The 53319-nt window shown below is 66.8% G+C and carries 63 protein-coding genes and 2 tRNA genes (2 of these 65 only partly in view); 18 read left to right on the plus strand and 47 right to left on the minus strand.

Annotation, left to right across the window (positions count from 1 at the left end):
* Positions 1 to 702 carry the 5' portion of a threonine ammonia-lyase IlvA gene (ilvA, locus tag AB0J62_RS33105; protein WP_363879616.1) on the minus strand. It extends 573 nt beyond the left edge of the window, so the window shows 702 of its 1275 coding nt (coding positions 1–702); it begins with the start codon at positions 700 to 702; its stop codon lies beyond the left edge, outside the window.
* Between the two features lie 232 nt (positions 703 to 934).
* Here ilvA and AB0J62_RS33110 point away from each other — a divergent pair, with 232 nt between their 5' ends.
* Complete coding sequence (locus tag AB0J62_RS33110; protein WP_130445689.1) at positions 935 to 1801, plus strand: HIRAN domain-containing protein; 867 nt, start codon at positions 935 to 937, stop codon at positions 1799 to 1801.
* Between the two features lie 47 nt (positions 1802 to 1848).
* Here AB0J62_RS33110 and AB0J62_RS33115 read toward each other — a convergent pair whose 3' ends face one another.
* The gene (locus AB0J62_RS33115) at positions 1849 to 2673 is read right to left on the minus strand and encodes an NAD(P)H-binding protein (RefSeq protein ID WP_363879621.1); all 825 of its coding nucleotides are present in this window, start codon (positions 2671 to 2673) and stop codon (positions 1849 to 1851) included.
* Positions 2674 to 2749: 76 nt separating this feature from the next.
* Between AB0J62_RS33115 and AB0J62_RS33120 the strand changes: the two genes are divergently transcribed.
* Positions 2750 to 3172 carry a MarR family transcriptional regulator gene (locus AB0J62_RS33120; RefSeq protein WP_363879624.1) on the plus strand — a complete coding sequence of 141 codons (423 nt, stop codon included), beginning with the start codon at positions 2750 to 2752 and terminating at the stop codon, positions 3170 to 3172.
* 65 nt (positions 3173 to 3237) lie between these two features.
* Entirely contained in the window at positions 3238 to 3432 is a 195-nt protein-coding gene (locus AB0J62_RS33125) for a hypothetical protein (protein WP_363879627.1), read from the plus strand.
* Here AB0J62_RS33125 and AB0J62_RS33130 read toward each other — a convergent pair.
* Together AB0J62_RS33130 and AB0J62_RS33135 are read right to left on the minus strand one after the other, a co-directional pair.
* On the minus strand, positions 3422 to 4831 hold the full coding sequence (locus AB0J62_RS33130; RefSeq protein WP_363879630.1) for an FAD-binding oxidoreductase: 1410 nt from the start codon (positions 4829 to 4831) through the stop codon (positions 3422 to 3424). The genes AB0J62_RS33125 and AB0J62_RS33130 overlap by 11 nt on opposite strands.
* 86 nt (positions 4832 to 4917) lie before the next feature.
* Positions 4918 to 8094, minus strand: coding sequence for a BTAD domain-containing putative transcriptional regulator (locus AB0J62_RS33135; protein ID WP_363879633.1), 3177 nt, complete (start codon positions 8092 to 8094; stop codon positions 4918 to 4920).
* A gap of 48 nt (positions 8095 to 8142) precedes the next feature.
* Here AB0J62_RS33135 and AB0J62_RS33140 point away from each other — a divergent pair, with 48 nt between their 5' ends.
* The 3 genes from AB0J62_RS33140 to AB0J62_RS33150 are packed head-to-tail and all read left to right on the plus strand — an operon-like array spanning position 8143 to position 9621.
* On the plus strand, positions 8143 to 8730 hold the full coding sequence (locus tag AB0J62_RS33140) for a class I SAM-dependent methyltransferase (protein ID WP_363879636.1): 588 nt from the start codon (positions 8143 to 8145) through the stop codon (positions 8728 to 8730).
* A complete protein-coding gene (locus AB0J62_RS33145) occupies positions 8723 to 9127 on the plus strand; it encodes a GNAT family N-acetyltransferase (protein WP_363879639.1) in 405 nt (134 codons plus the stop codon). Before AB0J62_RS33140 ends, AB0J62_RS33145 begins: the two co-directional genes overlap by 8 nt.
* A 20-nt stretch (positions 9128 to 9147) precedes the next feature.
* Entirely contained in the window at positions 9148 to 9621 is a 474-nt protein-coding gene (locus AB0J62_RS33150; RefSeq protein WP_363879642.1) for a hypothetical protein, read from the plus strand.
* Here the strand turns inward: AB0J62_RS33150 and AB0J62_RS33155 are convergent.
* The 4 genes from AB0J62_RS33155 to AB0J62_RS33170 all read right to left on the minus strand — a co-directional run bounded on the left by AB0J62_RS33155 (position 9618) and on the right by AB0J62_RS33170 (position 13700).
* Positions 9618 to 10577: an alpha/beta fold hydrolase gene (locus AB0J62_RS33155; protein ID WP_363879645.1), complete on the minus strand. Its 960-nt coding sequence runs from the start codon at positions 10575 to 10577 to the stop codon at positions 9618 to 9620. The genes AB0J62_RS33150 and AB0J62_RS33155 overlap by 4 nt on opposite strands.
* Positions 10578 to 10581: 4 nt before the next feature.
* Positions 10582 to 11040 carry a hypothetical protein gene (locus AB0J62_RS33160; protein WP_363879648.1) on the minus strand — a complete coding sequence of 153 codons (459 nt, stop codon included), beginning with the start codon at positions 11038 to 11040 and terminating at the stop codon, positions 10582 to 10584.
* Positions 11041 to 11074: 34 nt separating this feature from the next.
* Positions 11075 to 12040, minus strand: a complete 966-nt coding sequence (locus AB0J62_RS33165; protein WP_363879651.1) for a hypothetical protein — start codon at positions 12038 to 12040, stop codon at positions 11075 to 11077.
* Positions 12041 to 12116: 76 nt separating this feature from the next.
* Positions 12117 to 13700 carry an LCP family protein gene (locus AB0J62_RS33170; protein WP_363879654.1) on the minus strand — a complete coding sequence of 528 codons (1584 nt, stop codon included), beginning with the start codon at positions 13698 to 13700 and terminating at the stop codon, positions 12117 to 12119.
* Positions 13701 to 13965: 265 nt separating this feature from the next.
* Between AB0J62_RS33170 and AB0J62_RS33175 the strand changes: the two genes are divergently transcribed.
* Positions 13966 to 14055, plus strand: a tRNA-Ser gene (locus AB0J62_RS33175).
* A gap of 164 nt (positions 14056 to 14219) precedes the next feature.
* On the opposite strand, the gene AB0J62_RS33180 is transcribed toward AB0J62_RS33175, so the two are convergent.
* Positions 14220 to 15101, minus strand: coding sequence for an LLM class flavin-dependent oxidoreductase (locus AB0J62_RS33180; RefSeq protein WP_363879657.1), 882 nt, complete (start codon positions 15099 to 15101; stop codon positions 14220 to 14222).
* A gap of 69 nt (positions 15102 to 15170) precedes the next feature.
* On the opposite strand from AB0J62_RS33180, the gene AB0J62_RS33185 reads away from it, so the two are divergent.
* On the plus strand, positions 15171 to 15827 hold the full coding sequence (locus tag AB0J62_RS33185) for a phosphoribosyltransferase family protein (protein ID WP_363879660.1): 657 nt from the start codon (positions 15171 to 15173) through the stop codon (positions 15825 to 15827).
* A gap of 223 nt (positions 15828 to 16050) precedes the next feature.
* On the opposite strand, the gene AB0J62_RS33190 is transcribed toward AB0J62_RS33185, so the two are convergent.
* The 4 genes from AB0J62_RS33190 to AB0J62_RS33205 form a co-directional block, all read right to left on the minus strand.
* Entirely contained in the window at positions 16051 to 17940 is a 1890-nt protein-coding gene (locus AB0J62_RS33190; protein ID WP_363879663.1) for a phosphoenolpyruvate carboxykinase (GTP), read from the minus strand.
* 324 nt (positions 17941 to 18264) lie between these two features.
* On the minus strand, positions 18265 to 19464 hold the full coding sequence (locus AB0J62_RS33195) for a hypothetical protein (RefSeq protein WP_363879666.1): 1200 nt from the start codon (positions 19462 to 19464) through the stop codon (positions 18265 to 18267).
* Positions 19461 to 20051: a hypothetical protein gene (locus AB0J62_RS33200; RefSeq protein ID WP_363879669.1), complete on the minus strand. Its 591-nt coding sequence runs from the start codon at positions 20049 to 20051 to the stop codon at positions 19461 to 19463. The genes AB0J62_RS33195 and AB0J62_RS33200 overlap by 4 nt, the downstream gene beginning before the upstream one ends.
* Before the next feature lie 991 nt (positions 20052 to 21042).
* Positions 21043 to 21597 (minus strand): hypothetical protein, encoded by a 555-nt coding sequence (locus AB0J62_RS33205; protein ID WP_363879672.1) that lies wholly within the window; start codon positions 21595 to 21597, stop codon positions 21043 to 21045.
* Between the two features lie 109 nt (positions 21598 to 21706).
* Here AB0J62_RS33205 and AB0J62_RS33210 point away from each other — a divergent pair.
* A tRNA-Arg gene (locus tag AB0J62_RS33210) sits at positions 21707 to 21782 on the plus strand.
* 115 nt (positions 21783 to 21897) lie between these two features.
* Here the strand turns inward: AB0J62_RS33210 and AB0J62_RS33215 are convergent.
* From AB0J62_RS33215 to AB0J62_RS33265, 11 genes are read right to left on the minus strand one after another with little or no spacing between them, the layout of a single operon-like run.
* Complete coding sequence (locus AB0J62_RS33215; RefSeq protein ID WP_363879675.1) at positions 21898 to 23328, minus strand: site-specific integrase; 1431 nt, start codon at positions 23326 to 23328, stop codon at positions 21898 to 21900.
* Positions 23328 to 23513: a helix-turn-helix domain-containing protein gene (locus AB0J62_RS33220; protein WP_350279697.1), complete on the minus strand. Its 186-nt coding sequence runs from the start codon at positions 23511 to 23513 to the stop codon at positions 23328 to 23330. The genes AB0J62_RS33215 and AB0J62_RS33220 overlap by 1 nt, the downstream gene beginning before the upstream one ends.
* Before the next feature lie 19 nt (positions 23514 to 23532).
* On the minus strand, positions 23533 to 25206 hold the full coding sequence (locus tag AB0J62_RS33225) for a replication initiator (RefSeq protein WP_363879680.1): 1674 nt from the start codon (positions 25204 to 25206) through the stop codon (positions 23533 to 23535).
* A gap of 14 nt (positions 25207 to 25220) precedes the next feature.
* Entirely contained in the window at positions 25221 to 25421 is a 201-nt protein-coding gene (locus AB0J62_RS33230) for a hypothetical protein (protein ID WP_363879683.1), read from the minus strand.
* Entirely contained in the window at positions 25421 to 25675 is a 255-nt protein-coding gene (locus AB0J62_RS33235; RefSeq protein ID WP_363879685.1) for a hypothetical protein, read from the minus strand. Before AB0J62_RS33235 ends, AB0J62_RS33230 begins: the two co-directional genes overlap by 1 nt.
* Positions 25672 to 26133 carry a WhiB family transcriptional regulator gene (locus AB0J62_RS33240; RefSeq protein WP_363879688.1) on the minus strand — a complete coding sequence of 154 codons (462 nt, stop codon included), beginning with the start codon at positions 26131 to 26133 and terminating at the stop codon, positions 25672 to 25674. Before AB0J62_RS33240 ends, AB0J62_RS33235 begins: the two co-directional genes overlap by 4 nt.
* Positions 26130 to 27521, minus strand: coding sequence for an FtsK/SpoIIIE domain-containing protein (locus tag AB0J62_RS33245; protein WP_363879691.1), 1392 nt, complete (start codon positions 27519 to 27521; stop codon positions 26130 to 26132). The genes AB0J62_RS33240 and AB0J62_RS33245 overlap by 4 nt, the downstream gene beginning before the upstream one ends.
* A 58-nt stretch (positions 27522 to 27579) precedes the next feature.
* Entirely contained in the window at positions 27580 to 27864 is a 285-nt protein-coding gene (locus AB0J62_RS33250; RefSeq protein WP_363879694.1) for a hypothetical protein, read from the minus strand.
* Positions 27865 to 27870: 6 nt separating this feature from the next.
* A complete protein-coding gene (locus AB0J62_RS33255; RefSeq protein WP_363879697.1) occupies positions 27871 to 28128 on the minus strand; it encodes a hypothetical protein in 258 nt (85 codons plus the stop codon).
* Complete coding sequence (locus tag AB0J62_RS33260; protein WP_363879700.1) at positions 28128 to 28637, minus strand: hypothetical protein; 510 nt, start codon at positions 28635 to 28637, stop codon at positions 28128 to 28130. Before AB0J62_RS33260 ends, AB0J62_RS33255 begins: the two co-directional genes overlap by 1 nt.
* A 2-nt stretch (positions 28638 to 28639) precedes the next feature.
* The gene (locus AB0J62_RS33265; protein WP_363879703.1) at positions 28640 to 29083 is read right to left on the minus strand and encodes a hypothetical protein; all 444 of its coding nucleotides are present in this window, start codon (positions 29081 to 29083) and stop codon (positions 28640 to 28642) included.
* Positions 29084 to 29225: 142 nt separating this feature from the next.
* Between AB0J62_RS33265 and AB0J62_RS33270 the strand changes: the two genes are divergently transcribed.
* On the plus strand, positions 29226 to 30014 hold the full coding sequence (locus AB0J62_RS33270; RefSeq protein WP_363879706.1) for a GntR family transcriptional regulator: 789 nt from the start codon (positions 29226 to 29228) through the stop codon (positions 30012 to 30014).
* Complete coding sequence (locus tag AB0J62_RS33275; RefSeq protein WP_363879709.1) at positions 30011 to 30637, plus strand: GNAT family N-acetyltransferase; 627 nt, start codon at positions 30011 to 30013, stop codon at positions 30635 to 30637. The genes AB0J62_RS33270 and AB0J62_RS33275 overlap by 4 nt, the downstream gene beginning before the upstream one ends.
* A 28-nt stretch (positions 30638 to 30665) precedes the next feature.
* Here AB0J62_RS33275 and AB0J62_RS33280 read toward each other — a convergent pair whose 3' ends face one another.
* The 10 genes from AB0J62_RS33280 to AB0J62_RS33325 all read right to left on the minus strand — a co-directional run bounded on the left by AB0J62_RS33280 (position 30666) and on the right by AB0J62_RS33325 (position 39586).
* Entirely contained in the window at positions 30666 to 30902 is a 237-nt protein-coding gene (locus AB0J62_RS33280; protein ID WP_363879712.1) for a helix-turn-helix transcriptional regulator, read from the minus strand.
* 2465 nt (positions 30903 to 33367) lie between these two features.
* Positions 33368 to 33868, minus strand: a complete 501-nt coding sequence (locus AB0J62_RS33285) for a hypothetical protein (protein WP_363879715.1) — start codon at positions 33866 to 33868, stop codon at positions 33368 to 33370.
* Positions 33865 to 34068 (minus strand): hypothetical protein, encoded by a 204-nt coding sequence (locus AB0J62_RS33290; protein ID WP_363879718.1) that lies wholly within the window; start codon positions 34066 to 34068, stop codon positions 33865 to 33867. The genes AB0J62_RS33285 and AB0J62_RS33290 overlap by 4 nt, the downstream gene beginning before the upstream one ends.
* A gap of 1154 nt (positions 34069 to 35222) precedes the next feature.
* Positions 35223 to 35573 (minus strand): hypothetical protein, encoded by a 351-nt coding sequence (locus tag AB0J62_RS33295; RefSeq protein ID WP_363879721.1) that lies wholly within the window; start codon positions 35571 to 35573, stop codon positions 35223 to 35225.
* Positions 35574 to 35872: 299 nt separating this feature from the next.
* A complete protein-coding gene (locus AB0J62_RS33300; protein WP_363879724.1) occupies positions 35873 to 36427 on the minus strand; it encodes a hypothetical protein in 555 nt (184 codons plus the stop codon).
* A 413-nt stretch (positions 36428 to 36840) separates the two neighbouring features.
* A complete protein-coding gene (locus AB0J62_RS33305) occupies positions 36841 to 37206 on the minus strand; it encodes a hypothetical protein (RefSeq protein WP_363879727.1) in 366 nt (121 codons plus the stop codon).
* 45 nt (positions 37207 to 37251) lie between these two features.
* Positions 37252 to 37665, minus strand: coding sequence for an arsenate reductase ArsC (locus AB0J62_RS33310; RefSeq protein WP_363880175.1), 414 nt, complete (start codon positions 37663 to 37665; stop codon positions 37252 to 37254).
* Positions 37656 to 38402 carry an aquaporin gene (locus AB0J62_RS33315; RefSeq protein ID WP_363879730.1) on the minus strand — a complete coding sequence of 249 codons (747 nt, stop codon included), beginning with the start codon at positions 38400 to 38402 and terminating at the stop codon, positions 37656 to 37658. Before AB0J62_RS33315 ends, AB0J62_RS33310 begins: the two co-directional genes overlap by 10 nt.
* A 68-nt stretch (positions 38403 to 38470) precedes the next feature.
* Positions 38471 to 39154 carry a helix-turn-helix domain-containing protein gene (locus AB0J62_RS33320; RefSeq protein WP_363879733.1) on the minus strand — a complete coding sequence of 228 codons (684 nt, stop codon included), beginning with the start codon at positions 39152 to 39154 and terminating at the stop codon, positions 38471 to 38473.
* A gap of 63 nt (positions 39155 to 39217) precedes the next feature.
* Positions 39218 to 39586: a metalloregulator ArsR/SmtB family transcription factor gene (locus AB0J62_RS33325; protein WP_363879736.1), complete on the minus strand. Its 369-nt coding sequence runs from the start codon at positions 39584 to 39586 to the stop codon at positions 39218 to 39220.
* A gap of 79 nt (positions 39587 to 39665) precedes the next feature.
* Between AB0J62_RS33325 and AB0J62_RS33330 the strand changes: the two genes are divergently transcribed.
* Positions 39666 to 41063 (plus strand): FAD-dependent oxidoreductase, encoded by a 1398-nt coding sequence (locus AB0J62_RS33330; protein WP_363879739.1) that lies wholly within the window; start codon positions 39666 to 39668, stop codon positions 41061 to 41063.
* A gap of 77 nt (positions 41064 to 41140) precedes the next feature.
* Here AB0J62_RS33330 and AB0J62_RS33335 read toward each other — a convergent pair whose 3' ends face one another.
* Genes AB0J62_RS33335 through smpB form a run of 5 tightly spaced genes read right to left on the minus strand, consistent with a single transcriptional unit; the run spans position 41141 to position 44110 of the window.
* The gene (locus tag AB0J62_RS33335) at positions 41141 to 41770 is read right to left on the minus strand and encodes a DNA-3-methyladenine glycosylase (RefSeq protein ID WP_363879742.1); all 630 of its coding nucleotides are present in this window, start codon (positions 41768 to 41770) and stop codon (positions 41141 to 41143) included.
* Between the two features lie 12 nt (positions 41771 to 41782).
* Positions 41783 to 42445 (minus strand): DUF6036 family nucleotidyltransferase, encoded by a 663-nt coding sequence (locus AB0J62_RS33340; RefSeq protein ID WP_363879745.1) that lies wholly within the window; start codon positions 42443 to 42445, stop codon positions 41783 to 41785.
* Positions 42442 to 43023: a helix-turn-helix transcriptional regulator gene (locus tag AB0J62_RS33345; RefSeq protein ID WP_363879748.1), complete on the minus strand. Its 582-nt coding sequence runs from the start codon at positions 43021 to 43023 to the stop codon at positions 42442 to 42444. The genes AB0J62_RS33340 and AB0J62_RS33345 overlap by 4 nt, the downstream gene beginning before the upstream one ends.
* Before the next feature lie 16 nt (positions 43024 to 43039).
* Positions 43040 to 43609 (minus strand): GNAT family N-acetyltransferase, encoded by a 570-nt coding sequence (locus AB0J62_RS33350; protein WP_363879751.1) that lies wholly within the window; start codon positions 43607 to 43609, stop codon positions 43040 to 43042.
* Positions 43610 to 43630: 21 nt separating this feature from the next.
* Positions 43631 to 44110 (minus strand): SsrA-binding protein SmpB, encoded by a 480-nt coding sequence (gene smpB, locus AB0J62_RS33355; protein WP_363879754.1) that lies wholly within the window; start codon positions 44108 to 44110, stop codon positions 43631 to 43633.
* Positions 44111 to 44147: 37 nt separating this feature from the next.
* On the opposite strand from smpB, the gene AB0J62_RS33360 reads away from it, so the two are divergent.
* Positions 44148 to 44534 carry a hypothetical protein gene (locus AB0J62_RS33360; RefSeq protein WP_363879757.1) on the plus strand — a complete coding sequence of 129 codons (387 nt, stop codon included), beginning with the start codon at positions 44148 to 44150 and terminating at the stop codon, positions 44532 to 44534.
* A gap of 50 nt (positions 44535 to 44584) precedes the next feature.
* Positions 44585 to 45085: a DinB family protein gene (locus tag AB0J62_RS33365; protein ID WP_363879760.1), complete on the plus strand. Its 501-nt coding sequence runs from the start codon at positions 44585 to 44587 to the stop codon at positions 45083 to 45085.
* A gap of 4 nt (positions 45086 to 45089) precedes the next feature.
* On the opposite strand, the gene AB0J62_RS33370 is transcribed toward AB0J62_RS33365, so the two are convergent.
* The 4 genes from AB0J62_RS33370 to AB0J62_RS33385 form a co-directional block, all read right to left on the minus strand.
* A complete protein-coding gene (locus AB0J62_RS33370) occupies positions 45090 to 46304 on the minus strand; it encodes a sigma-70 family RNA polymerase sigma factor (RefSeq protein ID WP_363879763.1) in 1215 nt (404 codons plus the stop codon).
* Complete coding sequence (locus AB0J62_RS33375) at positions 46304 to 46780, minus strand: YciI family protein (protein ID WP_363879766.1); 477 nt, start codon at positions 46778 to 46780, stop codon at positions 46304 to 46306. The genes AB0J62_RS33370 and AB0J62_RS33375 overlap by 1 nt, the downstream gene beginning before the upstream one ends.
* A 127-nt stretch (positions 46781 to 46907) precedes the next feature.
* A complete protein-coding gene (locus AB0J62_RS33380; protein WP_363879769.1) occupies positions 46908 to 47192 on the minus strand; it encodes an NUDIX domain-containing protein in 285 nt (94 codons plus the stop codon).
* Positions 47193 to 47219: 27 nt separating this feature from the next.
* Positions 47220 to 48248 (minus strand): hypothetical protein, encoded by a 1029-nt coding sequence (locus AB0J62_RS33385; RefSeq protein WP_363879772.1) that lies wholly within the window; start codon positions 48246 to 48248, stop codon positions 47220 to 47222.
* 206 nt (positions 48249 to 48454) lie between these two features.
* Between AB0J62_RS33385 and AB0J62_RS33390 the strand changes: the two genes are divergently transcribed.
* A complete protein-coding gene (locus tag AB0J62_RS33390; RefSeq protein WP_363879775.1) occupies positions 48455 to 49078 on the plus strand; it encodes a methyltransferase domain-containing protein in 624 nt (207 codons plus the stop codon).
* A gap of 1 nt (position 49079) precedes the next feature.
* On the opposite strand, the gene AB0J62_RS33395 is transcribed toward AB0J62_RS33390, so the two are convergent.
* Complete coding sequence (locus tag AB0J62_RS33395; RefSeq protein WP_363879778.1) at positions 49080 to 49391, minus strand: nucleotide pyrophosphohydrolase; 312 nt, start codon at positions 49389 to 49391, stop codon at positions 49080 to 49082.
* Positions 49392 to 49424: 33 nt separating this feature from the next.
* On the opposite strand from AB0J62_RS33395, the gene AB0J62_RS33400 reads away from it, so the two are divergent.
* A complete protein-coding gene (locus AB0J62_RS33400; RefSeq protein ID WP_363879781.1) occupies positions 49425 to 50183 on the plus strand; it encodes a phosphotransferase in 759 nt (252 codons plus the stop codon).
* A gap of 225 nt (positions 50184 to 50408) precedes the next feature.
* Here AB0J62_RS33400 and AB0J62_RS33405 read toward each other — a convergent pair whose 3' ends face one another.
* A complete protein-coding gene (locus AB0J62_RS33405; RefSeq protein WP_363879784.1) occupies positions 50409 to 51386 on the minus strand; it encodes a pyridoxal-phosphate dependent enzyme in 978 nt (325 codons plus the stop codon).
* A gap of 25 nt (positions 51387 to 51411) precedes the next feature.
* Between AB0J62_RS33405 and AB0J62_RS33410 the strand changes: the two genes are divergently transcribed.
* Both AB0J62_RS33410 and AB0J62_RS33415 read left to right on the plus strand, forming a co-directional pair.
* Complete coding sequence (locus tag AB0J62_RS33410) at positions 51412 to 52035, plus strand: alpha/beta fold hydrolase (protein WP_363879787.1); 624 nt, start codon at positions 51412 to 51414, stop codon at positions 52033 to 52035.
* A gap of 20 nt (positions 52036 to 52055) precedes the next feature.
* Positions 52056 to 52268 (plus strand): alpha/beta hydrolase, encoded by a 213-nt coding sequence (locus tag AB0J62_RS33415; protein ID WP_363879790.1) that lies wholly within the window; start codon positions 52056 to 52058, stop codon positions 52266 to 52268.
* Here the strand turns inward: AB0J62_RS33415 and AB0J62_RS33420 are convergent.
* Both AB0J62_RS33420 and AB0J62_RS33425 read right to left on the minus strand, forming a co-directional pair.
* Entirely contained in the window at positions 52265 to 52996 is a 732-nt protein-coding gene (locus tag AB0J62_RS33420; RefSeq protein ID WP_363879793.1) for a nucleotidyltransferase domain-containing protein, read from the minus strand. The genes AB0J62_RS33415 and AB0J62_RS33420 overlap by 4 nt on opposite strands.
* 223 nt (positions 52997 to 53219) lie before the next feature.
* Positions 53220 to 53319, minus strand: partial view of a ClpX C4-type zinc finger protein gene (locus AB0J62_RS33425; protein ID WP_363879796.1) — the final stretch only. Its footprint extends 245 nt past the window's final position; 100 of the gene's 345 nt are visible here — the last part of the coding sequence; the start codon falls outside the window, past its right edge — the gene reads right to left on this strand; the stop codon is at positions 53220 to 53222.

Raw genomic sequence — 53319 nt, forward strand, 5'->3', positions numbered from 1 at the left:
CACCGGTTCGCCGGCCTCGAAGGCCGCCGCCATGCTCGCCGCGCCCGCCGGCTCGACCCCGACGATACGTACGCCGGGATGTCGCTCCGCGATCCACGTTGCAACCCCTGCGACCAGACCGCCACCACCGACCGGAACCACGAGTACGTCGGGAGCGTGGCCGAGCTGATCGACCAGCTCGACGGCCACGGTCCCCTGCCCTGCAACGGTTCGCGGATCGTCGAACGCCGGCACCATCGTTGCCCCGGTCGCCTGACCTTCGGCGAGAGCGGCGGCCGCCGCGTCGTCGTACGTGTCGCCGGTGACGATGACCTTGATCTGCTTGCCGCCGAGGGCCGCGATCCGGTCCCGCTTCTGCCGCGGCGTCGTCCGCGGTACGAACACTTTGCCCTGGACACCGAGGATGTGGCACGAATACGCCAGCCCCTGGCCATGGTTGCCAGCGCTCGCGCAGACCACGCCGGCCGCCTTCGCGGTGTCGTCGAGTTGGGCGATCAGGTTGTACGCGCCGCGCAGCTTGTAGGAACGGCCGATCTGCAGGTCCTCCCGCTTCAGCCAGACCTGCGCGCCGGTGCGCTCCGACAGGCGGAGGTTGCGTTGCAACGGTGTGCGCACGGCGACACCGTCCAAACGGTCCACCGCCGCCTCGATCGCTGCCGCGTCAACGGCGGTCGATCGAGCGACTGAACTACTGCCCTGCATGGCGTTCCTTCCCGTGCATGTGCACGATCTTCGCCGATTCGCTCGCTGCACAAGACGATCCGCGTCCACAGTCCGGACCGGCGCATACCCTTTGCGCATCAGACTCTTGCACCATGCGTGAAACGGCTCTTCACTGGGCAGTCTAGTTTTCATACGCTCACTCGGTGTAACGACCAGGCCCCTGGAACAGATGAGCCGAGTAAAGCCGGTCAGTGAGGACTGGAGGGCAAGAATGGAACTGATTCCGTTCAGTCTGTGGGGAGACGCCCTGTGGTGTGGTCAGGAGGTCGTGCGGGAGGCTCCGCACGAGCAGGCGATCCGTAGCCTGTTTCCCGATCCCATCCCAGCGCGTGGCGCAGATCTGGACACCGAGGCGGACCTCGTCCCGGAACCGCACAACCGTTTCGACCCGCGGTCGATCGCCGTCCGGGTGCAGGGCAAGGTTGTCGGCTATCTGCCGAGGGACGACGCGCACCGGTACCACCCGGTGCTGTCAGAACTGGTGGCCCAAGGCCTGCAACCGCAGGTCCCGTGTCACCTGTGGGTCAGCGAGTGGGAGCCGGCGGACTGGGACGGCAAGGGCGCCCAGGGCACCGAGTTCCACGCCAGTGTCGCGGTCGCCCTAGGGCAGCCGCACATGCTCGTGCCGGTGAACCTGCCCCCGCCAGGCAGTTTTCACCTGCTACCGCCCGGCAGCGGCATCGTCGTACCGGGCAGCGAGGTGCATCCCGACGTACTGGCGCCGTTCTTCCGGGCGGAAGGCGAGTGCTGGGTGTACGCCACCATGCACGCGGTCGAGGAGGAGGACGGTATCCAGGACCGGCACCGGATCGTGGTCGAGATCCGGCTCGACGACGAACCCGTCGGCCGGCTCAGTCCACGGCTGAGCGCCGAGTTCCTGCCCGCGATCCACTACCTCGCCGACATGCGTGCCGAGACCGCCGCACGTGTCGCCGTCCGCGGCGACCGCACCGCATCGGAGGTGATCCTCTACGCGGCGCGGAGTCATGACCTCCCGGCTACCTGGCCGGACGGGCTGGCCCGCTCCCCAGTCGCTTCTCCGCAATGGCACTACTGGGCAACCAAGGAAGCCAACTAGGCGGCTGCGCAGTACTGACCATGCCTCACCAGGCCGGTACTGCGGAGCTACTTGAACAACCGCACATTGTCGCCGCACCAGGCCGCGAACGTTCGTGGTTCGCGCCTGGTGAGGCGGCGTACGGCGTCTGTGCGTAGGCCGATCGTGTCGGCGCGCATCAGCTTGAGCCCCTCGACGATCGCGGCCGCCAGGTCCGGCGGCGCGCCGTCGGGGTAGCGGAAGCGGACGGCCTCTTCGGGGGTCTCGATCGGGCGTACGTCGAGCGAGCGGCCGATCGCGTCTCCGAGGATCGCGACCTGCTCGGCGAGCGTGAACGCTTCGGGCCCGGTCAGTGTGTACTCCTGCTTCTCGTGCCCTTCCTCGGTGAGAACGGTCGCCGCGACAGCCGCGATGTCCGCCGGATCGATCGGCGCGGAGCGGCCCGGGCCGATCGGGTCGAGTACGTAGCCGCCGGTGCGGATCGTCGGCAGCCAGTCCACCGCGTTCGTCATGAAGCCGGTCGGTCGGAGGAAGGTTGCCGGGATCCCCGAGTTGCGGATGAGCTGCTCGCGCTCGTGATGCCAGTGGCCCATGGCGGGGGTCGGATCGCCGAGCACGGCGTACGACGAGAGGTAGACGAGCTGCCGTACGCCGGCCTCGCGGGCTGCGCCGACGACGTTCACGGTGTGGTCGAGGCCTGTGCCGGGGACGAGCAGGAACACCTTGTCGACGCCGCGCAGGTCGAGCGGTCCGCCGAGATCGCCGATCTGTTGCTCGGCAGGTAGATCCGGGCGCGCGCTGCGGACCAGGGCGCGGAAGTCGGCGCCGCGAGCATTGAGCTCGTCGACGAGCCCGCGACCGATGTGCCCGGTGGCGCCGGTGATGAGTAGCATGGCAGACTCCTTTACCGGTTAACGATTCTTGAAGAACGTTAACCGGTAAACGATCTGATCGTCAAGGAGTGCGTCGATGCCCGAGTTCCTCGAGTTGCACAGCAAGACGTCCAAGCTGCTGCGCGCCGCGGCGGACGCCGCCGTACAATGCCATGGGCTGCGGCTCGGGCAGGATCATCTACTCGCGGCGTTGTGGGCCCAGGACGGTCGTACGCCGGGCGAGATCGCCGCCGCGGTCAACGTGACCACACCCGCCGTCACCAAACTCGCCACCCGTCTCGCGGACTCGGGCCTGCTCGAACGCCGACCGGACCCACACGACAACCGTCTGGTCCGCCTCTGGCTGACCCCGGCCGGTCGGGCCTTGCAGGAGCCGATCGAGGCCGAACGGCAGGCCCTCGAGGACCGGATCACCGCGACCCTCACTCAGGCCGAACGCGCCCACCTGATCAAGGCCCTGACGAAGATCCAGCAGGTGCTGGTGTCAGATCTCGCGTGAGCCCGGCCGCGTACGCTGGGCGTATGGCCAAGGCGCCGGAGTGCCCGGTTTGTGGGGAGCGAGGAGTGCCGATTCTGTACGGCCTCCCGACCCGCGTCGCCCGGGAGGCGGCGGCCGCGGGCAAGGTCCGCCTGTTCGGTTGCGTCGTACCGGCCGACCCGGATCAGTGGACCTGCCCGCAAGCGCACACCTGGAAGGCCGATGACGGCGACGTGCTGATCGCCGCCATCGACGCTGCCATCCAGGACACTAGGCGCTAGCCGGCCGGATGTTCTGGTTGAGGTGGAACAGGTTCGTCGGGTCGTAGGTGTTCTTGACCCTCACGAGCCGTTCGTAGGTCGCCGCCGGGTAGGACGCCCGGACGATGTCCTCGTTGGTCTCACCGGTGAAGTTCACGTACGACGCCGCGCTCGGCCCGAGCGAACTCCCGGCCGAGCGGGCCCACTCGACGGCCGCGTCGTACCCGGCCGCGTCCTCGCTGCGGGCGACGACGTTGAGGATGTACTCGCGGTCGCGGGTGCCGAACGCAGTCGCGTCGGCCGGCACCCGACCCATGGCACCACCGAGGTGGTGGACGTGGAGCTCCGACAGGCCGTTCGGTACTGCGGCGTGCGCCGCGACGAGCGCGTCGACGGTCGTCGGACCGAGGTCGGCGAAGAACGCTGAACGGAAGTAGTTCCGCAGACCGCGTGGGAACAGCGGATCGAGCAGCGTCTGCATCGCGTTGTACGGCATCGGTCCGAACAGATCGGCGACGACCGGTGCGAGTTCGCGGAACGGCCGGGTCGCGGCGTCGCCCGCGTCCGGCTGCCCGGACCACATTCCCAGTACGGCGACGATCGGCTTGCCGTGAACCTCTTCCGGCAGGAACGGCAACGGCGGTGCGGTGGTGAGGTTGATCGCCAGCGACAGGTCGTCCGGCGCCGAGGCAGCCGCGGTACCGAAGCCACGCAGTACGTCGGCAGCACGATCGCCCGGGTAGAAGACGAGTCCCGCGAAGACCGTCGGACCGACCTCGTAGGCCTTGAACTCGAAGGACGTGACGACACCGAAGTTGCCGCCGCCGCCCCGCAATGCCCAGAGCAGCTCGGGGTTCTCGGTCTCACTCGTGTGCAGGTACTGACCGTCCGCGGTGACGATGTCGGCCCCGATGAGGTTGTCGCAGGCCAGGCCTGCCTTACGGACGAGCCAGCCGATCCCGCCGCCGAGTGTGAAGCCGGCGACGCCGGTCGACGACACCAGACCGCCGGTGACGGCCAGCCCGAAGGCCTGCGCTTCGGCGTCCACGTCTCCCCACGTGCAACCGCCCTGCGCCACGATCTGCCGTCGATCGGGATCGATCCGGACCGAGTTCATCGGCGACAGGTCGATCACGATGCCGCCGTCGGTGGTCGAGAAACCGGGGATGCTGTGACCGCCGCCCCGGACGGCCAACGTCAACCCCTCGCTCCGGGCGAACTCCACGGCCCGGATGACGTCGGCCACCCCCTTGCACCGGACGATCAGCGCCGGCCGCTTGTCGTGCGCTGCGTTCCAGATCGACCGCGCATCGTCGTACGACGGGTCGGCCGGGCGGATCAGCTCGCCACGAAGTCCTTCGGCAAGTTCACCGAGGGTGGCCTCCCCGAGCGTGTCCTGCCGCGCTTGCGTCGTTGTCATTTCCACTCCCGATTCGTTCCAGCCAGGACGTTTCCTGGCCTGACAACGACATTAGGAAGGACTTCTTCGCAATCGCTTAGCGTGACTTAGCGGCCCATGAGCAGCGCGGCGCGCGGCGTGCCGATGCCGCAACCCAGGCGGGTGAAGATCTCCAACGCCGCCGGACCGTGCCTGGCGACCACCTCAGTGTCACCGTCCTCGACGGCGAGCTCGGCGGCGAGCAGCCGGGTCCATGCCTCGAGTCGCAGATAGCCCTGCGGGTGAAAGGCTTCGACCGCCTGTTCGGTCAGGATCCGTGCGGTACGACGCTCGCCGGCGTACAACTCGACGACTGCCAGATTCAGCAGCGCGCCGCCTGCTGCGGGCGCATCGTCAACCGCCTCGCCGCGATCGAGGGCCGCGCGCGTGAGCCGTCGCCCTGTCCCGGGATCGCCGGCCGCCGCCGCGAGCAGACCGAGATTGGCGAGCGTCAGGCTCTCGCCGCGGCGATCTCCCAGCTGCTCCCGGATCCGGAGCGCCTCGCGCAGGTGCTTCTCGGCCAGACCGAACAGTCCCTGGTCGCGTTCGATGCAGCCGAGATGGTTGAGGGCATGGCCGAGCCCGGACGCGTCGTCGATCCCGGTGAAGGTGTCCACGGACCGCCGTACGGCGTCCTGTGCGGCGTCGAGGGTTCTCGTCAGGCGGTGGGCGTCGGCCAGGCCGGACAGCGCGTAGCCGGCGCCTTGGACGGCGCCGACCCGTCGACCGATCAGGAAGGTCTCCTCGAACACAGGGACCCACCAGCCGTCGATCGGTACCAGCGGCAGGCACATCGTGACGGCGGGGAAGAACCGGGGCGTGTTCGGATCGATCTGCCCGAGCCGGCGGAGGCATTCTTCGAAGCGTTCCTGCGCGAGTTCGGCGTCCTCGCGGAACAGGGCCGCCATCGCGACCAGGCTTTGTGCGGCCGCGGCGAGGGGCTCCACTCCGAGGGAGTCGGCCGCCGCGAGCGAGTCCAGCCCGGTCTGCTCGATCTCGTCGAGATCGCCGCTCCCGAGCAGCAGCGTGCCGCGCAGTATCCGGGTGGAGACCAGGTCGACCTGGTCTCCGGACTGATAGGCAACCGCGACTGCCTCGTCGCCGAGTCGGGGGAGCCGGTCGGCCAGCCCGCTCCGGGCGAGCAGGATCGACAGCGCGAAGATGGCACGGGCCCGCTCGCGCGACGGTTCGACGGCGACGTCGAGAACGCGCTCGAGCCAGCCCGCACCTTCGGAGAAGTGCCCTCGCGCCAACCAGTACGGCGAGAGGCTGAGCCCGAGCAGCAAGGCCCGCTCGTGATCGTGGCGGAGCGCCCAGGTGAGTGCGGCGCGGAGGTTGTCGTGGTCGGCGTCGAGCAACTGAGGACGTTCGACGACGACGCCGGCCCGCTCGGGATCCTCGTCGGCCGCCAACTCCAGGAAGTGTCTGCAGTGCGCCGCCTCCATCGGTGCGGCCTCGTGCGCCGCGACGAGACGCTCACGCGCGAACTGGCGAATGGTCTCCAGGAGTCTGTAGCGGGAACGCTGCCCGTCGTGGTCGACCAAGAGCAGCGACTTGTCGACCAGACGACCGAGGATGTCCAGAACATCTGAGCTGGGCAGGCGTTCGTCGGCGCACACCTGCTCGGCGGACCGGAGCGAGAAACTGCCGGCGAAGACCGCGAGCCTGCGCAGCAGGACCTGCTCGTCGTCCGACAGCAAGGCATGACTCCACTCGAGGGTCGCTCGCAGCGTCGCGTGGCGGGTGACCTCACCGGGACGGCCGAGCAAGGAGAGTGCTTCGCCCAGACGTGCGGCGATCTCTGCAGCCTCCAGGTGAGAGGCACGCGCGGCGGCCAGCTCCAGGGCGAGCGGAATGCCGTCGAGGCAGCGACAGATCTCTACGACGGCGGCGGCGTTGGTGGCGTCGAGGACGAAGCCGGGCCGGACGTCCTGGGCTCGGTCCACGAACAGCCTTACCGACGAGAGCGTGCGGAGCCGGTCCAGTGCATCCGTTGGCTCGGGCAGCTCGAGAGACGGTACGCGGAACGTCACCTCGCCCGGAGCGTGCAGGGGTTCGCGGCTGGTCGCGAGCAGGCTGACGCCGGGGCAGCTCCGTCGTACTGCGCTTGCTAGACCGGCGCAGGCGGCGAGGAGATGCTCGCAGTTGTCGAGCACCAGCAGGAGATTGCGCGGCGCCAGGCGGGTGATCAGGGTGCGTGTCGAGTCCGAGCCGGCTGCAGGCTCGAGGCCCAGTGCGGCCGCGACGCTGTCGGCTACGAGGTGCGGATCGGCCACCGGTACGAGGTCGGCGATCCACACGCCATCGGCGTACGAGTCGACGAGTCGGCGTGCGGCCTCCTCCGCCAAGCGGGTCTTGCCGGCACCGCCGACGCCGGTAAGGGTGACCAGGCGGCCCTGCTCCATCAGGCGATGGACGTCCGCGATCTCGCGCTCACGGCCGACGAAACTCGTCAACGCCGGCGCGAGGTTGTGCCTCGGCTGCTTGTCGACGGTGACGGTGCCGGTGCCGGTGCCGGTCAGCAGTTCTTGGTACACGCGTTGGGTATCCGGGTCGGGATCGGTGCCGTACGCCGTCCGCAGGTCGCTTCTCAGGCGTTCGTACTGCGCCAACGCTTCCGACGAACGGCCCGTGGCCGCGAGCCGTCGCATCAGGCTGCGGACGCCGTGTTCGTGCAGCGGATCGATGGCGAGTGCGCGCGTCAGGGCGTCGAGCGCCTCGGCCTCATGTCCATCCGCCGCGGCTGCGTCCGCGAAGTCGACCAGAAGGTTGCCGAAGGTCGCGCGGAGCTCCTCGCGCGGCCGGACGGCCCAGTCCTCGAACCTGTCCTCCGGCAGCAGATCGCCTGCGTATGCGGCCACTGCGGCCCGGAGGTCGGCCAGATCACCACTAGTTCGACCCAGCGCGGCCAGCCGTTCGAACGTCCGTACGTCGACGTCGACGAGCCCGTCCGCGAGCAGTACGACGAAGTCGTCGCGCAGCTCCAGCAGGCCGTTGCTCGGCTCGTCACCCGCGAGCGCCCTCCGTCCGACATGCAGGGCTTGATGGAGGTTGTTGACCGCAGACGTCGACGGCCGGTCCGGCCAGAGCGCCTCGAGCAGTACGTCGCGATGCAGCCGCTGATCGCGCGTCAACGCGAGCAGCTTGACCAGCGTCCGTGCCTTGCGCAGCCGCCACACCGTCGGATCGACGGATCGCCCCCCGCGATCGACAGCGAAACCACCGAGCAGTTGGATCCGCACCATCACCCTCCCCCCACGATCGTAGGCCCCGCTTTCGGCGAGGATGGGCGGATGAGCCAGCGGTGGAACCACAACATCCACTACCACTCACGCATTCTGCGTGCCGTCCCGCCCGGCGCCACATCTGCGCTGGACATCGGCTGCGGCGAGGGCATGCTCGCCCGCAAGCTCCGCGCCGTCGTACCGCACGTCACCGGCATCGACCTGGACGCGCCGAGCCTGTCGGAGGCCGGCTCGTACGACGACGACATCTCCTACATCTGCGGCGACTTCCTGGAGTACCCGCTCGAACCGGCGTACGACGTCGTCGCCTCGGTCGCCACCTTGCACCACGTCGACGCCCGGGCAGGTCTGCTGCGCATGCGCTCGCTGGTGCGACCGGGCGGCGTGCTGGCGGTCGTCGGTCTGGCCCGTCCCACGATGCCGCGCGACGCGCCGTACCTCCTGACCGCTGCCGCCGTAGGCGCCGCGCACCGCGTCGTTAAGGGCCACTGGCAACACCCATCACCCATCGTGTGGCCACCACCCGTCACCTACCCGGACATGCAGGCGCTGGCCGCCGAACTTCTCCCCGGAGCGACCTACCGCCGCCACCTCCTCTACCGCTACTCAATCCTCTGGACCCGCCCCTATGCCTGAGATCCTCACCCCCGACGCAAAACTCCTGACCCGCACCGTCCACACCTTCATGAACCGCGACGCCGACCTGTCCTTTCTGGATTCACCGGGCACGCTGTCCTTCGTAGCAACCAAAGGTGACGAGCTCACCGGCTGGTGCTGGGGTTACCGCCTACCCCGTCCCGAAGGCTCCTCGATGCTTTACCTCCACCAACTGGAGGTCCGTGAGCCCCACCGAGGCGAAGGAATCGGTCGCGCTCTCCTCACCACCTTCATGACCGCCGGTCAGGCGGATGGCGCCACGAAGATGTTCCTCACCACCGGCGCGGACAACACCCCGGCCCGCGCGCTGTACGACTCGGTCGGCGGCGGCCTGGCCACCCAAGGTCCGACAGTGAACTACTGGTTCCTGCTGTAGTCGCTGCTTAGCCTGTGGTTGTGGACAAGAAGTGGGGGCACGATCCAGAGGCAAGTGAGTGGTTGCCGTTGGACATCACGGGGGAGGCGCTGGCCACCGAAGAAATGGATCGGATTCGCGGCCTCCTGGCGCCCCTGGCGGCATACGACGGCGGCATGCTGTGGGACTCCGAGACCGCGACGCTGACGGTGCAGATGACCACCGAGGACGCCCTCCAACAGGCTCGCCTCCTGCTGCTGGTGACGAGTCCGACGTGGTTGCGCGTCCTGTTCGTCCAGGTCCAGTACTCCGCCGACGAGCTCAGCGAGCTGGCCGACCGACTCTTTCCGCATCAGATCACCTGGGCGGGCGCCACGGGCATCGGCGGCGGCGTCGACCACTACATCAACCGCGTGGTGATGCTGATCGACCGCAACCACCCACAAGCCGGCACCCTCATCCAGGCCGTCACCAACCTCGACGACCCAAGGATCAAACTTGACATCTACTCCTAGAGCTTGGTGCCGATGAGTTGGTAGATGTCGTCGTGGGCGCCGGGGAGGTCGTCGTGGCCGAAGTCGGGATAGAGGCGGGTTTCCTTGACCGTCTCGAGCTTGTTGTAGACGGCGAACTGGGTCGACGGCGGGCAGACCTGGTCCTCGAGGCCGACGAAGAGGGTCACCTCGGCCTGGATCCGCGGGGCTAGGTTCTGTACGTCGATGTAGCCAAGCGTCGTGAACACCTCGTCCTGACGCAGATGCCTGGGGTCGCGCTTGCGGAACCACGTGACGATCTCGTCGTACGGCCCGGTCTCCAGGTTCAGATCCCACGTCCGCTGGTAGTCGCACAGGAACGGGTACACGCTCGCCGTGTACTTGATCGACGGCGTCAGCGCTGCCGCCACCAACGACAACCCACCACCTTGACTCCAACCGGTGGTCGCGATCCGCGAGGCATCCACCTCGGGCAATCCACCGATCACATCGGCCAGCCGCCGCGTGTCGAGGAAGATGTGCTTGTACAGCAACCCGTCCGGCCCGGCGTCCAGCCCGTGCACCAGATGATGCTGCAGCGAGAAACTGTTGCCCTCCTGCGACGGAGTCCGGAAGCCGACCTGCTCCCGTACGTCGAGCGCCGCGACTGTGAACCCGCGAGCCGCGTACGGCAGAAGCTCGACCCACTTCGGCTGCTCACCGCCGTACCCGTGGAAGAGCAGCACCGCCGGACCGGTCGGCTCAGCAGGCCGCAGCACCTTCGCGTGCACCCGATACCCGCCGGTCCCGGTGAAGTACAGGTGCTGCGCGGTCGCTGTGGTCAGCGGGAAATCGGTCGCGTCCACGAACTCCGCGTCGGCAGGGATCTCGTCCAGGGACAACAGCGCCTTGTCCCAGAACTCGTCGAAGTCCGCGGGCCGCGGGTTCGTACCCTGGTAGGTCAGTAGCTCGTCGTACGACAGTTCGAAGGAAAGCACCGGATCATTCTGCGCTGCCGGTCTCCTCCGGGACAGTGCCGTCCCAGATCGTGTACCCGTGGGCCGCGTTCAGCTTGTCGCGCAGCGTGGTCTCCAGCGACGGGACCTGCTTCGGCGCGAGCCAGGACAGCGGCAGCAGGATCGGGTGGTCGGGCTGCTTGGTGCGCAGCACGATCGCCTCGCCGTGCGTGGTCTCGACCCGGCCGACCTCGGTGATGTCGGTCCAGGGCGTCCGTACGCCGCGCACCTCGATGTCGGAGTCCCGCAGCCGCGCGACCTTCGGCGGCCGGGCCAGGATCCACAGGCCGGCCAGCGTGATCAGTCCGCCGAGCGAAACAAACACCGAGATCGCGACGGACGGCAGCCCCAGTGCCCACAGCACTGCGGCCACCCCGAGAATGATCAGCCCGGCGGCCAGGATCCCGAGGAACCGTCCCGACCGCATCCGGTACGTCGTGCGCATCGACACAGGATCTCATCCGCCCGGGCTGATCACGTCAGAAGGATTCCGTCTCCGAGGACGACGCGTTGCCGACCGGGGTCTTGGCCAGGCTGATCGTCCAGTTGTACGACCCGTCGAAGATGTCGTCGAACTTCTGGTACGAGCAGTTCTCGGTGAACCGGTGGTTCTTCGCGTCCCAGTTCGTCCCGGACTTGAAGTAGACCCAGTAGTCCTGGCTGCGGATCCCGTTCAGTGTCGCGGTCTTGTTCGCCCGGACGTAGATCGACGCCTGCGGCTGGCGCGGGTTGCTGCCCGCGATCACAATCACCACGTCGTCGCCGGCGTTCTTGATCTCGAGCGTGCCCGAGCCGCGCGAACCGGACCGCTGGAACACGTCGCCATTCTCGCCCCGGCCCGCGATCACGGCCGGCTGCGCCAGCTTCGGCGGCACCGACAGCGCGCCGAACTTCACGCCCCTGCCGATCGACTTCTGCACGCTCTGCGCGAGCTTGGAGTACGCGAACCGCAGTCCGCTCTTCGCCTCGTACAGCCGGACCTCCAGGGACTTCGGGAACCCGCAGCCGGTCTTCGTGCCGCCGGCCCGGGTCAGCTCCGTGCTCACGTTCCCGGCGTACGCGTCGAAGGCATCGAGTACGGCGGGATGCGCCGTCACCAGGCCCTTCGGCGGAGTGATCTTCGCCAGCTCGCCGCGTTCGATGACGACGGCCTTCGCGAGCTGGGCCCGGGACGCGTCGAAGGCCGCGATCGTCTGCGCGTTCATCACCCGCGCGACCGACGGCTTGAGCACCTTCTCGACATTCGTCAGCGCCCGCTGGTACATCGGCACCGAAAGCGCGACCGCACTCGGAGCGGGCTTGGGCTTGGGCGCAGTCGACGCCGGCGGTGCGCTCGTCTTCGTCGTACCGCGTGGTGGAGGCGCGGCGCCCTCGTCCGGCTCACTGCTGCAGCCCGCACAGACCAGAACCGCAGCTCCGACCACAACCGCCAGCGAACGCCTCACAGTCACCCCCAGGTGTGACTCAGCTTCAGTGAGTTGTCATGATTCCGCCGCTCGGGTTCAACCAAACGAATTTGTCTCAGTTTCCGGTCTGGCTCGGGTTGTAGGCGCACGCGTCGTTCAGGTTCTGCGCGGCGCCGGGGGTGGCCGTGGTCTTCGACGGGGTCGGCTTCTTCGAGCTCGTCCCGGAGGTCGGCTTCTTGGTCGGCTTCACCGTCGGCGTCGACGCGACCGGGTTGGTCTGCGCGCTGAGCGCCTTCTGGATGATCTCCCGCATCGCCGCGTAGTTCGGGTTCTTGCCGGTCGGGAAGTTCTTGTCCTTGTCCAGGTCGATGTTGGTGACCTTGGCGCTCTTCACCTTCAGCCCGAGCTGGATGAACGCCCCCAGGATCTCCTGCGGGATGTCGGTGCGCAGCAGCTGCTTGCCGGCCGAGGCGATCTCCTGGTACTTCGTCACCAGGGTCGCCGGGTTGACCGTGTTCACCAGCGCGTGGATCGTGCAGCGCTGCCGCTCCTGCCGCGACGGGTCGCTGAGACCGTACCGGCCGCGGGCGAACCACAGGGCGTGGTAGCCGTCGAGCTTCTGGTTAGGACCCGGCTCGATGTATCCGGACGGCAGGTGGTGACCGTTCGTCCCCGGTCCCTCGCCGTAGTCGCCACCGATCGGGACCCGGTAGTTCACGTTCACCGTGATGCCGCCGACCGCGTCGATGATCTGCCGGAAACCGGCCAGGTTGACCTGCATGTAGTAGTCGATGTCCAGCCCGAGCGCGGCGCTGGCCGCGAGCTTCACCGCGTCCGCGCCCTCGTTGTCGGTCTGGCCAAGGACGCCGGGGTGCTGCTTCGGGATGTTGTCGTACATCGAGTCCAGGTAGAACTCCGGCTGCTCGACGTTTCCCTTGCTCGGGTCCCAGTAGCCGTCCGGGTAGATCTTGTGCAGCGGCGAGTCCTCCGGGAACGGCATCCGCATCCAGTTCCGGCTGAGCGAGATCAGCGCGGTGTTACCGGTCTTGGTGTCGATACTCGCCACGATCACGGTGTCGGTGCGGACACCGGTCCGGCCCACGCCGTCGTCGGCGCCGAGCAGCAGCAGGTTCAGCCGCGGCGTCTTCGCCCACGGGTCGCTCGCGTTGGTCACCTTCGGCCGGGTCGCGCTCTTGGAGTTGCCCTCGGACTGGAACACGCTGCCGACCAGGTCGCGCTGCGCCATCACGGTCTGTGCGGCGACCGTCGTCGGTACGGCGATCCCGAAGCACAGCAGCCCGACGAACATCGAGCCGGCCAGCCGGCTCGTGTAGGTCATGCTGACCGGGCGGAGCAGCTTGTGGGACGCGACCACGACCCAGATCCAGAGCACCCCGAGCAGTACGACGGCGCCGGTGGCGACCAGCAACTGCCGGGGCGACACCGCGAGCGCGAGAACCGAGTCGCGCTGCGTGAGACCGACGTACGCCGCGATCAGCAGCAGTCCGACGCTGATCGTCAGCACGAAAGCGCCGAGCTTCTTCCGGCCGCCCATCAACAGGCCGGAGCCCGGCACCAGTGCGCTGAGCAGGGTGAGTCCGATCGCCTTCGAGGCCGTCCTGGCCCGATGCGAACGGGCCCGGGACCGGCTGGCACGAGGCGCTGCCCTGCGACCGGCTGCGCGAGTACTCCGCGACATGGCTCCGTTCCCTGATCGACGACGTGGCGACCCCTCCGTCGGCCGCACGCAGCGGCCCACGGTACTTCAGACGCCTACCACACCGAGTTGGTTGACGCGTGATGCTGGCGACCCCCGTCGATGTCGCCACAGTACAGGGGCCTCGGGCTACTGCCCCAACGTGCTGCCCCCACCACCGAGAGTGTCGACCCACCCGCTTTGCCGCCGAGCCGGTCGAGCGGATAGTCTTGGCCGTCGTCGTGTCCCCCGCGTGGGGATCGTCGGAGGAGGCGTCGCCTAGTCCGGTCGATGGCGCCCGCCTGCTAAGCGGGTTGAGGGTAATCCCCTCTCGCGGGTTCAAATCCCGCCGCCTCCGCTCCTGGGGCTCCCCTGTCTGCAGAAAGCGCAGACCAGGGGAGCTTCGGCATTTCACCGGGGGTGCGACCCCCGGACCCCGCCCGGAGGGGCTCCGCCCCCCGGACCCCCGGATTGCGTTCACCGGGCTGGGGCCCTCGGGGTCTTGCGTGGCTGGGTTTGTTGTTAAGGGGCCTTTGCTTGTGCGATTTGCTCGACTGTTTGTGGGGTCATTGGTTCTGGGGAGATGATCAGGTGTTCTACGCCTAGCTTTTCGTAGGCTGTGATTGCTTCTGGTAGGGCTTTTACCGGGATTGCGTTGGGGCTTGGTTCCGCTATTTGTTGGTCTGGGTCGCGGACGATGATGCCGACTGTGGCGGTTACTGAGTTTGCTGGTTTGCCTGCTGCTTCTGTTGCTTGGCGGAGGGTTTCCAGGCGTTCTTCGAGCTTCTCGTTGGGGGTGCCGTACCAGGCGGTGTTGTACATGTCGGCCCACTGCGCGATCACGCGCATCATGCGGGGTCGGTGGCCGGCGATGAGAAGCGGGATGCGGTGGGGTGGGGCTGGGTCTAGGTTTGCTTCCTTCACCTTGTAATAGGTGCCTTCATAGGTGACTGTTTCGCCGCGGATCATTCTCGCGACGATTTCCAGCCATTCCTCGAAGCGGCCTACGCGGTGGTCGGTGGGTAGGCCGAATGCTTCGTATTCGGGGTCGTGCCAGCCTGCGCCTAGGCCGAGGATGAGTCTTCCGGCGGATACCTCGTCGAGGGTTGCGGCCATTTTGGCGGTGAGGCCGGGGTCTCGGAACGAGGCGCAGAGGACCATGTTTCCGAGTTCTACCCGGGAGGTGACGGCTGCGACCGCGGTCAGCAGGGTCCACGACTCGTGCATGCCGTAGATCTGGCCTTCGGGGTCGCGGTAGAGGAAGTGGTCGGCGATCCAGACCGAGTCCAGTCCGCCCTGTTCCGCCGCCTCGGCAACTGCCCGGACGTCCTTCCATCCGGGCATACCGCCGCCGGGGCCATCTCCTGCGCCGAGGGGGAGCATCACACCGATTTTCATGCCCATGGTGCTACTCCTCCGGCTCGCGCGGTCTCAGGGATTCGCATGGGGTCAACGTAGTTGGATCATGGCGGGATGAGGAGGCCGTATTTCGATCGGGCGGCTGCGGGCGAGGCGCTCGCCGACGAGCTCGGCCAGGTCGCCGGTTCGGTCCTGGTGCTCGGGCTCGCACGCGGCGGCGTACCCATCGCGGCGCCGGTCGCGGACGCCCTCGGTGCGGAGCTCGACGTGTTGATCGTGCGCAAGCTGGGGTACCCGGGGCAGCCCGAGCTGGCGATGGGTGCGATCGCAGGCGTCGGCGAGGAACTGCATGTCGTGCGCAACGAACAGATCGCGCGGGACGTCGACGCGGCCGCGATGGAGGAGGTACGGCAGCGCGAGATGCTCGAGCTACGCCGGCGCGAATCGGCGTACCGCGGGGATCGGCCGCCGATCGACGTCCGCGATCGGGTGGTGATCCTCGTCGACGACGGACTGGCCACCGGCTCGACGATGCGAGCAGCGGTCGAAGCGGTACGACGGCAGCGGCCGGCGCGCGTGATCGTCGCCGTGCCGGTGGGTGGTGTGGAGAGCTGCCGACGGCTGGCGCGGATCGCCGATCAGGTGGTGTGCGCGTGGATCCCGCGGTACTTCAACGCGGTCGGCCAGGCCTACCGGGACTTCTCGTCGGTGAGCGACGACGAGGTCCAGCGGGTGCTGGCAGAAAGTACAGCGCGGCGCCCCGGCGGATAAGCCAAGGCACCGCGCTGTCGGTCCGGCCGCCGGCTTCCGATTCGGCGGCCGGAGTCAGGCCCTGTCCGGTGATCCATCGCCTACTGCGGGGCACTCGGCACGGCACCTCGCCGCACGGGTGCAAAGGGAACGATGCTCCGCATCGACCCCTTCGCCCCCGCGCGCCGATGCACCGCACCGAGCACCTCCTCGCTACGGCGCTGGATCACCGGACAGGACCAAGTCAGCCCAGCCGGGCCTTCAGGTTGTCGAGCTCGACCTTGAGCTCAGTCGGCACGGTGTCGCCGAGCTTGGCGAACCACTCCTCGATCAGCGGGATCTCGGCCTTCCACTCCTCGACGTCGACGTCGAGCGCGATCTCGAGGTCCTGCGGGGTCAGGTCCAGCCCGGCGACGTCGAGTGCGTCGGCAGCCGGCACCCGGCCGATCGGGGTCTCGACCGCGTCGGCCTGACCCTCGATCCGGTCGATGACCCACTTCAGCACGCGGCTGTTCTCACCGAAACCCGGCCAGACGAACTTGCCCGCGTCGTCCTTGCGGAACCAGTTCACGTAGAAGATCTTCGGCAGCTGCGCCGCGTCGTGCTGCTTGCCGACGGTCAGCCAGTGGTCGAAGTACTGCCCGGCGTCGTACCCGAGGAACGGCAGCATCGCCATCGGGTCGCGACGTACGACGCCGACCTGGCCGACCGCGGCCGCGGTGGTCTCGGACGACAGCGTCGCGCCCATGAACACCCCGTGCGCCCAGTCACGCGACTCGGTCACCAGCGGGACCGTGGTGGCGCGACGGCCGCCGAAGATGATCGCGGAGATCGGCACGCCGTTCGGGTCGTCGTACTCGTCGGCGATGATCGGGCACTGCTTGATCGGCGTGCAGAACCGGCTGTTCGGGTGGCTCGAGAGCTCGCCGTTGTCCGGCGTCCACTCGCGGCCCTTCCAGTCGGTCAGGTGGTCCGGCGGGGTCGGCGAGTAGCCCTCCCACCACACGTCACCGTCGTCGGTGAGCGCGACGTTGGTGAAGACCGAGTTGCCCTTCTCGATCGTGCGCATCGCGTTCGGGTTCGTCTTCCAGCCGGTGCCGGGGGCAACACCGAACAGGCCGAACTCCGGGTTCACGGCGTACAGCCGGCCGTCCTTGCCGAACCGCATCCAGGCGATGTCGTCGCCGAGCGTCTCGACCTCCCAGCCCTCCAGGGTCGGGTCGAGCATCGCCAGGTTGGTCTTGCCGCAGGCGCTCGGGAACGCGGCCGCGACGTAGTGGACCTTCTTCTCCGGCGAGATCAGCTTGAGGATCAGCATGTGCTCGGCCAGCCAGCCTTCGTCGCGGGCCATCGCAGAGGCGATCCGCAGCGAGTAGCACTTCTTGCCGAGCAGCGAGTTGCCGCCGTACCCGGAGCCGTAGGACCAGATCGCCCGCTCCTCGGGGAACTGGACGATGTACTTCTCGTCGTTGCACGGCCACGGCACGTCCTTCTGGCCCGGCTCGAGCGGTGCGCCGACCGAGTGCAGGCAGGGAACGTACGGCGAGTCCTCGCCCAGCTTGTCCAGGACCTCGGCGCCGGTGCGGCACATGATCCGCATCGACGCGACGACGTACGCCGAGTCGGTGATCTCGACACCGAACATCGGTTTCTCCGCCGTCAGCGGGCCCATGCAGAACGGGACGACGTACATCGTCCGGCCGCGCATCGAACCGCGGTACAGCTCCGTCATCAGCGACTTCATCTGCGCCGGGTCCATCCAGTTGTTGGTCGGACCGGCGTCCTTCTCCTCGGCGGAGCAGATGAACGTGCGCTGCTCGACCCGCGCCACGTCACTCGGATCCGTGCGGACCCAGAACGAGTTCGGCTTCTTCTCCTCGTTCAGCCGGACCATGGTGCCGGCCGCGATGAGCTCGTTGGTCAGGGTGGCGTACTCCGCGTCCGACCCGTCGACCCAGTGGATCCGGTCGGGCTGCGTGAGCTCGGCGACCTCGGCCACCCAGTTCAGCAGGCCGGCGTGCTGCGTCGGGGCCGCGGTCAGGTCGTACTGCGTCGGGGCTTCGCCGGGGAGGGGGTCCTTGGTGGCTGCTGAGGTGGCGGTCTCGGTATGGGTCGGGCTGGCGGTTGTCGTCATTCGCGGCTCATTCCCTCTCGGCTGTCGGGCCCGGCGACGTCCGGCCCCTCGACGCTGAGAGGCGGGTACGGCGTCCGGCCGCCGGGGTCTCCGGCGGTTCGATGCAGCTGGCTGGCGGTGTACTCGCTCGCATACCAGTGCGTCCAGTGGACGTATACCAGTGTGCAAGTGGTACTACGGTACGCGAACGACCCGGGGGCTGTGAACCGCCAGAACGTGAACCCGGTCACAAAGTTTTCGCGACAATCGCTTTCCGGCGGGCCTTGTGAAAATGAGAACGGCCCGCGCTGTTCGCGCGGGCCGTTCAGAAGATTTTGCGGTCGATCAACTGGTCTGCCGCCAGATGTCGTTGACGACCCGCTGGACGTCCGGCGCCTCGGCCGCCTGTCCGTAGACCATCGCGCCGACCAGCCACCACTGCCCGCCGCTCAGGAACGCGTGCGTCATCGTGATCGTGTACGGCGCCTTCGTCGATACCGTCAGCCAGGTCCGCGCGTCCTTTGCGGTCGCCGGCGCGGTCGTCTTGTAGATCTTCGTCCACAGCTGGTCGAACGACGGCCGGTCGGCCAGGCACTGCGCCAGACTCACGCACGGGTGCAGCGCGAGCTGTGCCTGGAACGAGTTCTTCAGGCCGTTCTTCGGGTCGTACTCGGACGCGGTCACGACCTTCCGCAGGATCAGCTGCGAGGACTCACCCAGCCGCATCACCTGCGGCGGCCGCGGCCAGCCGAGCGCGAACGGCAGTTCGGCTGTGGTGATGATCTGGAGATCCGCACCGGCCTGGTATGTCGCGCCGAAGACGCCGGCCGATCCGTCGGGGCGTTTGTACGGCGCTGTCGTCACGATGGTGATCGGCGGGATCAGGACCTTGGCCGGGAACGCCTCCGGGCTGACTGCAGGTGCCGCGACCTCGACCGGGTCGTCCTTCTTCACAGCGCTGCCGATTGCGGAGCCGATCGAGTACGTGATGCTGAAAACGATTAGGACGACGATTGCCACGACGGCGTAGATCCAGGAGCCGATCTTGCGGCTGTACTGGCGGGCGATGTCGATCTTCGACTGCTCGATCTCGGCCTGCGTCTGCGGTTGCCGTTGCTCCGGGCGGTCGACGTACGACGGGATGTTGTCTGCTTGCGGGAGGTCCGGCGGCATGGCGCCGTACCCGCTGAGTTGCTCGCGGACCGCCTGCAAGGACACGTCGTCGTTGCCGATGATTCCGTCGAGCGGGTCGATCAACCGCTCCGCGCCGGTCTGCCCGGGGATCAGCTGGGTGATCGCGTACGGGCGGCTCGAGCTGAAGTTGGCCGCCCAGAGCGGGGCCTCCTGCTGGCCCGGCACGAGCGCGGCGTCGCGGCTCGCCCGGGTCAGTCGCTCCACGACCGTGGCGTCGCGCGCGCCGTCCTCGCTCAGCACGAGCGCGACGATCTCCATCCCGGTGAACGTGCGGCCGTGCCACAACTCGGCGAGCGGGTGCTGGAGCAGTCGTTGATCCAGCTGGTAGCCCGGGATCTCCGGCGTACTCACTTGCTCTCCCAGATAGCGCGATCCGCCAACGCCAGCGCCGCCTTCTGTGCGACGTCCGCTTCCACCGGATTGGCTGTGTAGTCAACCTGTACGACGATGTCCGCGCGCTGCACGAGGGCGCGTACGGCCCACGATTCGCCGGCCATGCCGCTCGCGGTCCGGCTGATCTTGGTCGGGTACGGCCGGTCCTCGTCGAGCGTCTTCATCGGCGATCGGGTGAAGACCTTCTTCGCGGTCTGCGTCGGCGTGAACGGCTTGTTCCCGGCACCGGCATCCTGTCCGCCGTACGGCGTGATGGTGACCTTCACGCTCGCCGCCGTGTACGCACGCACCTTCGCCCGGGAGCTGCCAGCCTCGCAAGTGATCGTCGTACTCCCGACCTGCGTCATCGTCACCGGCCCACTCGATGCCTTAGGCAACAGGCTCGAGACGTCCCCGATCCGCGCACACAAGTCCGCCGGCATCGTCCGCGCCGCGACGATGTCCGCAGGCGTCACCGGCTCCCCGACCGCCCACCCGATCCCGCCCCCCGCGATCGCCGCCACCCCACACCCGATCGCAGCACCCCGCACCAGCCGACTACCCATACCCGCGACCTTAACCACGCGAAGGTCCTCCCCAACGCCCCAGCCAACCCCCCTTAGACGGGAACCACCCCCCAACCGGTTCCCGCGCACAAAGTGATGTTCCCCGACGCGCGACTCCTTCGTCTGTTGCTGATGGGCGCACTGGAGGTGGTGATGCCTCCCCACGCGGGCGCTACGCGCGACTCCTTCGTCGCCGTGCTCCCGCGCCCGCTCCCACCCGCCCGAGGTGTGTTGCGCGCTGCCGCGCGGTCTGCGGCTGCCGCCGCGTCGACTACGGCGTGGTGGGTCTGTTGCTGGTGGGTGAGGTGGAGGTGGTGATGCTTCCCCACGCGTGCGCTACGCGCGACTCCTTCGTCGCCGTGCTCCCGCGCCCGCTCCCGCCCGCCCGAGGTGTGTTGCGCGCTGCCGCGCGGTGTGCGGCTGCCGCCGCGTCGGCTACAGCCTGGTGGGTCTGTTGCTGGTGGGTGAGGTGGAGGTGGTGATGCCTCCCCACGCGTGCGCTACGCGCGGCTCCTTCGTCGCCGTGCTCCCGCGCCCGCTCCCGCGCCCGCTACGCGCGGCTCCTTCGTCGCCGTGCTCCCGCGCCCGCTCCCGCGCGCCCGAGGGGTGTCTTGCGCGCTACCGCACGCGGTGTGCGGCTGCCGCCGCGTCGACTGCAGCGTGGTGGGTGTGCGGCCGGTGGGTGAGTTGGCAGGTGGTGGGTGTTTCCACGCGTGCGCTGCCGCCGCGCCGACTACAGCGTGGTAAGTCTGCGGCTGATTGGTGACCTGGCGCTGACGGGTGCGGGCTGGCGGTTTGGTCGCCGCCGACCTGCGCATGGTTGCCAACGGCACCTGACTACGCCGCGGCTGGATCGCCCAAGCATGTCCTGGCGGGACCTGACACGGCAGGTCTCCGGGTGCGGTGCGAGGTAGCGCCTGCCTGACGGCGGGATCCGCCCGCCGCGGCCTCGGCGTACGGGAACTTCACGCGCGCCCGGCCTACGCCCGGCCTAACTCAACAGCGTCTTGACCGACCCGCCGGACTCGGTGAGCTTCGTGCCCAGGCCCTTCAGGGCGTCGCCGACCGTGGCGAGGATGTCCGACAGGTCCTGCAGGTTGCCGGCCAGGCTCCCGACCTCGGTCGCGACCCCGCCGATCTGGCCGCTCCCGTCGTTCAGCTTCTTGGCCGCGGCGTCGCCGATCCCAGGGATCTTGTCCAGCTCACCAGCCAGGCCTGACAACATCCCGGCAGCGTCCTTCAGCCGGTCCTTGGCCGCGTTCATCGTGCCGGCGCTCCCGGTCAGCGCCTTCCGCGCGCCACCTTCACCGTCATCCCCAACCAGCGCCCCAGCAGCCTTCGCCGCCTGCTCACCAGCCTCAGCCAGCCCGGTCCCGATGGTCTTCAGCAACTCCGGCAACTGCCCGATGAGTCCGACCGCCCCGTCCGGCAACCCCCGCACGAGCTCCAGCACCTTCTGGAAGTCGTCCGAGTTCTCCATCACGAACCCGACCGCCTTCTTGACGTCCCCGAGATCCCGCCCGCCCAGCAAATCCTCGATACCCATGCGCGGATCGTAGGGCTCCCAACCCCCTCCGCACCCCACACCGCGCCGCCCTCCAGAGCCGATTGGCCTACACCCGCCCCCTCCATGTATCGTTACTCGACGTTGTCCAGCGCTCGTAGCTCAACGGATAGAGCATCTGACTACGGATCAGAAGGTTGGGGGTTCGAATCCCTCCGAGCGCGCCACGTAGAAGCCCAGGCAGACACTCTCTGACCTGGGCTTTTGTGTGTCCGGGGGCAACGGCAGAGAGGGCGGCTGTCATGCTCGCCGCCCTCTTGACCCCCACGATTGACCCCAACGTCACTCTCCGCGCTCCTCGAACAGAAACCCGAGCTTGTCCACGGCCTCCCGCTGCAACTCCTCGGCCACGTCGACGTAGATCACCTTCGTAGTGCGGGGGTCAGCGTGCCCAAGAATGTCCTGGATCTGCTCAAGAGGGACACCCTGACTCCACAGCAACGACGCACACGAGTGCCGCAGGTCGTGGAACCGGATCCGCCGTACGCCGGACTTGGCGCACAGGGCGTCGAAGTGCCGGTTCACATTCCGCGGCTCGATCGGCGTACCCAGCATGGTCGTGAACACGAACCCCTTGTCCCACGCCTCGATGGCTGCAGCGCACTCCTTCTTCTTGTCGGGTGCGGCCAGCTCGGCGAGGTGGCCGGCGCGCTCGGCTTCTTGCGCCTTCCGATGCGCGTCAAGGACAGGGAGCAACGACTTCGGGACCGGGATCTCCCGAAGGGACCCATCCGTCTTCACCAACCCGAGTTGTAGCTCGCCGTCGACGCGGTGCAAGCCGTGCTCGACCCGAATCACGCCGTTGATCAGGTCGACGTCCCACCACCTCAGGCCCAGTGCCTCGCCGCGCCGGAGACCCAGGGAGAGAGCGACGGCGTACAGCGCGTATAGCCGGTCATCCCGAATCGCCCCGAGGAACTTCGTTGCGTCGTCCGCCTTCCACGCCTTGAAGGCCGGCCTGTACTTGTGATCCATTCGCAGCTTCTTCGCGACGTTCTCGGTCAGGATCTCGTCCTCGGTGACCGCGTCCTGAAGCGCAGCGCGCAGCACTCGGTGTAGGTAGCGCACCGTGCCGTCCGACACCACGTCCCGGCAGCACTCACGCGGAGTCTTGGCGCAGCAGCGTGCCCCCTCGATCGGCCGAGCGTTCTTCCTTGGAGCCTTGCCGGCGCGCGCGGCGCGGAGCTTCTTGGCCCGGTCCTCGCGGGCCTGGTCCTTGCCCTTCGCGCAGCACTGGCACGTCTGCTTGAGCTGGAAGAAGCCGCGCCGAATGTCAGCCGGACGCAACGCGGTCAGCTTCTTTTTGCCGAACAGCGGTACGAGGTACTTCTCGACCAGCCACCGATAGCTTGCGTACGTCGTGTCCCGGACCCGGTGACGAGCGTGCTCCTGGAGCCAGTACTCCAGGTACTCACCGACTGTCTGCGAACTCGACGCCACCCGCTTGCCGGACATGGTGTCCGCCTGCATTTTGGTCAGCTTCTCGTGCACGTCCTCCCAGGACTTGCCGTAGACGCTACGGCGGACCTCCCGCCCGTCAGTCGTGATGACGTACGCCCGACCCTCCCAGCGCCCGTCCGACCTCTCCCGGATGTTGCCCTCGCCATTGACGTTGCGCTTCCCGGCTTGCGCCTTTGCGGTCTTCGGCTGGGCGGCCTTGGACTTCCGAGGCTTCTCGGGTTCATCGGGCTCCGCGAATGCGAGTGTCGTCATCAGGCGGCGTCCTCAATGAGGCCGGCGACGTACGCCCGAATGGACTGCATAGGAACCCGTCGACCGTTGCGGACCTTGACGCTGGTCAGCTCACGTTCCTTGATCAGCCGGTAGACGGTCCACCGGGAAACGTTCAGGTGCTCGGCTACTTCCTCCACCTTGAGTAGGCGCGAATCGTCTTGCATTGGATAGCTCCCCAGTTGGCTAGGCCGCAGTAGCGGCGTCGTTCGTGTCAGTTGCCGAATTGCTGTCGCTCGGCGGTCCGGTGCCGTCGCGGGCGCGTTGTTTGGCTGCCTCGTACTGCTCGCGCCAGCGGATGCGTTTGGTGATGCTGTACGCCAGGACTTCTTTTTGGGTGGGTGCGTCTTCGTCGCCGGGTCGAACGGGCGTCCAGATGAACCGCGGTTGCTCGTCGTCGCTGGTGGTTTGTGCGACGGACAGTGCGGTTTGGTCGTCCATCTCGACGCCGGCGGCGGCGAGGGTTTGTCGGATCACTTCGGCCCGGTCGGCGCGGTGGTCGGTCAGGGTCTTGCCGGTCCACTGGCGGGAGACCAGGACGCGGCGACCACCCAGGCCGAGGTGTTCGCGGTCATGGGCTTTGCCGTCGCATTCGCCTGGGACGAGGTTGCCGGTCGCGTCTTTCGGGGTGATCCCGTACAGGAGCCAGTTCGCGCAGGCCGGCGAGCATGGCAGAACCTTGACCTGCTCGTGAAGCCGGTTCAGGTGGTCGAGCTGGGCAGGGTGCAGCTCGGCGGGGTCGTCGCCGTAGGTCTCCCCGATCGCCTTGCCGAGGTACTTGGTCAGGTAGCCGATCGCCTTACCGACCTTCGCGTCCGAGGTCGCGACGATGCCCTTGTAATCGACCTGCTCACCGAACCGAACGACGTGCGCGGGTCGCGCTGCCGGATCGGCGGCGAGGTCGTCCAGCGCCTGATCCCAGGTAGGCAGAAGCACGCCCGTGGCGGGGTCGATGAACCGTTCCGCGCCCTCGTCCCACACCGGGAGTTCTTGACCGGTCTGAGCGCCGTACACGGGCGTCTGGTGGGCGGGCCACCACAGTTGGTGGTACGTCGCGGCCGCGACCTGGCGTGCAACGTCACGCGGGACAATGCCCCTGACGGCCATGTGCAGGTGCGGTGCGAGGCGCTTCTGTGGCTCGACCACGGCGAAGTACTGCGCCTTGTAGCCGGCGCAACGGCGCAGGTTCTGCACGAACCGGTCGACCCCTTTGGAGAAGTGCAGCGCGTCGAGCGCGGCGCGGCGGTAGTCGTACGTCGAAGGGTCGACCGGCGTCGACAGCACAGGCGAGTTTGGGCTGTGGTGGACGCCGCACGAGCACGGCGTGAGCTTGCCGCCGATCCCCCGGTACGGGAGACGGTGCGTCGCTCCGTACGAGTCCAGCGTCAGCGTGAGGAACATGGACGGGCGATAGGTCTTGCCGTTGGGCGCGCGGAACGTCGTACCAACCGTGCGCTTGTCCATCGGGACCCGTGGCAGGTCCGGTGCGTCCTGGCGTCGACGGGTCGAACGGACGCGGCGCGTGGCGTCGGTGCCGGCGTCCTCGGGTTCGGACTGGTCCTCGTCCTCGAGCTGGTCATCGTCGGCGGGGAGGTCGAGTTCGGTGTCCCGGTGCCAGCCTTCGCGGCACTGCTGCATCCGCAGTCGCCGGTTCGCTTCGGCGCACGGCGGGCACTTCGAGATGAGCGTCGACCCGCAGGAGACGCCCACGATGCGTTCGGTGCCGGTCTCGGTGTCGATGACGCGGTTCAGGATCGGGCGGACACAGACGCCGTTGGTGATGGCGAGGTCTTGTACTACGTCCAGCGGGAAGCGGTCCAGCGTGATCTTGCCGTGCGTACGAGTCGTTGTGTCGGTCATTCTGGACCACCTCCCTACCGGTGCTGATCCGGCGTCAACGGCTCGGATCGGTCGTATTTGTTGGGGATTCGGGCTGTGATGTAGCAGCGGACACCTTCGGTTCCACGGTTGGTGTAGAGCCGTCCGGAGCCGTCGAGCTGGAACACGACGGCAAGGACCTTGACCATGACCTCGATCTCCTCGGGGTCGCCGGACAACCGCATCTGAACGCTCATCACGGAGCCAGCCAAGCGGCGAAAGCCCTACCGACGATCCCCGGCGCGCACGCTCGGCACCACCGCAGCAAAGGCCGGCCATTGACCGTCACGACGATGTGCGGCTCGGCGGGCGGGATCAGCCCTTCGCAGTCGCCCGGGTCGGCGGACGCTGCCATACGGGTGCAGATGTAGGCCTCGGGGTCACCGATCACGAACTCGTGCTCGGCCTCGATCTCAACGCCGGCGCTGATCGTGAAGCCAAAGGTGGTCATGCCGCCGACCTTTCGGTGTTGGTGTCGCGCTTGAGCGGTAGGGGCTCGGTGGGGTCGAGTGCGTCCGGTCCGGGTGTCCACTCGGACCGGCAGGCAGCGGGCAACGGCCACGGCGCGATCCGAGCCCAGTACGCCGAGAGCCCAGCAAGCTTCGTTGTGATCGCGTCACGGTCTGCGTCGGTAGTGCCTCCCCAGACGCCGTGCTCGTCGTTGAGCAACGCCGAAGCGAGACAGGATCGGCGGACCGGGCAAATCGCGCATACGGTCTGCGCCGCGCCGGTCTGTTCCTTGACGGTGGGTTCCTCTTTGCAGAACGCGGGATCGTTGCTGCCGAGGCAGGCCGCCCGGTCACGCCAACCGCGAACGATCCACTGATTGACGGTGACCCGCATTGGCAGTGGCAGTTGCGGAGTGAGTGGCAGGGCGAGCTGGCCGACCACCTGAACTTTGGTGCTCATGCGGCTTCACCGCTCTCGACCACTTCGCCGTTAACGGTGTTGGGGTTCATCAGAGTGACGCTGTCGTTGACCGCGGGCTCGATCGCGCCGCGCAGCCCGTACGTGGTTGCCATGTGACGGATCGCGTCGTCGGTCATGTACGCGGCGCGGACACGGACGGGTTCCCGCTTGCCCTCCTGGAGGACGTAGGCGACGCCGGGAAGGGACTCCGGGATGCGGTCGCACTCCGCGCCGAGGTCCCGTGCGCCTTCACCGAGCGCCATTTCCACCTGAGCTTCGTTGTCTAGACGCATGGCGATCTTGGTTGGGAACAGTTCCCGCCAGCTCACAACGTCCTTGGTCACGAGCAGCGAGGTCGCCAGCACCGAGAACCCAGGAGCGCGGCCCTTACCGAGCAGGCGACCGAGCGCTACATCGATCCGCGCGGACAGTCGACGACCCTCCGTACCGGGCAGCAAGACGGTGAGCTGCATCAGCTCGTCAATGACGATCAGAACGAACGGCGTCTCCCGCGATGCGGTGAACTTCCGCGCCTTGCCGCGCAGCAGCTTCGTGCGGTCATCGAGGTAGTCCGCGTCCTGTTCCAGCATCTCGGCCATGGCTTCGTAGTCGTCGGCCTCGTACCGGTCGAACAGCTCGCGACCGAACTCCAGCTCCATCCCGCCCTTGGGATCGATCCCGTGTACGACGACAAGGCCGGCCTTGATATACGGCGCGAGCGCCCACAGCAGCGACCACAACACCGACGACTTCCCGGCACCGGAGACCCCGCAGACGAAGATGTGCCGATCGGTGACCTTCAGCCGCCACGGCGTACCGTCTTCGCAGTACCCGAGCACGAGCCCGTCCAGGTCGCGCACGTTCAGCCGTGCGGGGTGCGGAAGCGGAAGGATGGTCTTGCGCAGCGGGTCGGCAGTGAAGAAGTCCACCCAGACCCGGCCTGGTTCCAGCTCCCGCACTGCCACCCGCCGAGCCTTGGCCGCGTGTCGCAGATCTGGGACTGCCTCCATCACCTGATCGGTACGCACCCCGAGCGGGAGATCCAGTAACACCGAGTCGATGCAGCCGGTCGAGCGAACCTTCAGGATGCGGGGACGCAGAATCCATCCGGTCATCTCGTCGGTCACCGACAGACCCAGACGGCCCATCCAGAACCACCAGCGCGGCGCGTATCGGAACCAACGGCGGTACCAGGCCTTCACCCGATAGACGACGTGATTGCGGAACGACGCTCGCCACGCCAACGCCCACACCGCCAGGATGGCGACCAGGACGCTGGTACCGATCAGCGGGCGCGTCCAGCCCTGCGTTACGCCGTACACACCCAGAGCCGAAGCGCCGAGCAGCGGCAGCATCACGCCGGGGTGCCGGAGCTGTGACGCGATCATGCGCCCAAAGGGGAAGTCGCCCGCAGCCTTCCTACCTGACTTGATCTTGCCCATGGATCTACTTGCCTCCCTTCGTTCCTCGTTCGTGCTTCGCGAACCGGCGTTCAACGACCAGGAGGTCTCGCCACGCATCCTCAAGCGCGGTCATTGCTCCGGTCGCGCCGTTGCTTGCATCGGGGTCCGGTGCGCCGGCCAGGACCCGCGTGGTCTTCTGAAGCTGGCTACGTGCGTCGTCCAGCTCGTTCATCAGGCCGCGCAGCGTCGCCATGGCGTCGAGGTCGTTCGTCACGTCCAATGCGCGCGCCCACTGGTCCAGGAACCGGCGCCTGCCTGCAATCGCCATGACTCATCAGCCCCTCTCGTGCACGGCGAATCCGCGCAGCGCCTGGTCGACCGCAACGACAATCAGGTCTAGGCGTCCGAGCGCCGTTGCTAGCGATCCCCGTACGTCGTCCTTTGGGGCCTTCGACAGCGCCCGCGCCACCTTGCGGACCCGGTCCTGGGAGTCCAGCAAGCGCCCCATCAGCTTGTGCAGCTCACCCGTAGCGTCTTCGTCGTTCCCGACCCCGAGCGCATCGGCCCAGCCGTCCAGGTCTCTGCGCTGCATCACAGCCACCCCTCGGCGCGCAGAATCCGATTGCCGGGACGCTCGACCATGTCGAAGTCGTCGTCCTCGTCCGACTCGTCTCCGAAATCGTCGTCATCGAGCGGGTTGTCTTCGATGGTCGGGTCATCGTGACGCTCCCACGCCGTTCCCGGATCGGAGACAACGACCGGGACGAACGGCACCGGCTCGTCAACCAGTTGCTCAAGGCACCGTTCGTGGTCATGCTCGTTCCACTCCAGCGACCCGAACACCTCGACGAACTCGCACGGCTCGCCGTTAGGCAACAGGCCCAGCTCTCCGGCCAGATCCTGCCGTGCCGCCTCCACGACCTCCGCCAGTGCCGACAGCACACCGAGGTCCCTTACGAAGATGACAACTCGGTCGAGACCGTCCCCGACGTCCAGAGTCACCCACGGCGAAGAACCCCTGTAGAGCGAGTGGGTCAGCCCGGTGGTCTGGTCCACGTGAGTGTGGACCGTGACGGTCGCGGCTGCCGATCCAAGAGTCATGATCAGGCCGCCTTGTCGCTCGAAGCCGCCCGAGACTGGCCCGGCATGTTCTTCGGCGCGGTGACGCCGCTGGCCCGGAAGGACCAGCCCTGGCGAGCGCGGCAGCGGTGGGCCTTGCCGTCCTCGGGCCCCGTGCAGGATCGCGTATCCACCCACGGTGCCGCAGTCAGGCCGTCGAGGTAGATCGGAGTGAACGGAAGCCCCGGAAGCGACTCCGGAAGCACGGGCTGAACGTCGGCCAGGATGCGCACGACGAACGTGCGGTCGTTCTTCTTGGTGTCGGGGTCGGGGTCCATGACCTCGACCTTCCAAACGAGCTGCTCGGTCTCCTTGTCCCGAGCCTGCACCGGGCGGTCCTTGGATGACCGCTCGAAGTCGAGTTCCGGCTCTACTGGCCCCACGGCGTACAGGCCATACGGGAAGGCGAGCCCGAACTGAACCAGCACTCGGCGCGGCATACCCATGGTTAGTCCTCCACTACAATCTGACTTGTACCAACCTTTGGTACATCACCAACCATAGGGACGCATTATGGGCAGGTCAAGAGGAATGGCACCATTTGTTGGGACAACTTCGAGAGGAGGCGGGATGGCCCAGTCGGACCCCCTGTATCAGCGAATCGCGAGTGACCTTCGCGACCAGATCCGCACGGGCGCTCTGAAGGCCGGCGACCGCCTGCCGACCGAGGTCGAGCTACGCGAGCAGTACGACGTGTCCCGGAACACCGTCCGGCTGGCGCTCGGCGTACTTCAGAACGAGGGCATGATCAGCAGCACCCAGGGCAAGGGCACCGTCGTACGCGAGCAGGTCATGCTCACGTATCACGCGGCGTGGGCTGAGAGCCGTGATCGGAACGCCAGCGACCAGACGGACGCGTTCTACGCCGAGATGCGCGATCAGGGCCGCAAGGGGGAGTACCGCGATTTCGAGATGCGGATCAAGCCGGCGACTCCGGAGCTGGCGGCGCGTCTGCATGTCGAGGAGGGCGATTCGCTCGTCTCTCGCGCTATCTCGCGCTATGTCGACGGGCAGCCGTTCAGCCTGCAGGACAGCTACTACCCGATGGACATCTCGCAGGAGTGCGGTCTCCTGACACCGCACGACGTGCCGGGCGGAGTCATCCGTGCCATGGCCGCGAAGGGGCACACGGAAATCGGGTACGTCGACGAGCTGACCACCCGCATGCCGCGACCCGACGAGGCCCGGAAGCTCGGACTCAGCCAGGGCACTCCGGTGCTGGTCTACGTCCGTACGACCTACAGCGACAAGCGACCGCTTCGCCTGACGCTCACGATCTTTGCCGGCGACCGCAACCGGGTCGTCTACGAGCTCGGGGAGCTGGGTGCGTACACGGCTGGCAATGGAGGAGTCTCGTGATCGTCGAGCACGCCACGATCGAGGATCTTCCGGTCATCCTGGCAATGCGCACCGAAGCCAGCGAGTGGCTCGCCAAGCGGGGCATTCACCAATGGGCCGTTGCGTGGCCGAACCCGGAGGCTCAGTCCGAGCGCATCCTGTCCAGCATCCGCGCGGGTGAGACGTGGATGATCCGGACCGACAACGGCGACACTGCCGCCACGGTTGCGCTCGATTCGTTCTCTGACCCCCAGCTCTGGACCCCCGAGGAGCAGGCCGAACCGGCGATGTACCTGCACCGGCTCATCGTGCGCCGCAAGTACGCCGGCCTCGGTGACGACGTAATCGACTGGGCGTGCGACCGTGCCGGCCAACTCGGAAACCGCTGGGTCCGCATCGACGTATGGACCGACAACATCGGCCTGCACCGCTACTACGAGAACCACGGCTTCAAGCACGTCCGGACGCTCGACCTAGCGCACTACCCGTCCGGCGCGCTCTTCCAGCGTCCCGCCACCGACTGGCGAGAGCGCAAGACGGCTGACGTATTCACCGAGAAGCCGCAGCCCCTCCCGACCAAGAACAGCCGGTTCGAACCGTTCGAGCGGGCACTCTGGCCGGTGCTCAGCGAGCAGACGATCTGAAATCACGCCACGACCGCGGACGCCCAACTCAGTCGAGGCCGAGAGTCCTCAGGGCGTCCTCGGGAGCGCCGTGCAGCAGTTCCCGCAGATTCATCTTGAGCGCACCGCAGAGCGCGATGGCATCCGCCAAGGTCACGCGCCGCGTCCCGGCCTCCAGTGAGCCAACGACCGAGCGAGTCCAATCCAGCTCGTCAGCCAGATCCTCCTGCCGCATCCGGTGCCGAGCGCGAGCGGCCCGGACGTTGCCAGCAATCAGCTTGTCCAACTCGTCCGGCGTCAGGCGCAGATCTTCCCGCGCCGCTCAGCCAGACGTCATGCGGCAAAATGCTCCGGAATGCCGCGATTAACGTCCTCTCGCCTGCTACAGCGCTCTAGCGCTACGATATGAAGCGTGGCACCCGAAAATCAGTCAGGCCAAAACCACCTCCTGACCGCCGCGCGACTGCGCACCGTGTCACGCATCGCGCCCGGCCGGCCGATGGGCCGCAGCGAACTCGCCCAACGGGTAGCCGAGCTGCTGTACTCGGTCAGCTCCAGGCGCTACCCGATCACCGGCCACTACATCGCCAAGCTAGAACGCGGCGCGGTGCGGTGGCCCTGCCAGGAGTACCGAGCAGCCCTCTGCCTCATCCTCGGTGCGAGTGACGACGCCGAATTGGGTTTCCATCCGCCAAGAAGCCGCCGACCAGAGGCAAACGGTGAATGCTCAATCTGAATTGTCCCGCTCAGCCAATCTCCAGGCTGCCCGGCGTTTGTTGTCAACCAAAGGGTTAGCACTTTGCGCTAATCCAGTACGGCCCAAGCGCAGGGACGACCGCGTTGATATAGAAACCCTTGTACCCACACTTCTTGTTCGCCCTCATCATGCTATCGACAAGCACAACTATTGCGAACAGGCCGACTAGTATGGCGGCGCAGACCAAAACCTGGGGGCCGGAAGCGCATAGAAGACCGCCCGCTCCGATTGCTACGGGACCAGTAGTAATGGCCCACGCGAAAAACGCCAAGCCGTGAGCCGCGACCCCAACGGCTATCCAATCAGCCCAGCATCCATCGACATCAATTCGGAATGGTGGCCAGGGCCATGGAAATTCGACCTTCAACCCGGGACATTCCGGTGGTTTGATGTCTGGCGCCTTGCCATCTATCAACGGAGGAGGATCCTGACGCTGGGCGTCCGCCGCCGCTGCCAGGATCTCAGCGAGAGCCAGGAGTCCTTCTCCCCGGGAGAAGGTGACGCTCGTCGGACGGCATTTCTCGACGTCGACCTCCATCACGGCGCGTACTGGTGTGTTCAGCCGCTTCATCGTGTCAGTAGGGATGCCACCGCTGGGAGACGGTTTGCTACCCGACGGCAGAGGCAGGCCGCCAATCTGCCCCTCCGACAACGTCCGCACCAGAGTCCAACTGAACACCCGCCTCCCGTCACCTTTGCTCTCTTGGATCAACCCGGCTGGCGGACTCGAAAGATCAGTCGCACCACCGAGTCCGAGAGTCAGTAGACTGAACGGCGCCTTGCTTAACTGCACGCCTGTGGGTTTCGCTGACCCGTTCGCGCGAGGAGTTGTAGGCTTCGCCGAGTCGATTCGGACCCCGGATCGAGACGAGTCGAGGGTCACTTCCACGGGATCGGATTTAGGGTCGGGATCGGGTGGGGAATATTTCATAACCCAATCCTTCGCGCGTGGCCCGTCGTAGACCGTTGCCTTCGCTGATATGGTCGGTTCACGCTTTGGGTTATTCATGTCCGGGAACGCCCATTTGACGTCGTAAGGACCCTGATTCAGGCTAGACGTCGCGGCTCCGAACGCGCTATTCGCGTTATCACTATCGCATGTGGTCTCACTACCAGACCGCTTGCCGCCGCAGCCTGTGGCAATGATTGCGACTGTCACAAGCAATGCAATCATTTGCGCACCGACGTGGCTCCCTCGTCGCATGACTGGTTGCCCCCTTAGCGATGAGTATCGATGCGTTAGGAACGCAGGCGATGGGATACGTAAGTCGGACCAGAAGAAGGCGCCGACCGTCGCGGACCAAGTATCCGTGGAAAAATACTCACGGCCCGAGCCCCCATCATATGCAGCCAGTAACCGCCGGCAAGCAGGCGAACTTTTACACTATTCCGCCTGATGTGCATTGTCGATAGCTGATCGTGAGCGGCATATCGGGGCCGAGCATCAGGTGGCCAATCGTGAGCGCTGCAACCTTCGCCCGGCCACCGACGCAGTATCCGGGCCAATCCGCAGCCGACTGAGTTCGACGGCTGGCCGGCCGAAACGCTCGGACACTGCAGACCCCGAACATGCCGAAGTTGACCCGCATGTGCAACCGACTGTCGAAGGCATCGAGGCTCACGCCGCAGGTCCGCGTTCCTGTGTCCAGTGTTCCTGTGATCCGCTCTGCCGGATTGACCTCTTAAGAATCAAGGGCGCGCCTTCGGCGCGCCTCCCGCGGGGGCCGGGCGAGCCCATGCGGCCTGCCGGCCGAACCTCGCCCGGCCCCCGCGGAGACGGACCAAGATTCCCTACCCCCAATGCACCGGCATCGTCCGAGTCGTGGCGTTCGACCGCGGGGAGCCCCGTCCCCCTGCCGCCCGATCGTACGGTCACCACGGCGCGCATCAAGAGCGCTACGCGTCCCTACGGGATCGGCAAGCCGACTCTTGACCCGCGCCGCGCCGACCTGGTTTGGCAGCTATCAGGGGGACGGGGCAGGAATGGCGAGCTGCTAGCCGATGACAGGCCCGGGCGGCGCTCCAACGACGTAAAACCCGGTCTTCCACACATGCGCATCGTCGCCATCGATGCGCACGCTCCAGGTGTAAGCCGCTCCGGCGCGCAGGGGCAGGCCGTTTGGGAAGGTGCTGATCGCCTGCGTACGGCTCCAAAGTGTCTTCTCAGGCACGTACTGTCCGGGGATCGCAGGTTTCTCAGCGACGACGGACTGACCGATGCGAAGCGGGATCATGCCGCCCGTAGGACCCGGAACCTGAACGAGGTTGCCGGCATCGTCAAGGAGCGCGAACTCTACGGTGAACTCCTCGCCGTAGAACCTCGGCGGCAGATCGATCGTCACGACGAGCGACACCGGACCCGTGAGGCCGGATTCCGCCTGAATTCCCGTAACCTGCCAAGCCCCGCCGACAACGTTCAACTTGCCAGCAGCATCCGCCGCTGCGTAGTCAGCAACCAGGACGTTGACCCGTGCCTCAGATGCCCGATCACTCACGATGCAGCGCGAACCCGGTTGATTTCGGCCTGGTCGACGGTCACAACACTTGCGCGCTGAGCTGACCACCCGCCTCCGTGACTGATCGAAGTCCGCCACGGCTGATTCGAGCGTGCCAACGCAACGATGACGTCAACTGGCGTGCCAGCCTCGACTCGCCGGTCAAACTCTTCGGCCGTCATCTCGTCGTCGTCATCCATGTAACCCATAGTGACACCCCTCTGCCCACATGTCTCTATAACGCTGTGCCCAATCGCCACGTTCCCGCGTCGGGGTCCTTCGGATACAGAACCACCCGGACCAACCGGCCATATTCGTTACGTCCAGTTATCAAGAGACGCCGGCCGTGCGTCGGATGTTCATCCCAAACAGGTCGACGCGTCATGTTCTCGCATGCATCTAGCACGTCATCCTCAGTGAGCCCATGCTTACCGTTGATCTTCGCCCGGATGTGGTCGCTGATCTCGATCTCTCTGATGAGCGGCCTCATGGTGCTCTAACGGTCACAGAGCGAGGCCAAGTCGGCAAGGGTCTGGTCCGACATCTGGAGCGCAACGTCCCTAGACCAGCACGTAGTTGAGGAATCAGCCGGGTCTTCCAGGTTGTTCAATCTGACCAGCAGTTGGTGACCCCAGTCCGACCCCAACGACCGCGCACGGCGGGCACATTCCTGCTGCCCGCGCTGCAGCCGCCTCAGCTCGGTGGTCCGGGCCATGGACACGTGCAGGCTCCTACGGATCAGAAGGTTGGGGGTTCGAATCCCTCCGAGCGCGCCACGTCAAAGCCCAGGATCAGTCCGCTGACCTGGGCTTTTGTGTGTTTGACGATCAGAGCAGAGGGCGGGCGTGGTGGGCGTGCTCGCCGCCTGTTGGCTCCACGAATGTCCCCTGAAGATGAGCGGGCACCTCGACCCGGAGCGTGATTCAGTTTGCAACAGGTCGTACCTCTGGTAGTCCAGGCCGCGGAGCACGAGACCGGCGTCGGCCAGGGCATTGATCGCTCGCCTAGCCAAGTGCGGCGGCCACTCCGCCTCGCCAACATCCAGCACTTTCGCAGCGTTGCCGACCTTCGCTTGGCAGCAGCGCCAGGTCCTCTTCAGTGCTCAGCCTCGCAGGCTAACCAGCGCTTGCCCTACTGCCGCATGTGGCTCGTATGGATCAAGGGCGCGCCGCCGGTGCGCGCACGCGGCCTCCGCCGTATACCAGCTGCGCCCGCTCTCGGTGACTTCTGCCAACGACGTTACGTCCGGCGGGACCATCACGACTGCGGGATGACGAGTCGGAATCGGCCGGCCACCTAGATGGAGGCGTAGCTTCATTCGCTCCGATTGTGCAGCCCTTTGGGACGGGTCAGTTCAGAGGCCGTGGGCAGTTCCTATGTCGATGATGGCCTGGGCGTAGTCGGCTGGGTAGGCAGCGAGTTCGAAGGCCACGGATAGATGTCCTCTGGTCATCGGGAGCACGAGCTGGGAGAAGTTTCCGTAGCCGATGATCAGGTATCGGAGCCCACCGCAGTCGATCTCTCCTCGCTGCCGGGTCAACGTGAGCAGCGTTGGATTGACCAGCAGTTCCTCGTAACGATCGCTTTCGTCTGCTGAGGCGTTGTCGAGGCCAGGCCGCGAGCGCAGGTCAACCTGCTGACCGTCACCGTGTGCGACGTACCGGATGGCAGGCGTCAAAGCGAAAATCTCGTCATAGAGGCTCATGCCACGAACATCTACTCTCGGCGAGCCCGGGTGACTAGTGCCAGAAAAGTTGCCAGCACACCAGACCACGGCGTTCACAGGTCGACAAGCCCGGAACCTCGATCCAGTACACGGGCACCAGTGGACGATGTGCCTGCTCCAAAGGACCCTCCGACCCCGCAAACATCCGTCGCGTGCTGTCGGATCACAGGTGTGCCGGCCCGAAGCGTGGTCGGCGGATCGGCGTACCCGAGCCGGTCAGCCCAGGACGCGCACCGGAATCCCGGCAAGCAGCAGCGTCGCGCCTGCCGCCCGTTGGCTCAGCGGAGGGCTGGTAGCCATGGGTGCTCGGGGTAGCGCGGTGCGATTCGATCGAAAAGCCAGCGGCCGCGTTCCGGGTCGAGCAGTTCGGCGACGTCGGCGAAATCGTCATTGTCCTTGGGCCGACCGCCGCGAGATTTGAAGAGGAGCACGATCTCCGGAGCGAGGTACGGAAGGCCGTCAGGCGATCTGAGGGTGATCTCGTCGAGAGGCTTCCGGATAGTGCCTCGGCCCCTGTGGTAGACCCATTGGTCCGCGTCCGACGCGGCGAGCAGGATTTGAATCACGTGCGGGTGCATGTCAGGGAAGACCAGTGCGTTGGGTCCCGGTGCGAGCTGTTCGCCGGGTGCCCACGGGCGACACTCACCCGTCTCAGGATTCTGGACGGACGGCCGCGGCCTGGTGAAGGTCCTGGCGACGTGGTCGAGATCTCGCGCAAGAACCACAACGTCGACATCGCCGTGCTGCCGGCGGACGCGACCGGCGAATAGGTCGAGCGCCCAACCTCCAGCTATCCAATAGCGACAGGGGTATTCGTGGAACAGGGAGCGCACCGCGCTGAGCGTGTGGGATTGGTCGATTGACTTCAAGGGAACTCCTCGCATTGGGTCGGATGCGGTGAGCCCCGGTGAGTCAGAGCCGCCGGATATACCAGCGAGGCGGCACCGCGCGCGATTGACGCATGTGGACCACCTCCCTCGTGCTCTGACGCTCGACGCAGCTTATTGGGGGACTGCATCGCCTGGCACGGCAATTTGGTTTCGTGCCCACAGGTCGCCCTGAGCGGTGTGGGGGGCAGACGCGGGGATTCGTTGTTGGCGGATGATCGGACGGCAAGCCGAAGTTGCCCGCTAACTCTGGTGCTAACACCGGTACCGGACTGGGGGCCGGCACGGCCCCTCGGTCCGCCAGGCACGGGCAGACGCGCATGGACCAGTCGAACTCGCCTTCTACGCGCTGCAGACGTCTACAGATCTTCGCCGAGGTCGGTGGTTGCTGCTTTGATTTGTTCGAGGTGTCGGGCTTGGTGATGCAGTGAGAGCTCGTCGATGGAGGCCAAGACTTCGTCCCACGACACGTCTGGCGCGTGCACCCCACTGGCAGTTCGCGGGTAGCGCCGGAGCGCGCCAAGGATCGTGTCGTAGTGGCCTTTTTCGTCAGCCGGTGCGGAGGCTTGTTCTCGGACCACCACATGCGTGAGCCAGTTCACGTCGCGGTTCCATGCCGGATTGCTGAGCGAACGCACGCGGATGTATCCCAGCTCGTCCCACCAACGCCGCGAGTGCCACTTCCTCGAGTTCGCCGGAGGCAGCCCGGCTGGCAGGTCCTTCACTCAGCCATTCTCGCTGGTGACTCGACCAGCCACATCCCAACCGTCTTACGGCTGGCTGGTGCGTAGTTCGGCGAGGAGGGTTTCGATGTGGGTGCGGATTTCGTCGCGGACCTGGCGGACGGTTTCGATTGGCTGGCCGGCGGGGTCGGTGAGTTTCCAGTCTTCGCAGCGTTTGCCGGGGTAGAAGGGGCAGGCGTCGCCGCAGCCCATGGTGATCACGACGTCGCTGGCCTGTACGTCGTCGGTCGACAGCAGGCGCGGGGTGTTTGCGGTGATGTCGATGCCGACCTCGCGCATGGCCTCGACGGCGACGGGGTTGATCTGGTTTCCGGGTTCGGAGCCCGCCGACAGTACGTCGATCTCGTCACCGGCCAAGGACCGGAGCCAGCCGGCGGCCATTTGGGAGCGTCCGGCGTTGTGTACGCAGACGAACAGCACGGTGGGTTTGCTCACGAGGATGCTCCCGCGGTTGTTTCGGTGTGAGGAGTGACGACGTCATCGGCGGCTTTGCCCGCGTCGGGGTAGAGGACCGCGAGTGCAGCCGTGCCGAGGGCGGCGCCGAGGATCTGGAATGCGATGAAGCCGGGCACGGAACTGGGCGCGATGCCGGCGAACGTGTCGCTGAACGCGCGGCCGATAGTGACCGCCGGGTTGGCGAACGAGGTCGAGGATGTGAACCAGTACGCCGCACCGATGTAGGCACCGATCGCGGCGGGCGCCGACGCCGCGCGGCCGGTCCGGGCGAGCGCGAAGATCAGCAGGATCAGTCCGGCGGTGGCGACTGTCTCGCCGATATAGAGGTGGCCGGCCGATCGGTGCGTGGTCGACCAGGACACGGCGGTTTCGCCGTACATCAGATTCGCCAGAATCGCCCCGATGACCCCGCCGCCGATCTGGGCCGGGAGGTAGGCGGCCAGGTCTCGTGCGCTGAGCCCCTTGCCGGATCGTTGCCCGAGCCACCAGTCGACCAGGGACACAACGGGGTTGAAGTGCGCACCGGACACGGGCCCGAACATCAGGATCAGTACGGCGAGACCGAGCGCGGTGGCAAAGGAATTCTCGAGCAGCTGCAACCCTGTGTCACTCGGCGAGAGCTTGGCGGCTGCGATGCCGGAGCCGACCACGACGGTCACGAGCAGCCCGGTCCCGAGCCCTTCGGCGAGAGCGCGCCGCCAGAGCGATTGCGCGTCGTTCATCCGCGACTCACCGGCACGGCGAGGTGAGAGAGGTCCTCGCGACGCGGCGGGTAGGCGGGTTACTTCAGTCATCCCTTGCTCCTCGTATCTGCCGGCGCGAGCCGATCGATGCGCTCGGCGAGCTCGGTATAGGCAGCTTCGAAGGCCGCGTCGGTGTCGATCGGCGCCGGGTCGGGGATGGACCAGTGCAGCTGCGGTCGTCGGTCGCCGGGCAGGCTCTCGTGGGCGTTGTCGCACACCGCGATGAGAAGATCATTGCCATCGGCAACTTCGCGCAGATGGCTCGTGTGCCAGCCGGATGGGTCGAGCCCGTGACGCCGGGCGACCTTGATCGCCCGTGGGTGGACACGCTCGGCCGGCTCGGTGCCGGCGGAGACAGCCGGTACGTCGCTACGCCGGGCCCAGATCGCGGCGGCCAGCTGGGACCTGGCCGAGTTCCGCGTGCAGACGAACACGACACGCTCGGCCGCGATCTGCGCAGGCGTGGCGATCGCGCCCAGCGCGTCCGGTTCGAGCCGGACATACGTACGTCGTCGGTCGCCCTCAGAGCGGGTCCGTACGACGAGGCCGGCGTCCTCGAGCACCTTCAGGTGATGGGCGACGAGGTTCGTCGGCAGGTCCAGGGCGGCCCCGAGCTCCCCGGGCGCGGCATCACCGGCAACCAGGATGTCCACGATCGCCAGTCGCGCCGGATCACCGAGCGCCGCGTGGATGCGAGCTCGCTGCTCCCGAGAGAATCGCTCAGTATTCATTGATTCAATAATCACTGAGGTATCTCAAGGAGTCAAACATCAGCCACCCGGCTGGCGAAGAGGTCAGCGCGCCGACGCGGTTTCCGGTACGGCGAGAAGGCCGGCGATCCACCGCAGCTTCTCGGGCACGGGCCAGTAGTAGACCCAGGTGCCGCGCCGCTCGCAGTCGACCAAGCCGGCCTCGCGAAGCACCTTGAGGTGATGCGAGATGGTCGGTCCGCTGACGTCGAACTGCGGGGTCAGATCGCAGACGCAGATCTCGTCGCCCGCGGAGGTGATGATCGAGAACAGCCGCAGCCGGATCGGATCGGCGAGGGCCTTGAATACGGCTGCGCCCTCGGCGGCTCCTGTCGCGTCGAGAGCTGTGTCAGAGATCGGCGCGCAGCAGGCTGCGCCCGCGACGGGCGTCAATGCGATCTCTTGTTTCGACATGGATCTATCTTGACTCTTATCGAATCAAGAGGCAAGCTAACTCTTGTTTCGATGATCTTCTAGATAGGGAGTTGGGATCGTGAGCGAGCAGACAGGTGCGCCGGTCGTCGTTATCGGTGCGGGTCCGGTCGGTCTTGCGGCAGCCGCGCACCTCGCCGAGCGTGGCGTGGACTTCGCCGTACTCGAGTCCGGTCCGAGTGTCGCGGCGGCGATCGAGGAATGGCGGCATGTGAAGCTGTTCAGCCCGTGGCGCTACGACATCGACTCCGCGGCTCGCCGCCTGCTCGAACGATCCGGCTGGATCGAGCCCGACCTGGCCCAGCTCCCCACCGGCGGCGACCTCATCGATTCCTACCTCGCACCGCTGACGAAGACTCCGGAGCTGAACGACCTCATCCGCTACAACGCCCAGGTCACCGCCGTGACGAGGGTCGGCTTCGACCGCATCCGTACAGCTGGTCGCGAGGCGGCGCCGTTCCTGATCCGTCTCGCTGACGGATCCGAACTGCTGGCGTCGGCCGTGATCGACGCGGCCGGCACCTGGCGGAAGCCGAACGTCCTCGGCGGCTCCGGCATCCCGGCTCGCGGAGAGGTCGAGGCTGGTGAAGGCATCGCACACGCTCTGCCCGACGTCCTCGGCGTCGACCGGGACCGCTTTGCGGGTCGTCGTACGGCGGTCGTCGGCGCGGGCCACTCGGCCGCAACAACACTGCTTGACCTGGGCCAGCTCGCCGACGAGGTACCGGGGACCCAAGTGGTGTGGGTTGTGCGTGGGACCGACCAGGCCCGCACATACGGCGGTGGCGACGCCGACGAGCTGCCGGCCCGGGGCGCGCTCGGCTCGCGGCTCAAGAAGCTCGTGCAGTCCGGCCGCGTCGAGCTGGTCAGCTCGTTCCGGATCGAAAGCATCAGCCGCGCTGACGGCAGGGTGCAGCTGACCTCTGGCGAGCGTGAGGTGTTCGCGGACACCGTCGTCAACTCGACCGGCTTCCGGCCGGACCACGACATGGTCTCCGAGCTGCGCTTGGACCTGGATCCGATCATGGGCTCCACCCGCGCGCTGGCACCGTTGATCGACCCGAACAAGCACTCCTGCGGTACGGTTCCGCCACACGGCGTCGACGAGCTCGCGCACCCCGAGCCCGGGTACTACGCGATCGGCGCCAAGTCGTACGGCCGCGCCCCGACGTTTCTTCTCGCGACCGGGTACGAACAGGCGCGCTCAGTCGTCGCCGCCCTGGCCGGCGACTGGGAATCCGCGCGAGACGTGCAGCTCGACCTCCCGGAGACCGGCGTATGTTCGTCCAACCTCGCGTACGGCGGCACGTCCGACGAGGCCGGCGGTTGCTGCGGCCCGGCCCCGCAAGCACTCGAGCTCTCCACACCGACCAGCCGCGGCCTCGCCACCGGCATCACCGGCGGCCTCCTAACCGTCATCGAAAACGACACCACCAAGTCCTCCGGCTGCTGCGGCTAACCCTCAGACAACGCCGCTCGGCCGGCCCACCACCGGGCGCGGAGGTATCCGCCGCGACGCGATCGCGGCGCTCGCAATCACCGCCTGGGCGTGAGGTGGTATCTGAGCGCCGCATCGTGACCGTCGTGGCGAGCACTGATGCCGACGCGCTTGGTCATGTGGATGTCAGCTGGGTCGACCGAGATGCCCCAGTCCTCGAGGAACAGCTCGTTGCCTGTGAGGTCTGCGCCGTACAGGTCCTTGGTGATCTGGAAGGACTTGCACAGCTTGCCCGGTGAGTTGGCCAGGTCGCTGACAGCGCGCGGCTTGTCCCACTGTGCGGCCATCAGCTCGACGCCCTCGACGGGTACGACGCCACGGATGAACACCACGTCAGGCACGTCGGCGTGATTCACCACAGCGGCAAACTGGTGCCACATCCCGTAGACCAGATAGACGTACGCGACGCCACCCGCCTCCCACATGACCGCGGTTCGCGACGTCCGCTTGTTCCCGTGGTGAACCTCATCCACGAACGCCGGATACGCCTCAACATCCCGAATCACCCCCGCGACACGACCACCCGCCGCACGCCGCACCAAGACCTTGCCGAGAAACTCGATCGCACAGTCCACCGCCGTCCGCAGATAAAAGTCACCGCCAACTCTCTTGGCGGACAACGGCCGAACCGGTTGCGTTGCGCTGGGCTCAGGGAGCATGCGGGCCATGATTGCGCTCGACTAGCTCCGCTCGTGTGATGGGCCGTGATCCGGGCCGCGTATGGCTTGAGGTTTAGACAGATCGACAGGTTTCGGGCGCGTCGACCGGTGGTGATGGTTGGCGAGCATTCGTTGGGCCTGGACGGCGAGGAGATGTATCTCGCGATCGAGGTCCCTGCTGCCAACGATCAGTTCGAGTGAGTCCTCATCTGTGTAGTTGCGGCGGATCAATTGCTCGAGATCCTCGACCGATGCATTCTCCATCTTGAGCCGCCCGGAGAGAGCGATGATGTCGGGAGCGTCCTTGCGGCGCTGTGCAATCAGCTTGGTCGCCAGAAGGAATTCGTCGCCGGCGTACGTGATATGCAGACCGGGCAGATCGTGATGTTGCAGTGCACCCTCCGGAAGAGGTGGCATCCAAGGGCTGGCGCGGGTATTCAGCCAGTCCTCGGGGAGCTTGCGTTGGCTCGCTATCCCGCGAGCCTCCTCGAGCACTGCCTCCTCTCTCGTGATGGCATCGATGTCCTCCGTACGGCGCGGATTGTCGTCCGAGGTGACCGCGATCGCAGCTCCACCGACGACAAAGACCGATGCGGAAGTTCCGCGCTTCTTCAGCCGCTTGTCGAGTTCGGCGAGGAGGTCGACGATTTCCGCAGCAGTGAATTCGTTGCGCTCGTCACTCATGCAGTCACCAGGTCGCGCTCAGGGACGAAGACGTTCAGCCGCGACAAGTACTCCGGTGTTTGCTCGATGATCTCGTCGTGGTCGAGGAACGGGTGCTCGGGAATCCAAGGATCCCGAAGTGCCTCGACATTGGTCCAATCGGGCGGCTTCTCGCCTGCTGCCTCGAATTCGTGAGCGGCGAGTGCGGCGAGGAGTGTGTCGAAGCCTGCCTGGCCGGTTGGCCCCGGCGCTGCCTCCCAGGCGGCTTCGGATCCGTCCTGGCGACGCAGTAGGAGGCGCAGGTGGTCACGGCCCTGGAGCAGCATCCGCCAGGCCCAGTCGTCGTCGGTCGCCTCGCGGATAGCCGTGGCTGTGGCTGGGGCGGTCATGATCCGATGCTCGCGTGCCTCATGAAGGGCGTGAGCGATCCGCCCAGCTCGCATAACGAACTGCGCCGTCGGCTTGGTCCGGCCGGAACGGTAGGTGGACAAGCGGGAAGCAGACGTACGGAGAGCATGGGCGAACGCAGTCTGAGACAGCCCACTCTCGGTGAGCGCCCGGTTGAGCAGTTCACTGACCGCCTGGCTGTCCCTGTCCATACTCCAGCCCCCTTATCTAATCAGATAATAGCAAGCTACCGCGGAGGGGCCAGGCGGTTCTGGTCGGGGAGCGTAGGCCGAGCCATTGTTCGGTGCCCCAGGCTTCGAAGCGTTCTAGTTCGGCGAAGCCTAGTTTGGTGGCTAGGCGGATTGAGGTGATGTTGGCGGATTGGGTGGTGAGGACTACTGGCTCGCCGGGGAGGGTGTGGTCGAACCAGGTGAGGGCGGCGGCGCAGGCCTCGGTGGCGTAGCCGGAGCCCCAGGACTGCGGGAGGAACAGGTAGCCGAGGTCGACCTTTCCCGTGGCGGCGGGGCGGCGGTGGTCGGTTGCTCTTCTGAGGAGGATCTGGCCGATCATTGCGCCGTCGAGTTCGACGACGAAACTGCCGGGCCAGCGCTCGGGGATCGCGGGCGTCTCCCGTTCGAGCTCGTCGCGTGGGCGGGGGCCGCCGACGTACCTGTTCACCTCGGGCGACGCGTGTAGTTCGATGAACGCCGTACGGTCGTGCGCCTCGGACTCGCGGAGTACGAGCCGCTCGGTCTTGATCGGTGCCGGCGGCCAGACCACGGGTCCCAGGTCATCCACCAGCGCACGCTAACAAAGAGATCAGTCCGAGCGGCCCTTCAGGCGGCGTTGGACCGCGCGCTCGGCCTCGCGGGTTGCCTCCCGTTCGGCGAGGGCGTTCCGTTTGTCCCAGGTTTTCTTGCCGCGGGCAAGGGCGATCTCGACCTTCGCGCGACCGTCCTTGAAGTACAGGAGTACTGGGACGATCGTCAGCCCGCTCTCGTTGACCTTGCGCTCGATCTTGTCGATCTGGGCACGGTGCAGCAGTAGCTTCCGCTTGCGGCGAGAGCCGCCGTTGAACCAGCGCGACTGCGAGTACTGCGGGATGTGCACGCCGTGCAACCAGATCTCGCGGTTCTCGACCTGAGCAAAGCCGCCGACCAACGAAGCCCGCCCGGCCCGGAGCGCCTTCACCTCCGGCCCCTCCAACACGATCCCCGCTTCCCAGGACTCGCCCAGCTGATAGTCATGCGCAGCCTTCCGATTGCGCGCAACCACGGGCTCGACCTCAGACTTCTTCACCCACTGATTGTCCCCCAACCGCACTACCCTTTTTCAGGTGGCCGCGGAAGTGAAGCCCTTCAAGGACGAAGTCCAGACTCCAGTACCCCATGTCTGGCGAGAGACACTTGGCGCGATCGTTCGCTCCGTCATTCGAGGCGACGTCCGCATCGGCGAGGGTATCGAGAATGTTGATCCGCTCTCCGAAGCTGTGTCGAACCAATGCCGTGAAGCTGTCGCGGACTATGGATCCGTCACGTTGATCCAGCTGCCTGACGCCGCTTGGGACACCTCGGTCGCGATGTGGCAGGGCGACCACTGGAGCTGTCTTGTCGATCTCTGGACCGCCGAGGAAGGTCGCAGCGACCTCGTCCTGGAGGTCGCGATCTCCGAAGATGACGAGACGGCGTTCCGATTTCGCCCCTATCTCGTTTACGTCCCATAGAAGGCCTAACCCGGTGGCCGTGCGTTCAACCTGCACGTAGCCTCGGCGGCATGTCGACATGGTCCGTGCCCGAGCGTCCCGAGCCGCCGAACAATCCGGTCGACGAGCGGTCCGCTCTCGATGACCGCCTCGAATACCAGCGCACCACGTTGCTGCGGAAGTGTGGCGGCCTGACTCCGGAGCAGCTCGCGATGCGATCGGTGCCGCCGTCGGAGCTGTCGCTGCTCGGACTTGTTCGGCATCTGTCGGGGGTCGAGGCCTGGTTTCACGCGTACGACGGCAAGCCGGACCACCTGTACTTCTGGGACTACGGCTCGACGAAGGGCATCGACATCCTCGACGTCACGCGGGCCGCGGACGACCTCGCCAGCTATCAGGCGAGTGTCGCCCGCTCGCGTACGGCGGTCGCGGGGCTCAGCCTCGACGCGGTCAGTCCCGGCGAGGACTACACGCTGCGGTGGATCTACCTGCACATGATCGAGGAGTACGCACGCCACAACGGTCACGCGGATTTCCTCCGCGAGCGCATCGACGGCGCCACCGGCGAATAGCTTGTCAGCCCAGCGCGGCTGCCTTGTTCAGTAGTACTGAGCGTTCGCGTTCGTTGGTGCAGAGACGGGCCGCCAGCTCGAGCTCGGCTCGCGCCTCGGGGAGGCGGCCGAGGCGGGCGAGGAGTTCGCCGCGTACGGTCGGGACCAGATGTGAACCGGGGAGGCGGTCCGAGGCGATCAGGTCGTCGACGATGGCCAGGGCCTCGGCGGGACCGGAGGCCATTGCGACGGCGACGGCACGGTTGAGCTCGACGACCGGGGAAGGCGCGACGCGGCCGAGTGCCTCGTACAGCACCACGATCCGGTCCCAGTAGGTTGCCTCCACCGACTGAGCCGACGCGTGTACGGCGGCGATCGCAGCCTGCAAGCCGTACGGTCCGAGCCCGCGAACAGACGCCTTGGCTAACGACGCCAGCCCACGCTGGATCGCCGAGAAGTCCCATCGCTGCCGGTCCTGGTCCTCCAGTAGGATCGGTGAACCATCCGCGCTTGTACGGGCCGGGAAGCGCGCGGCCGTCAGCTCGCACAGCGCAAGCAGGCCGTGTACCTCCGGCTCGTTCGGCAGCAGCGCGGCCAACGTTCGGGCGAGCCGGATCGCCTCGTACGCGACATCCCGGCGTACCAGAAGGTCGCCCGACGTCGCCGTCGATCCCTCGGTGAAGATCACGTAGACGACGCTGAGTACGCCGCCCAGCCGCTCCCGGCGCTCATCGGCCGGTGGCAGCTCGAACGGTACGCCGGCTGCCGCGATCGTCTTCTTCGCGCGGGTGATGCGGGCCTGCACGGTCGGTACGGATACCAGGAACGCGCGGGCGATCTGTTCGGACGACAGGCCGGCGACCACGCGCAGGGTCAGCGCCACCCGGGCCTCAGGCGAGAGCACCGGATGGCAGCTGATGAACATCAGCGCCAGGATGTCGTCGTCGATCCGGTCCGGGTCGATGTCCTCGTCGACGGCGGGATCGGACGCAAGCAGCGCGTAGCGGTCCTTCAGCGCAGTACGGCGACGGATCGCGTCGATCGCCCTGCGCCGGGCCGTGGCCATCAGCCAGCCGGCCGGACTGTCCGGAGGGGTGCGCGGCCACGACACCAACGCCTCGGCCACGGCCTCCTGCGCGGCGTCCTCGGCCAACGCGAAATCCCCGGTGAACCGAGTCAGCGCGGCCACGATCCGCGCCGACTCGATCCGCCAGACGGCCTCGACATCCGCTGCATCCATCAAACTCGGCCGGCGCTCTCGCGCTCTCCGTCCTCGCCGGCACCGGCTCCCGCAGACTCCCTGCCGGCTTCCGTAGACCCTGCGCCGGCACGAGCTTCCGCCGACTCCTCGTGGCCCGGCGGTCGCTCGTCCTCGCCGGCAACCCGCCGTACCTCGATCTTGGATCCGGACACCGACGGCAGCCGCTTGGCCCACTCGACCGCCTCCTGCTTCGACGCCACGTCGAGCATGAAGTAGCCCCCGAACAGTTCCTTCGTCTCGCCGTACGGTCCGTCGGTTACCACCGGAGCCTCCCCGCTGAAGTCGACCACGACACTCTCGGCCGCGTCATCCAACCCCTCGGCCGCGATGAACACCCCGGCCTTCATCAACTCCTCGATGAACTGGTACGTCGAAGCCGCCAACTCCTCGAACCCAGCCATCACAGCCGCATTCGACTCGTCGGTCCCCCGCATGATCAACATGTACTTCGCCATCGCACTCTCCTAGTCCCGCGAACCGCCACCCGGCCCGCACCACCCCCAGGTCGAACACCCAACCCCCAGATCGACAACCTCCCAGAAAACTTCTCCCACCACGACACCGCCGAGCATGCTGGACGTGTCACTCGGCCCGCGAGACGACACCCGAATGCGTGAAGTCGATGGGCCGACCGAACGAGTCCCGGTCAACGTGAAACTCGAACGGAGCCCGGTCGACGACCCGCCCAAGCTCTACGCCGCACTCTTCCCGCAGCTCGCGCCGAAGCGTCACCACCTCGGATTCGTCACGCTCAGGCGAACCACCGGGCAGATCCAGAAGCCCGACGTACGGCCCACGCGCCTTCCGCACGAGGACGATCCGCCCCTCCTGCCACCAGACCGCATAAACCCCGAAATGCTCGGCCACACACCTAGTTCATCATTCGCAGGCGCTTCAGTCGGTGGCGAGTGCGGCGATTGCGGTGAGGTAGTTGTAGGGGATTTCGGCGCGGGCTCGGAGTTCGACGGCGTCCGCGTGGGGGAGTAGGCGTTGCCATGAGGTGAGGCGGTGGACGTTGGTGAGGGGCTCGGTGGCGGCGAGGTCGGCGCGGAGTACCTGGGGGTCGGCGTCCAGGTGGTCGCGCCAGACGGTCAGGTAGGTGGTGAGTAGTTCGTCGCGGTCCGGGCGGGACAGCGGGGCGCGGGTCCAATCCGTGACGGCGTCGAGGAAGCCGTGGAGCGAGACGAACGGGTGGGCCCGGAGGGCGTTGCCGAAGTCGAAGAAGCGGGGGCGGAGTACGCCGGTCGAGCGGTCGGCGAAGATGTTGGCGGGGTAGATGTCGTTGATCTCCAGGTCGAGCGGAACGGTGTCGCTGAGGGACGCGATTCGTCGGTCCAGCACGTCGGCGGCGCGCTCGGCTCGTTTCAGCAGCTCCGGATCGAACTGGAGGGCCGACCATTCCTCCGCCACGGCGCGCACGCGGTCACCGGCGGCGTGCGGGGCGAGCTCGACCATCCCGTCGTACTGCGTCAGGTCGAGCCGGCCGAGCACGGTGCATTGGAGGCGGGCCAGGGCGTCGACGACGATGCAGCGCGCCCGCTGGTCGGCGACATCGGCATGCGTCAGCGTCGTACCTTGATCGTCCGTCAGCAGCCAACGGCGTTCGCGATCCACCGCGAGCGGTGCGATGACGTCGTACGGCGCGAGTCGGGCCAACGCGGCGACCAGCGCGGGCTCGAACCGATGGCCGGGGTTGTTCTCCTTGAACCACACCAGACCCTCAGCGGTCGGATAGCAGCGCACGACCGACCAGAAGCGAGCGCGGTAGGTGACGGGTACACCGCTGATCTGGCGACCGCGTTCCGCGAGTCGATGAGCGACCCAGGCATCCGCGGCCTGCGTCCACTCGGATGACGTCCAACGGCGGACCCATTGACCCTCCGCGTCGGGGCCGAGCGGTCTGGCAGGCGGCGGATCGTGCACCCGCGGCACGCTACCGGCCGGCGAATAACCGGTTGCTCGGGCGTGGGGTGTCTCGGAGACTCGCGTCGCATGGATGATGCCGAGCTCGACGTGCTGCTGAGGAACGAGCGCTACCCGCGGTCCGCGGCGTACTCCGGGCGGTGGATGGTTGATGGCGGGATGGGGCCTGGCCTAACCCCGTATGGCAGGCGGAGGCGCTCGGCGAGATGATGGCGCTCGAGCCCGGGATGCGGGTGCTCGATATGGGGTGTGGCGCCGCGCTCAGCTCGATCTTTCTGGCCAAGGAGTTCGGCGTTGAGGTGTGGGCGACCGACCTGTGGATCAAGCCTGACGAGAACCTGCGCCGTGTGACCGAGGCTCGACTGGAAGATCAGGTTCACCCGGTCCACGCCGAAGCCCACGCCCTGCCGTTCGCCGAGGATTTCTTCCACGCGCTCGTCAGCATCGGCGCGTACCACTACTTCGGCACCGACGACCTGTACCTCGGCTATTACTCGCGTTTCGTCAAGCGCGGCGGCCAGCTCGGCATCATCCAGCCGGGACTCGTCGCGGAGTACGAGACGCTTCCCCCGCCGCACCTGGCGCCGTACTGGAAATGGGACTTCTGCGCCTGGCACAGCCCCGCGTGGTGGCGTCGCCACTGGGAGAAGACCGGCCTGGTCACTGTCGACCTCGCCGACGAACTCCCCGGCGGCTGGCAGGACTGGCTGCAATGGAACGAAGCCTGCGACCAAGACGCCGGTACGCCGAACCGCGAGGAAGCCCAAATGCTCCACGTCGACGCCGGCCGGTCCCTCGGTCTCGTCCGAGTAGTTGCCCATCGCAACTGAGTCATCGCAACTTCGTGTCCAGCTCGTCGGTCATCCGGGCGAACTCGGCCGCCAGATCGATGTGGTAGCGGTCGGCAAGTACCAGGACTGACCAGAGGCAGTCGGCCAGTTCGTGCCCGAGCCGGCTTCGGGCGTCGTCGATCTCGCGGCGCCCGTCGACTGCCATGACTAGCTTGGCGAGATCGCCCTCGTCACCGGCGAAACCCAGGGCGAGATCGCCGGTCGTCCACTCGGTGCGACCTGCGGACGTGTTGTGGCGGTCGTACAGCTTACTGATCTCGACCGCGCGTGCCTGGAGAGCTGCTAATTCCATGCCGGTAGAGCCTACGTTCGACAGGATGGTGGTGTGGAACGTGAAGAGGTGCTGACGGGCGGGAACGTCGCCGGTCGCGTCGTGCGGATCGGGGCGACGGTGCGGAAGCCCGCGCTTCCGCAGACGCCCGGAGTCGAGGCTGTGCTCGAGTACCTCGCCGAGCAGCACTTCGACGGTGCGCCGCGCACGTACGGGCGTGACGCCGAGGGCCGGCATGTCCTCGAGCACGTCCGCGGAGAGCTCGCCCACGCGATGCCTCCATCGACCCCGGACGAGTTGCGACGGGTCGGCCGGCTGATTCGCGAACTCCATGACACGATGGAGAGCTTCGAGCCGCCGTCGTACGCCGCCTGGCACGTCATCGTGCCAGACCCCGCCGGCGGCAACCTGGTCTGTCACAACGACCTCGCGCCCTGGAACCTGGTCCGCAACGACGAGCGCTGGGTCTTCATCGACTGGGACAACGCCGGCCCCTCATCGCGACTCTGGGATCTCGGGTACGCCGCAACCGCGTTCGTCCCGTTCGTTCCGGGAGGCGATGTGGACGTCGACAGCCCGCGGTTGCGTGCCCTGGTGGACGGCTACGGCCTCGACGCCCGGCAGCGGCATGCCCTTCCCGCCCAGATCGCGGCTCGCACCCGCGGCCAGTACGACCTGCTGATCCGCGGCCACGAGACCGGAGAGCAACCGTGGGCACGTCTCTACGAAGAGGGCCACGCCGACTACTGGGGTCCGACCGCCGAATACATCGCCGCGCATCATGACGACTGGGTCGCAGCCCTCATTACCTGACGACCTGCTCAACCGCGAGGACGCTGAGCATGGGGAGCATCACGGGGGCCGCCGAGGCGCTCGGCGCGGCCGGAGCACGATCGAGGTGGCACGAGACTGCCTGGGCGACCCGCCGGCTCGGAACGCTCTCGAGGAACCTGCTGGCCGGCGTCCTCATCGCGGGCTCGTCGGTCAGCAGCCTCGTCGTCACCCCGCCGCGCCCGCCAGATCCTGACAGCCGGCCGATCAGCCGCCTTGCGCGCCGATCCAGCGGTGGTACGCGGGTAGGTCGACGTTGCTGCCGCAGATGATGGTGAGGATGTGGCGGTCGGCGAAGCGGGTGGGGTTCTCGAGGACGGCGGCGATGCCGAGGGCGGCGGAGGGTTCGACGATGAGGCCGGCTTGGTTGTAGAGCAGGCGCATGCCGGTGATGATCGATTGCTCCTGGACGAGTACGGCGTCGTCGGCGATCAGGAACAGGTCGTCGAGGACTTCCGGGATCGGGAACCGACCGGCGACTCCATCGGCGATGGTGTTGGTGGAGTCGGTGGTGACGACGCGACGTTGGTGCCACGAGTGCGTCAGCGCCGGCGCGCCGTGCGGTTGCACGCAGATCACGTCAATGTCGGGCGCCAGGTCCTTCACCACATGACCCACGCCAGTGGCCATCGCCCCGCCCCCGAGCGCGATCAGCACGGTGTCGAACGTCGGCGTACTCGCCATCAACTCGAGGCCGATCGTCGCCGCACCCTCGCAGGTCTCGAGGTCGAGGCTGTCTTCGAGTAGCCGAATTCCTTCGTACTGCGCAATCGCCGCCGCCCGCTCACGCGCCAACTCGTGGTCGCCGTCGACGAGCTCCAACTCGGCGCCCAGCGCACGAATCCGGTCGAGCTTCGCCTTGGTCGCAAACCGCGAAGCCACAACCGTGACCTCAAGCCCACGACGCCGCCCCGACCAAGCAAGCGCCTGCCCGAGATTGCCAGCACTCGCGCAAACAACCGCCCCCGCACCCGCCCCAGCCAACTGACTCGCAACCAACTCAGTACCGCGCCCTTTGAAACTACGCACCGGGTTCGCCGTCTCAAGCTTGATGCTCACCCCACAACCAAGCTCCCCCTCCAACGCCTCACATCTGTACTGCGGCGTATCCAGAAACACCGGGTCAATAACCCCCCGAGCTGCCCGAATCCGCCCGATATCAAGCCGGCTCTCTCCCACAAACACGAGCCTAACGGGTCATACTGCAACGATGGCCGAGTCCCATGTGCCGCTCAACGGCACCCGGCATTGGGTACGGACCGTCGGTGACCTGCACGCCGCGACCCCGCTCGTCGTGCTTCATGGCGGACCGGGCGGATTCATCTACGACTTCGAGCAGCTGACAGGCCCAGCGCTCGAGCAGCTCGGCCCAGTCGTGTACTACGAACAACGCGGATCCGGCCGCAGCGATCGACCGTCCGACGGCGAGTACTCGATCCCAGTTCTTGTCGATGATCTTGAACAGTTGCGCCGGCATCTGGGCGTAGGACGGATGACGCTGCTCGGGATCTCGTTCGGCGGCGAGCTCGCGGCGGAGTACACCGTCGCGTATCCCCTCCATGTTGAGAAGCTGATTCTTCAAGGCACCGGTCTGGCAGGCCCGCTCACTCCTTCGCCGTGGGCGGCAGGGTTCGATGCCGTTGCTGCTGACAACAAGATGCGTACTGCGATCCGTACTGCGGTTGAACGGTCGGGTCCAACCGCTGCCTGGGACGTTGTCGATCGCGCGACCGTCGACCGGTTCTTGTTCCACAAGCCTGTGTCGGCGGAGACGGTCCGGGCACTGGGGCGGAGAGCGGACTTGTCAACACCGGCGAGATGTCCGCCGGGCTAGCGGAGCAACCTCCGCGACACGTGCCACTCGTCGACGAGCTTGCCGCTCTCGACCTCCCCGTGCTGATCCTGATCGGCTTGTGGGATCGCAACGCTGGTGTCGATGCGTGCCGCGATCTCGCCACACGCCTCCCGTGGGCGCAGCTCCAGGTCTTCGACCACAGTGCGCACTTTCCCAACGTGGAGGAGCCCGAGCGGTACGTCGGTGCGGTTGCCGCCTGGCTCGCGGGCTAGTGCGAGGGGTCGAGGAGGGTGAGGTAGGTGTGGGCGGCGGCGAGGCTTTCCGGGTGGACTAGGGGGTCGAACTGGGTGAGGAGTTGGTGGAGGGTGGCGAGGTGGTCGGGCCGGGTGCCTTTGGGGGACCCGCCGAGGAACTCGATTGTGTCGGCGGCTTCGGGCGAGTGGCGGGCGACCTGTTTGGCTGCGATTGGGATGAGGGCGAGCAGCATTGCCTCGTGCTCGTCGGCGGTCTTTGGGGTGGCTGGCTCGTGGGGGCCGTGGTACTCCGAGAGGGATTGGGTGATGCCGTGTCGGTCGAAGAGCACGGTGCTGGCGGGTGGCCAGGTCGCCAGCGAGATCGGATGGATGGACCAGTCGACCCAGAGTGGGAGGTCGTCCGTGACGTACTGCGCACTGACTGCTCGGGTGCCGAGCGGGCCGTTGTGGCGGGCATCGATCGCGAATGTTCGGCGACCGGGTCCGCTGGGGAGGCGATCAGGTACTGCGTAGTCGTCGAGGTGCTCGTCCTTCACGACGAGCAGCAGATCGACGTCGCTCCAGTCGTCGGCACGCCCAGCGCCCAGCGAACCGACCAGTGCTGCGCCGACAACCACCGGATCGTCTCGGAGCGCGGCAACCACCGCGCTCATCCATCGATCGCGAATGCGAGCCAGGCGCGGTGCGGGCGGTGCGCTCCCGTCGCTCGCCCGCGCCGTACTCCGGGCCCAATCGTCGCCGGTCATCTGGCACCGACCACCGCTGCCCGAGGGCCTCCTGCTGACCGTCCGGCTGGTTCCACGAGCCGGTCTGCCGGCCCCGGCAGTTCGCCGGGTGCCCACTCGCCGTTGGGGAGGTGGAAGTCGGCGACGGCTGCGAGGGCTTCGTCCGTACGCCAGGAGAGCGTTGCGTCTGGCAACCATTCACGGTCGACTTCGCCATGACGGGCGAGGAGAATGCTCGGCACGGTTATTCCTCGCCGGAGAAGCGTTCCCAGGCTGATTGGCGGCTGATTCCTAGTGCTTCGCCGATTCGTGCCCAGGTGACGGATCGGGAGCGGAGCCGTAGT

It is taken from the genome of Kribbella sp. NPDC049584 (genome assembly GCF_040675555.1).
Lineage (GTDB): Bacteria > Actinomycetota > Actinomycetes > Propionibacteriales > Kribbellaceae > Kribbella.

Excerpts from the sequence above, each read along its gene's own strand:
- AB0J62_RS33110 (WP_130445689.1), top strand. The coding sequence starts at position 935 with ATGGAACTGATTCCGTTCAGTCTGTGGGGAGACGCCCTGTGGTGTGGT.
- AB0J62_RS33115 (WP_363879621.1), bottom strand. The coding sequence starts at position 2,673 with ATGCTACTCATCACCGGCGCCACCGGGCACATCGGTCGCGGGCTCGTC.
- AB0J62_RS33120 (WP_363879624.1), top strand. The coding sequence starts at position 2,750 with ATGCCCGAGTTCCTCGAGTTGCACAGCAAGACGTCCAAGCTGCTGCGC.
- AB0J62_RS33130 (WP_363879630.1), bottom strand. The coding sequence starts at position 4,831 with ATGACAACGACGCAAGCGCGGCAGGACACGCTCGGGGAGGCCACCCTC.
- AB0J62_RS33135 (WP_363879633.1), bottom strand. The coding sequence starts at position 8,094 with ATGGTGCGGATCCAACTGCTCGGTGGTTTCGCTGTCGATCGCGGGGGG.
- AB0J62_RS33140 (WP_363879636.1), top strand. The coding sequence starts at position 8,143 with ATGAGCCAGCGGTGGAACCACAACATCCACTACCACTCACGCATTCTG.
- AB0J62_RS33145 (WP_363879639.1), top strand. The coding sequence starts at position 8,723 with ATGCCTGAGATCCTCACCCCCGACGCAAAACTCCTGACCCGCACCGTC.
- AB0J62_RS33160 (WP_363879648.1), bottom strand. The coding sequence starts at position 11,040 with ATGCGCACGACGTACCGGATGCGGTCGGGACGGTTCCTCGGGATCCTG.
- AB0J62_RS33170 (WP_363879654.1), bottom strand. The coding sequence starts at position 13,700 with ATGTCGCGGAGTACTCGCGCAGCCGGTCGCAGGGCAGCGCCTCGTGCC.
- AB0J62_RS33180 (WP_363879657.1), bottom strand. The coding sequence starts at position 15,101 with ATGGGCATGAAAATCGGTGTGATGCTCCCCCTCGGCGCAGGAGATGGC.
- AB0J62_RS33185 (WP_363879660.1), top strand. The coding sequence starts at position 15,171 with ATGAGGAGGCCGTATTTCGATCGGGCGGCTGCGGGCGAGGCGCTCGCC.
- AB0J62_RS33190 (WP_363879663.1), bottom strand. The coding sequence starts at position 17,940 with ATGACGACAACCGCCAGCCCGACCCATACCGAGACCGCCACCTCAGCA.
- AB0J62_RS33200 (WP_363879669.1), bottom strand. The coding sequence starts at position 20,051 with ATGGGTAGTCGGCTGGTGCGGGGTGCTGCGATCGGGTGTGGGGTGGCG.
- AB0J62_RS33205 (WP_363879672.1), bottom strand. The coding sequence starts at position 21,597 with ATGGGTATCGAGGATTTGCTGGGCGGGCGGGATCTCGGGGACGTCAAG.
- AB0J62_RS33215 (WP_363879675.1), bottom strand. The coding sequence starts at position 23,328 with ATGACGACACTCGCATTCGCGGAGCCCGATGAACCCGAGAAGCCTCGG.
- AB0J62_RS33220 (WP_350279697.1), bottom strand. The coding sequence starts at position 23,513 with ATGCAAGACGATTCGCGCCTACTCAAGGTGGAGGAAGTAGCCGAGCAC.
- AB0J62_RS33225 (WP_363879680.1), bottom strand. The coding sequence starts at position 25,206 with ATGACCGACACAACGACTCGTACGCACGGCAAGATCACGCTGGACCGC.
- AB0J62_RS33230 (WP_363879683.1), bottom strand. The coding sequence starts at position 25,421 with ATGAGCGTTCAGATGCGGTTGTCCGGCGACCCCGAGGAGATCGAGGTC.
- AB0J62_RS33235 (WP_363879685.1), bottom strand. The coding sequence starts at position 25,675 with ATGACCACCTTTGGCTTCACGATCAGCGCCGGCGTTGAGATCGAGGCC.
- AB0J62_RS33240 (WP_363879688.1), bottom strand. The coding sequence starts at position 26,133 with ATGAGCACCAAAGTTCAGGTGGTCGGCCAGCTCGCCCTGCCACTCACT.
- AB0J62_RS33245 (WP_363879691.1), bottom strand. The coding sequence starts at position 27,521 with ATGATCGCGTCACAGCTCCGGCACCCCGGCGTGATGCTGCCGCTGCTC.
- AB0J62_RS33250 (WP_363879694.1), bottom strand. The coding sequence starts at position 27,864 with ATGGCGATTGCAGGCAGGCGCCGGTTCCTGGACCAGTGGGCGCGCGCA.
- AB0J62_RS33255 (WP_363879697.1), bottom strand. The coding sequence starts at position 28,128 with ATGCAGCGCAGAGACCTGGACGGCTGGGCCGATGCGCTCGGGGTCGGG.
- AB0J62_RS33260 (WP_363879700.1), bottom strand. The coding sequence starts at position 28,637 with ATGACTCTTGGATCGGCAGCCGCGACCGTCACGGTCCACACTCACGTG.
- AB0J62_RS33270 (WP_363879706.1), top strand. The coding sequence starts at position 29,226 with ATGGCCCAGTCGGACCCCCTGTATCAGCGAATCGCGAGTGACCTTCGC.
- AB0J62_RS33290 (WP_363879718.1), bottom strand. The coding sequence starts at position 34,068 with ATGGATGACGACGACGAGATGACGGCCGAAGAGTTTGACCGGCGAGTC.
- AB0J62_RS33295 (WP_363879721.1), bottom strand. The coding sequence starts at position 35,573 with ATGAGCCTCTATGACGAGATTTTCGCTTTGACGCCTGCCATCCGGTAC.
- AB0J62_RS33315 (WP_363879730.1), bottom strand. The coding sequence starts at position 38,402 with ATGAACGACGCGCAATCGCTCTGGCGGCGCGCTCTCGCCGAAGGGCTC.
- AB0J62_RS33320 (WP_363879733.1), bottom strand. The coding sequence starts at position 39,154 with ATGAATACTGAGCGATTCTCTCGGGAGCAGCGAGCTCGCATCCACGCG.
- AB0J62_RS33325 (WP_363879736.1), bottom strand. The coding sequence starts at position 39,586 with ATGTCGAAACAAGAGATCGCATTGACGCCCGTCGCGGGCGCAGCCTGC.
- AB0J62_RS33335 (WP_363879742.1), bottom strand. The coding sequence starts at position 41,770 with ATGGCCCGCATGCTCCCTGAGCCCAGCGCAACGCAACCGGTTCGGCCG.
- AB0J62_RS33340 (WP_363879745.1), bottom strand. The coding sequence starts at position 42,445 with ATGAGTGACGAGCGCAACGAATTCACTGCTGCGGAAATCGTCGACCTC.
- AB0J62_RS33345 (WP_363879748.1), bottom strand. The coding sequence starts at position 43,023 with ATGGACAGGGACAGCCAGGCGGTCAGTGAACTGCTCAACCGGGCGCTC.
- AB0J62_RS33365 (WP_363879760.1), top strand. The coding sequence starts at position 44,585 with ATGTCGACATGGTCCGTGCCCGAGCGTCCCGAGCCGCCGAACAATCCG.
- AB0J62_RS33370 (WP_363879763.1), bottom strand. The coding sequence starts at position 46,304 with ATGGATGCAGCGGATGTCGAGGCCGTCTGGCGGATCGAGTCGGCGCGG.
- AB0J62_RS33375 (WP_363879766.1), bottom strand. The coding sequence starts at position 46,780 with ATGGCGAAGTACATGTTGATCATGCGGGGGACCGACGAGTCGAATGCG.
- AB0J62_RS33390 (WP_363879775.1), top strand. The coding sequence starts at position 48,455 with ATGATGGCGCTCGAGCCCGGGATGCGGGTGCTCGATATGGGGTGTGGC.
- AB0J62_RS33395 (WP_363879778.1), bottom strand. The coding sequence starts at position 49,391 with ATGGAATTAGCAGCTCTCCAGGCACGCGCGGTCGAGATCAGTAAGCTG.
- AB0J62_RS33410 (WP_363879787.1), top strand. The coding sequence starts at position 51,412 with ATGGCCGAGTCCCATGTGCCGCTCAACGGCACCCGGCATTGGGTACGG.
- AB0J62_RS33420 (WP_363879793.1), bottom strand. The coding sequence starts at position 52,996 with ATGACCGGCGACGATTGGGCCCGGAGTACGGCGCGGGCGAGCGACGGG.